Raw genomic sequence first — 57,671 nt, 5'->3', positions numbered from 1 at the left:
AGCATCGAAATGTTGAACCCAAATTAGCACTTAAAAAAGGAACGCGGATTACACAGATTCGCTTTGCGAAAACACGCATAAAAACGGATTTCTAAGGGACATATAAAAAGAACTTACAACATTAAGAATAAAAATTATCTTCAGACAAATAATATAAAAAATCCTTGTAAATCTGCGTTTTCGTGAAACGAATCCGTACAATTCGTGTGCTTTTTTAACCGCAAAGACCGCAAAGGTTTACGCAAGGAACGCAGAAACCTCCATCGATCAGGAAATCGAAAAAGCCTGTGTTCAAATCCTGAATCCATGACATTGTTATAAAAAAAGCGCTGCAAAATTTGCAGCGCTTCTTCCTACTTAAAAACTATTTAAAAAAAATCAATTATGAACGATTTGGAAATCCTGATTCGTAAACAAAAAAACCATCAACTGCAGGGTTAAAAAGTCTGATACTTTTATTTGATATTAATTGTATTTATTTTCAGTTTATTCCCGCTTCCGGCAGAAACAAACACCAATTTTTTACCATCTTTCGTTATTTTCATAGATTGACCATGATTAAACAACGTTTCTTTAGATTCTTCTGTTTTAGCAATTACGTTACCATCAAAATCACAAACTGTAAAATAAGATCCTACAGGAGTTGTACCATTGAATTGATTCCATCCTACCAAAATTTTGTTATCCCCGTACAAAGCAAGCTGCATTCCCCATCCTACTATATCCTGAGTGTTTTGGGTTAGCCATGTCTCTTTTACTATTTCTGGATTACCGGTTTGCAGGCCTTTTACAATAACAATTTTTAGATCTCTTTTATCATCATTAACAGCTCTTGAATAACGTGTACAGTAAGTAATGGCCACATTGCCATTTGGCAATTCTATAAAATCGCCCAGTTTTGTACCTGTTTCATTCCCTGATCCATATCCTACCATTGAAAAGAACCTCAAGGCATTTACTCCTACTGTAGGATTAACATCGGTTTGATTCCACATTTTTACGGCTAATGCTCTATTATTACCGGCATCTCCATGACCTAAAGTGTAAAATTTATCTCCCGAAGCCATAATTCTCTGATCGAAATTATGAGAAAGATACCAAGTTCTACCAAACATATTCCCCTTACTATCTTTCGAAAAATTCCCTTTGACATTGTCTATAAAACTTACCCAGCCAGCCTGATGTCCACCACTAAGAAATCCAAAATGTACTCCTATTGAATTTGTTTGTTTATTATAGGCCATCACATTGGTACTTGCCTGTCCAGGACTATAACAAGCTCCTTTTGACCCAAAGGCAACAGCTCTAAATTTAACAGCTCCGAATTTATCAAACTTCGTGAATACAGCAACTGAGTCTGCGGCATCTGTGGCATTTACTTTTTCAGAATGTCCAATAACAAATTCATTATCATTTTTGATACTCAAAAAGCCAATAAATCTACTATCCTTTACATTGCAAATAGGAGGAACAACAATATTCTCTAAGACATTTTTTCCATCGAGTGATATTCTGGTAATATTACGGCCTGCATTTGTTGTAGCATTTTTATCTCTCCAAAAAACATCTACCGTATTATTATCATTAACTTCAAAATCTATGTATGTACCAAAACCATAATGATTATCCGGTCGGTTACCATGCCCCATATTATTAGTATTGACGACATCCTCAATAGAATAAGGTGTACCTTTTACATCTACTTCAAAAGAAGAATAACCGCTTAATATATTTGTGTCCTTCTCTTTATCTTTGTCCTTAATTTCTTCAACTACAACCGGTTTATTTTCACTTGATTTCTCTTCCTCATGAGAGCATGAGGCGAAAGCCATAAGAATGAGGCTTAAACTTATAATCTTTTTCATTGTTTTTGTTTTTGTTTTAAAAGAATACCTGTAAACGATTACTAACTTATTTTTATTCATTATTTGAGCACAAAGATATAATGTGAAAAACGTAACATTTTTGGTATGTAAGAAGTGGTATGTATTATGTAATAACTGGTTTTTCTGTGTAAGAACTGGTAAAACCACACCCTTTTTTAACCCTTAAAATTGAAATTACTGCTTCTTCAGAAGCTCAAAAATGCCTAAAAAAGAGAGATTATAAGCAACTACCAATAAGGAATCAATCAAATTAGAGAAAGCTTCTAAAAATGATGATGCTGTTTAAAATTAAAAATTTGACTTATAAAGTAGTCCGGAAACGGCAAGTAAAAACTAAAGCTTTAGTTTTTCAAATTTTTGGAGTAGGCCGTTATTAATTACTTACACGGTAAGAACCTCGCAACTCCCGTGATGTAATATAGGGAAATTACAGGAATTGGCAATAAAACACAATTGGTTGGCTTTGGTATGAAGTGCATTCGCCAGTTCGATCTGATTAGCGTTAGCAATTTTTACTTTAGGGTTTAAATGAGCCAAAACAAAGCGTCCGCTTCCGTCTGGGGAAACTTCAAGCGTCGCTTCTGCCTCATCTGAATATTCGAGAACTTCTATTCCGTTTTGAGAGCATACATACAAATACGACATCATGTGACAGGAAACCAAACTGCTCAATAGCAAATCTTCGGGATTGTACAATTCAGGATCACCCTTAAAAGCTTTGGCTGCCGAAACATCTAAAATTGGTTTTCCTTCAATCCGAATCTGGTGGCTTTTGCTGTAAAACCTCTTAGTTGAATCTTCCTGCTTTTGCTTTAAAGTCCATTTTACTGCTGCTCTGAATAGATGTTTCATTTCGATTGTCGCTTTTGTTCTTGCGAAGTTACCATTTTATATGGTTTGCGAATTAATCTCCTCTAAATGTGACGTTTTTTACAAACACATCTTACCGCATTATCATTTCGACCGGAGGGAGAAATCGCATTAGAAACTCCGCTCCTATTAATCCTAATCTTTGTCAAATTTCGCTTGTGATTTGCTACGCCGATTCGCTATCGCTCGGGTCTCCCTCCGGTCGAAATAACACAAACGAGTTAAATTACTTCTTCTATTCGTTATCATTGAAATGGTGGAGCAATTCAAACATATCTAAAAACAAAAAATGGCCGGAATTGCTTCCGGCCACTCTTACTCAATTGGGGATTTGAGTTGTAATTATTTTGTTGGATGCGGTGCTATCAACTGAACACTAACAGAACCTCCACCATCTAATGTAGTTCCTTTTTTGAAGGCTCCTGTAGCAGGATCGACTTCATAAATTGAAGCTACAGCATCAATAGGGCTAATTGCTGTGTAATACTTTCCTTTATACACCAATGGCGAACGAACCATTGAAACCGGGCTTAAAGGTGTATTAATCAACGAAACTGTTTTGTTTTTCAAATCAATTCTAACCAATTGTCCTACGTTTTTTAAACGGTCTCTTACCGAAGTCATTAACTCTTCGTACTGAACGGTACCAATTGCAATTCCGTTACCCACATAATTTATTCCCATCAAACAGGCTTGTTTGCCTAATGGTGTTGTTACATCAATAAAATAATCTTTATCAAAATCGGCTGTACCTTTTTTAATACGTACAACTCCTGATTTTCCGCCTACACCAGTCCAGAATTTACCGGCACTAGCTACAAAATAATGATTTCCTTCTTCGTCTTTGTCTAATGAATTTAAGTAATCGTAACCTACTCCACCCGCAGTTGCAGTAGTTTTAATTACTTTTAAATTGTTCATTGCCGGATAATCATAAACCAAAGCTCTTACACCGTCAACGATATAAGCTTTTGATTCGTTATCATAAAAATAACCTCCCAAAATAAGCTTTCCATTGTCTACAAATGCTTTTCCAACAGAAAACTGAACTCCTTTTTTAGCGGCGTCGTAAGGTACAGCCATTGTTCCTTTTGCTTCTATCGTAAAATCACTTAGTTTAATTCTTGCCCAGCCCACAGTGCCATTATTCATATCCAGTCCTCCTAAAACTAACATGGTATTATCGTCTACAATATTCAACGACTGAAAATAATTTGGAACCACTCCGTCTGTAAGTATAGCCCCTTTTTCTTTTAAACTACCGTCTTTACTCATTTCGTACTGAATGAATTTTTTCTGCGGAAGGTTCATCAAATAAACATATTGTTTGTGCCAGATATAACGAGAACCGTTGGCCTCAATACCTTTTCCTTTAAAAGTAAGCGAACCGTCTGTTAAGGAAGGAACCGATGCGATATACTGCAAGTCCTGCGTCCAGCTTGCTATTGTAAAATGTTGTGCGCTTTCTACTTCCACTTCATCTGATTTTGAACTGCAAGATGTTGCAGCTGCAGCAAACAAGACAACGGCAGAAGCCATAAATGTTGTCTTTTTTAAGAACGATTTCATTTTCATTGAATTTAAATTTAATTGGTTATTGTAAAAAATATCTTAGTTTCAGACTGAAAAACCTACCTGGTTTTTGCAGCAGAAAATTATCGTAAACCTGCTTGTCTAAAATATTGCGGCAGGCAAAATTGGCACTGTAACGTCCGTTTTTTCCAAAAGTATAGCCCAAACCGGCATCCTGGACAAACTGATTTGGGATGTACATTTTTTCGGGTGCTGCTCCAAGGCTTGGCCAACCCAAATAATACTGATGTACATAATGTGTACTTGCAAAAAAGGAAACTTTCGGTGTAAATTGAAACAGCTGATCTAAGAGTAACCTTGCCTCCGCATTGGCCATTAAATAAGGTGTATTCCGCAATCTGTCTTTATAAACATGGTTGGGTGCACCGTTTTCCTCAAAACGCTGCATATTTCGGATATCCTGATAAGTAAAATTAACTGATGTTTCAATCCATTGCTTTCGAGCATAGTTAACCTCAGCCTCCACTCCAACGGTTCGTATTTTTCCTAAATTTTCGTAGCGGGCGGTTCCCATCAAATCTCCCTCAGCTAACCAAATCAAATTTTTTGTGTCTCTAAAAAACACATTAAGACCAAAATTTACATTCTGGACCGCAGTATGTATTGTTTTCTGAATAGATGTATTAACATTGAAACTTCTTTCAGGCTTTAAATTGGGCGCATTTAAAATCGTATTACCGTTACCCAAAAGTTCTGTCGCTTCGGGCAATCGGGCTGCATTTTCGACCGAAAACTTTATCGTATATTCTTTTGGAAGCAGTACTTTAGAAGAGTATCCAAAGGCCCAGGCATTATCTTTTGTATGCTGATAAAATGTTTCTTTCAAACTTTCTCCGTTATAATCAAATACCGCGGCGTTGGCATTGTAAGCAAAATATTTTGTAAAAAAAACATTCTTCCAACGATCTTCAAAAGAAGTAATCTCATACGATAAACCCGCAATATGTTTATCCAGGTCCTGCGGTTCTCTGAGCGGAACTGTCCATTCGGCTTCGGCAATAGCGTCACTGCCCTTTCTTCTGGTACCGGTAAATACATAATTTAAATTAACCTCCTGATTTTCTTTTATCTGATATACAAAATTAACTCTGGCCAATTGCGTATGGTCCTGAAACGAATAAATTGACTTTCCTGATCTGATTCCGCCCAATTCTCCATTTACTGTTCCGATAGGTTTTCCTGTCCAGTTGTATTTGTAAGAGCTGGTATCAGTTGTGGTACCTCGTAACTTATTTACAGAAGCGTACAGGTCCACATTTAAATTTGAAAATAAAAACCCTTTTTTAGAATAACGTAAAGATGGCATAACAAACTTTTCATTATAGCGCACATCACCATATACATAGGCCATTGTTCTTCCTGTCTGTATTCCTCTGTCCTGATCTGATATCGTAAAACCGAATAACAGGGCATCGGCCCATTTGACATTGGTAAACCCAATATCTGTTCGAATAGTGTAAGACTTATAATCGTCATTAAATCTTCTAAATCTTGGATAACCGGGAATAGGTCTTCCGTCTTCTCCTGCAACTTCTACGGTTGGTCCCCAAACGGGATAATTATTGTCTGAATAATTAAAAAAAGAATTGGTTTGCAAAGTAAAACCGGATTCATTTCTCCATCTTCCGGATATTGCCGAACGATACGTCTTAAATGAACCTATGGTTTGCGATACATCGATATAATTTTTAAGACGTGTACGGGTAACAAGATTTACAGAACCTCCAAGTGCATCAGCACCAAATGAAACAGGAGTAACTCCCTTATAAATTTCGATTCTTTCCAGCGTATTAATGGAAAAATTATTAATACTAAAGGATGATCCAAAATTTTCCATCGGAATTCCGTCTACAAAAAACTTTACTGCCTTACCCGATAATCCATTAATTGAATAATTGGTTTCAGATCCCATTCCACCTGATTCCTGCACACGAACACCAGCTGTTCCGTCCATCAATCGGTTTAAGTCAACATCCCTTTCGGCCAGTTTTTTTGTATTGATGACAGAAACGGCAAACGGCTGTTCTTTGATTTTGGTTTCAATCGTTTTGCCAAACAAATCAACAGAATTTAACTCAACCGAATTCGATTTTAACGCTATAACAATTTCTTCTTTTTGATTCTGTCCGACAACAACAGCCATTTCCCGGATTTGATAACCCGTCATCGATACGACTAACCGGTATTTTCCTGATGCAATATTTTGAAAAACGAATTTTCCTAAGCTATTACTTTTTGCTACAGCAGCAATGTTTTGTAATTGAATCTCGGCACCGGCCACAGGCTGATTGTCATCGTCAAGTATATAACCTGTAAAATTGGTACTGCCTTCGTTTTGTCCGTAAACCGTTGTGCTTACGATCATAAAAATGACCGTTAAAAAAATTCTTTTAAATTGCATCATTGATAATTTATTCCCTAAACCAATAACTTTTTAATTTCAGTTATATCGTTTTCCTTATCTATTCTTCTTATTTATTACTTCTTATAAATTAAAACGTTCCGACAGTCTTGAACTAAATACTCTCGGCAGGCCTTCTGCTATTTCATCTCTGGTTGCCGTAATTACGTTATACTCAGCATCTGTCATAGCGAGATACGTTTGGCCTTTATGTAATTTTACCTTGTCCTGATAAATATTGGTGCAGCCCGAAGTTCCTGTACCAATGCTAAACTCCCGTAAGGTTGCCGAATCACTACTAACCGAAACAGCACCACAAAACTTAACATCGTTTGCCTGACCCAAAAAATCCATTGAAATGTTGCACATGCTGCCCGGCTCGATCAAAAAAGATAAATTACCGATGTTTATTTTCTTGGCCTCCTGCCCATTCAGATTGTTCACTAAAATATGTGAAGCAAATGTTGACGAATTATAATAGTGTAAACTTATAATGCCAAATAGCATGCAGGCCGCACTGGTTAGTACGGCGTAAAGGAATCTGTTCTGAGATTTTGGTTTTACAAGAATCGTTCTGGCAGCAATATTGTTCCAGATTTCTTCTTTTAATCCCTGTCGCTGGGGAGAAGTTATAACCTCACGTTCTAAATCTATAACATTTAACCATTGTTCAACCAGTACCCTTTCGGTGGCATCGCATTCCTTTCGCGCATATTTTTCTAATAAATCGGATGTAATAAACACAGTCTTGGTTTTGTTATGTAATTATGTAGTTGCACAAGTCTTCGCTAACCCTACACAGGGGAGTAAAAAAAAGAAGTAAACTGCGAAAAACTTTTAAGCGGTCACGGATATGTCGGAGTGCTCTTGTAATATTTCCTTCAACAGCTTTCTCCGTAATTACAAGCGAGGCAGCAATAGAACGATTGTCCATCCCGTCTTCTCTACTCATTAAGTATACTTGTCGACAACGTTCCGGAAGTGTATTGATGGCAAGCTGTAATTCCCGAAGCAAATCCTTATATAAAACATGCTCTTCGGTATCGTTAGAAACTTTATTCATTTCAACAAAATGAATACTTTCATGTTTCTTTTTGGTAGCCTGCTTTCGATGGTATTCCAGTATTTTGAGTTTTAGAGAACCATATAAATAAGCTCTGACCGAGGTTTCAATTTGTAGTTTTTCCCGTCTCTCCCAAATACTGATGAAAATTTGTTGAACAATTTCTTTTGCAGCCTCTTCATCACCTGTATGGTGCCTGCAAAAACAAAACAGCTCATTCCAATACAATTCATAGATCTCCGGGAAGTTTTTGGCATTAATGTTTAGATATTGCTTTTCCATAGAAATAAAAATTATGACACAAAACTATCTTATTTAGACTAAATAAAATTAATAATGCTAAAAATTTATACTGTGTTTTTAAGTCTATTACTTGCAATATTCTGATTATTCGCCTTTTAAAAATTTCAAAAAAAGTAAATTTATATTCCATTTTACTGAGCTAAAGCCTGTATTTAATACCACTGTGTAAGGAAATTCAGCAACGTTTTTTAGCTCTAAATCCGCCATCTCTCACGAACTTCTGTTAGGATCATTTTTCTTTTTTTTAAGGATTTTTCATTCTTTTCTCTGATGCCCTTTTCAATTCATTCGCGGATTCTAAAATTGGTATTGCTAACAGCATTTCATTTCCGGGTCGAGGTCAAAATCAGGTTTAACAAAATCAATTTATCCTCAAAATAATCTTTAAAGGATTTTTCATAAAGAAAGAAATTTCCTCCTTTTTGATTGCGTAAAAATGACGCTTTGCAGTATAAATAGGCGTTTTATTCAAAAAAACTCGTAAAAAAAGTTAAAAAATGATCGCTTTGATAATGATTTTAGCATCAAAAAACCATTACTTTTGTAGAATGTAACTTTTACAAAAGGTTACATTTTTAAATGCAAATACGACATTTAATAAATTGAATAACAAAATTAAAGGGCTTAAATATTTACCACTAAAAATTTGAATATGCTTAACAGTTATAGTACTGCAGATAAAGTTTTATTAGCAGTAGATTGCATTATTTTTGGATTTGATCGTGAAGGTTTGAAAATTCTTTTAATCAAAAGAGGCTTTGAACCGGAAAAAGGCAAATGGTCATTGATGGGAGGTTTATTAAAACAAGATGAAGTACTGAACAATGCCGCGATAAGAGTTTTAAATACTTATACAGGTTTACACGATGTTTATATGGAGCAATTATATGCTTACAGCGACATTGATCGTGACCCGGCAGAAAGAACCATTTCGGTTTCGTATTATGCTTTGATTAATATTGAAAACCACAATGCCGAGCTAATTAAAAACTACCATGCCCAATGGTTTAGTGTTGCCGAGGCACCAAGTTTAATTTTTGATCATAACGAAATGGTAGAGCAGGCCATTAAAATATTACGCTACAAAACTTCGATCAAACCAATTGGTTTTGAATTACTTCCTGAGAAATTCACGATGCGCCAATTATTAGAGTTATATGAAGCTATTTTGAGTAAAGAATTAGACAAACGAAACTTTATCAGCAAAATTAATTCGATGGAGATTCTGAACAAACTGGACGAAAAAGACATGCAGTCTTCCCGAAAAGGTTCTTATCTCTACACCTTCAATAAGGAAAAATACGAGGAAAAATTACGCAACAATTTTGTTTTGAACTTGTAAAAGTCTGGCGGTACGGTCTCAAAAAATAAACTTGAAATTTTACGGCACAGCCCAAATAATTGTACAAAAACTAAAAAAAATCATAATGAGTTTCGAATCAGTAGAGACGATTTATTTTCTATTTGTTCCTTGTGCCCCAGTAATACCATATTGGCCAAAATTTCTCCCATCATTTCAAAATCAGTTGAAATGGTGGTAATGCCATTGGCAACAACCTTTTTTAAAGGAGTTTCATTATAGGAAATAATCCCAAAATCGGTTCCGAGTTTTAGACTTTGCGATCTTGCATTTTCAATTACACGAACCAAATCACGATCGTTTGGAATAATGTACAAATCCCCTACACTAATCTCGCCGTTTGTAAATTCGGTGATAACATCATGGTTAAGATCATACTTCGTACAAAAAGCAATAAAACCGGTTTTCATTCCCAATGGTTCTCTAAATCCTGGGAAAATCAAAATGAGCTTCTTATACTTATTCATTCTCGCTTTTCCTTTAGTTAAACCTTCGAAAATATCTTTCTCGTGATTTTGATAGATCGCCGGATACGATTTTAGATCCGGATTGGTTTGATCCAGTATGATAACTTCCCCTACTGGTAGGTTTTTTATCGCATCGGTCACATCGGTTAAATTGGTGGGCATTATAATGTATTTTGTATAATTTCCGTTACTGTCAGTAATCAGTTTTTGAAATACCTGAACATTAAAATGATGAAAGAAAATATCGACCTGAACATTTTTTCCAATATTTTTTATGAACGAATTGTAGATGTCTTCTTTAAAACTGTTTAACTCATCAAACAGTAAAAAAATCTTCTGTTTGATGTTGATTTCAACGCTTTTAACATAGTAACCCTTGCCCGGAATGGCATAAATAATCCCCCTTTTTTTGAGCTCATCATAACCTAATAATACCGTATCTCGCGACAACGAAAAAGCCAGACAAACTTTATTTACTGACGGAAGCCGATCGCCTTTTACCAATTTTTCTTCTTCAATTGCTTTTTCAACAGACATAATTATCTGTTTGTATTTGGGCAAACCAATATTACTTTGAATGGAAATTATGTTCATACAAAAATGGATTTTGGTGCAATATACAAAAAACTGGTAGGTACTGGTATGCAAAAACAGATATTGTTTCTATTTTTGGATTTCATTTTTGGTAAAAAAAATATGGAAATAAAACGTATATCACATATTCTGGATAAATCTGCCATGAAATCATTTGGTTTATTACCCGATAACGAAGAAATTCTTTCTTTTGAATTATGTAATAAAAACGGGATGAAAGCACAAATTATCAATTACGGTGCGACATTAACCTCTCTCCAAATTCCGGTTGCAACGGTCGGACTTGTTGATGTAGTTTTAGGTTTCGATACTTTGCAATCTTATCTGGCTTCTTATAATTTGCCAAGTGCTCCTTACTTCGGGACTACTGTTGGGCGTTACGCCGGACGAATCGATAAAGGTGCTTTTGCTTTAAACGATAAAACCTTTCAACTGAATACCAATAGTAACGGTAATGCTTTACATGGTGGAAACGTTGGCTTTGGACAAAAAATATGGAACATTACCCATATTACTTCCGGCGATAATCCTTCGTTAACTTTAAGTCTTTTAAGTGAAGATTTAGAAGAGCATTACCCGGGAGCTTTACAAGTTGATTTGACCTATACTTTAACGGAAGAAAACGAATTAAAATTAGAATATACAGCCACCTCAACCAAAGATACTGTCGTAAATCTTACGCATCACAGTTATTTTAATCTTGACGGACATGATGCGGACCTGTCAAATCAAATGCTATTTATTGATTCTGATCAAATATTAGAAACTAATGCTGAGAATATCCCAACAGGAAATTTCATCGCTCTTTCTCAACATGATTTTGATTTTAGAGTGCTTAAAAAGTGTCCGGAATCAATTGACAATTCTTTTGTAATTGAGTCAGAAAATAAGGTCGCTGCCATTTTATCCAGTGCTAAAAACAATCTGCAGATGAAGGTTTTTACCAATCAGCCCAGCGTTCATATTTATGTAGGCGGGAACTGTTTTAATACTTTAAAAGGAAAAGAAAATGCAACTTACCACCCATTTAGCGGAATTTGTTTCGAAACACAAAACTTTCCGGATGCACCTAACCACAGACATTTTCCGAATTCGGTTTTAAAAAAAGGCGAAACCTATCACCACAAAACCCTTTACCAATTTGAAAACATCAACTAACTGTTAAAAAGACAACCAGAATTACAAGCTATTTCTTTCAACCCCAACATAATGAATGATATTCTAATACAAAACACAATCGCCTTTTTTGAAAAGTCGTTCGGATCGGCTCCTCAAAAAGTCGTGCTCTCTCCCGGAAGGATCAATATTATCGGAGAACATATTGATTACAATGACGGCTATGTTTTACCAGCGGCCATTGACAAAATAATTTGTTTTGCCTTTGAGAAAAACAACTCCAACAGTTCTAAAATAATTGCCATCGATTTGAACGAAGCGTTTGAAATTGATTTAAAAGCAGAAATCCGTTTAAGTGACGATGTCTGGACGAATTATCTTCGTGGTGTAATCAAGCAATTACAAGAGAACGGTTTTGTATTCGAAGGTTTCAACTGTGTTTTTAGCAGTAACATTCCGGTGGGTTCAGGTTTATCTTCTTCGGCGGCTTTAGAATGCGGAATGATTTTCGGAATCACAGCACTCTTCGATTTAAAAATCAAAAAAACCGACATCGCTTTACTAGGACAAAAGGCCGAACACTGGGTGGGTATCAATTGTGGTATTATGGATCAGTTTTCAAGCGTTCATGGTCTTGAAAACAAGGTTATAAAGCTAGATTGTAATACGCTGGATTTTGAATATCACAATGCTGATTTTAAAGATTATGCTCTGGTTTTATTCGACAGTAATGTAAAACATTCCCTTTTTACCTCTGAATACAATACCAGAAGACTGGAGTGCGAACAAGGTCTAACGATTATAAAACATCATTTTCCACAAATAAAAAGCTTTAGAGATTGTACCGAAGAACAGCTTTTGAGCATTCAGGATCAAATGACACCAACGGTTTTTAAAAGAGTACATTTTGTCGTAAAGGAAATTAACCGCGTAGTAAAGGCCTGCGAAGCTTTAGATCAGGGAAATATTGAACTTTTAGGACAATTGCTTTTTGAAGCACATTATGGTTTATCACAAGAATACGAAGTAAGTTGTCCCGAGCTGGATATGCTCGTAAATAATGCAAAAACAAATGATTTTATTGTTGGGTCACGCCTAATGGGGGGTGGTTTTGGGGGGTGCACCATCAATTTTATTAAAAAAGGGTATGAAAATGAGGTAAAAAACAAGTTTTCAAATCTTTATTTAAATACATTTGGGATTGAATTAAAATTCTATGATGTAACAATATCTAACGGAACAAGACTACTTTAATATCATAAAAACTACAAATGAAAAATTTTGACATTAACGAAGATCCACACAGACGTTTCAATCCATTACTAAACGAATGGATTTTAGTATCACCACACCGTGCTAAACGTCCGTGGCAAGGGCAAAACGAGACCCTTGCAACCGAAACTCTTCCAGAGCATGACCCAACCTGTTACTTATGTCCAGGCAACGTTCGTGCTAATGGGGAACATAATCCGACCTACAAAGACAGCTTTGTCTTTGAAAATGATTTTGCCGCTATGAAGCAGGACGAAATTATATTTGAAGAAGATATCAAACACACCTTTTTTAAAGCAAAACCCGAGCAGGGAATTTCCAGAGTAGTCTGCTTTTCGCCAAGGCACGACCTTACTTTGCCGGAGATGGAAATTGGTGCAATTGAAAACATTATTAAAATCTGGCAAAAAGAATACACTGATCTGGGAAGTATCAAATACATCAATCACGTTCAGATTTTTGAAAACAAAGGAAGTATTATGGGCTGCAGTAATCCCCATCCTCATGGACAAATCTGGGCACAGTCATCACTTCCAACTCAGGTTGAAAAAACACAAAACAGCCTGAAATCGTACTTTGATAAAAACAACCGAACACTACTTCAGGATTATATTCAGGCTGAATTAAGAACGGGGGATCGTGTGGTAATCGAAAACGATGACTTTATTGCTCTCGTTCCGTTTTGGGCAACATGGCCTTATGAAACTATGATTGTAAGCAAAAGAGTTCTGAATAAAATTACTGATTTTACGGAAGAAGAAACCAATTCCTTTGCAGTGATTTTAAAACAACTAACCATCAAATACGATAATTTATTTAGTACTTCTTTCCCTTATTCGTCAGGAATTCATCAGTCTCCTACAGATAGTTTAGAGCATCCGGAATGGCATTTTCACATGCATTTTTATCCGCCTTTGTTGCGATCAGCGACAGTAAAGAAATTTATGGTTGGTTATGAAATGTTAGGCGAATCCCAAAGAGACATTACCCCTGAAAGAAGTGCCGAAGTTTTAAGACAACAATCGGACATCCATTACAAATTGAAGAAAAAATAAGAAACAAAAAGAATAGACACCTTTAAGAATCACTAAAAAAACAGTGTGTTCACAATTGTGTGTTTTCACTTTTGGTTCTGGCCCCTCATTTTTACCATACAAATCACAACAAAAACGAATATTAAATCTTAAACCAACATTAAAAAAAACAGTATTTAAACCACCTCATCGAAATACTGTTTTTTTCACCCTGTATTAATCAAACAATCACCTTTACTAATTATAAAATTATTATCATCAATGAACCAGAACCTTGCTTTCGCAGATTATGCGGTTTTTATTATTTACTTCATCGTAGTCTCGGCCTACGGTTATACGGTTTACCGAAAACGTAAACAAGACGAACAAGATGCTAAAGCTTACTTTTTGGCCGAAGGAAACCTAACCTGGTGGGCTATTGGAGCATCCTTGATTGCCTCAAATATCTCGGCTGAGCAATTTATCGGAATGAGTGGTGAAGGTTTCTTTTTAGGAATTGCCGTTGCCGCTTACGAATGGATTGCAGCCATTAGTTTGATCGTCGTTGCCGTTTGGTTTATTCCCGTGTACCTTAAGAACAAGATTTACACGATGCCGCAATTTTTAAAAACACGTTATAATGAATCGACTGCTTTAATCATGGCCGTTTTCTGGTTGTTTTTATACGTTTTTGTAAACTTAACCTCTATTTTGTATTTGGGTGCTGTCGCTATTAATGGCATGGCCGGAGGAGAATATCTTCACGTTATCATGATCGGATTGGCTCTGTTTGCGTTGTTTATCTCTCTTGGAGGTATGAAGGTTGTCGCTTATACCGATGTTATTCAGGTCGCTGTTTTAATTATTGGAGGTTTGGTCACTTCCTATATTGCTTTAACAACCGTGGGGCATTATTTTCATGTTGGTGAAAATGCAATCGAAGGTTTTAAAGTTTTGATGAGAGAAGCTCCGGAACATTTTAAAATGATTATTCCAAAACCAACCGCAACATCCTCTCAGCTTGACATTAACAAATACCTGACTTTCCCTGGATTGATGTCTTACCTTGCCGGTATCTGGATCATCAACTTAAATTACTGGGGATGTAATCAATACATTACACAAAGAGCTCTGGGTGCCGATTTGCAAACAGCCCGTACCGGTATTTTATTTGCAGGTATGCTAAAATTGTTAATGCCTTTAATCGTAATGCTACCCGGTATTGCTGCTTACGTTTTATATCAAAACGGGCATTTACCACAATTAGTTGGAGGAAAAGACGGAGCCTATTCTGCTGTACTTACTTTCTTGCCTACAGGATTAAAAGGGCTTTCGGTAGCAGCATTAACCGCTGCAATTGTAGCTTCCTTAGCCGGAAAAGTAAACAGTATTTCGACGATCTATACGTTAGATATTCATAAAAAATACATTCAAAAAGAAGCTGGTGAAAAACAACAGGTAAACATTGGCCGAATTGCCGTTTTTGCCGCAATGCTTTTGGCTGTGTTGTTTACATGGAATGATATTTTAGGAATTGGAGGTGTCGGAGGATTTACCTACATCCAAAAATACACCGGATTTATCAGTCCCGGAGTTTTTGCCATGTTCGTATTAGGGATGTTCTGGAAACGAACTACCGGAGCTGCTGCCGTGGTGGGTGTGATTTTAGGATTTGCATTGTCAATATTATTCAACGAATATGCGCCTGCTTTATTTGGAAATGAGACTTTATTATACACCGCATATCCAAACGGAAAAGGAGCATTTGAAATCCCTTTCCACATTTGTATGGGACTATCATTCATCTTTACCGCTTTGGCAATGATCGCGATAAGTTTTGCAGGACCAAAAGTAAATCCTAAGGCATTTGAAATCGATTCCGAAATGTTTAAAGTAAAACCGCAAACGACCGTTTTAATCGTAATTACAGTATTGATAATTGCAGGTTTGTACATTAAGTTCTGGTAGTTTTATTGTATTCTTTTTTGAAAAATAAAACCATTCCGATAAAATCACATTTTTTAGATATTATGTTATTAATTTAGAAAAAATCTACTTTTTTAATACTTATTAATCAAGCTTTTACGTGCCAAATTTTAATAAACCCGACAAGTTTTAGAGCTTGTCGGGTTTTTAATTATTGTAGGTCACCGCCTTATTTTACACTATTTCTCACAAAATATTCAGCACTGAATTCTTTACCTTTTTTTTCAAAATAGAAAACCAAACTACTGAAATTCAAATATTTCACTTACATTCCTGAGTAGTTGCATAAAGTAATTTCTTACTATATTTGATTTGCGTATGGTTAATCTTTAAACTTTAGGTACCAAATTTAAAGAGACTAAAACTATTACGTTTTTTCAAACAATCACAATTAACGGAATGTATAACGTATTAAATGTTTTTACTATGATAAAAAATTATAAACTTTTATTTTTCTCTTTTCTTGTCTGTTTTATTCCAACTCTGGCTAAAGCCCAGTTAGGCAGCTCCTGCGGAATTCCAGCTTGGTATTCCGCCACACAATATTCCAGTAACTCTTATGTCCGTTATAACAATATTGTGTACAAAAACAATTCCTGGTCTCAGGGACCCGGCAGCACACCCGGATCAAGCAGTGTCTGGTCTGCGGTAGGAAGCTGTGACGAACAATTAATTATTAATAATCCATCCCTGGCTTATACCGCATGCAATACCGTTTCTGACTGGAACAGCGCAACACCCAACTACAATGTAAATAACATTATAAGATACAATAACGGTGTCTATAAAGCCAAGTACTGGGTCGCCGGAACAGAAATTCCTGATCAGTCTTCTGCTTACACTTTTCTTGGTGTGTGTATCAAGCCTATAACCATTTCTCCTGCCTACGCAGATGGACAAATTATTATAAAAAGCACATTATCGGCTATCAATCTTACCGCATCACTCAATCTGTATGGTTTGTCGGCAACACAAACTAAGGTCGAAATAAAAAAGACAACGGAATCTTCTTACACGACTTACAATATGAGTTTATCCGGCAACACTGTATCGTACAACTGGACCCCAATCGCTTATGGGGATTACAACATTCGATATACCACTGTAAATTCGGTTGGGGTAAGCACCGTAGTAAACACAACTGTTAAAATTGCGATTACTGCTCCTGCTGTGATAACTATTACCGGTCCGCCAAACACTACTTCCTATACTCAACTTAATTTTTCGCCTATAAGCATTACTTTTACTATTCAGCCTTCGTCCGGAAGTTCAATTAGCGGCATACTGTTTAAAGATCTCACCGCCGGAACGAATACTACTGTGACTACCAATGCACAAAATTCTTATACCTTTAATTGGATCCCTCAGAATTATGGAAACAATTCACTACAAATAGCAGTCACAGACAACAATGGAACTACAGCAACATCCGGTTTACAACTTACTATTGTGAATCCTGCCACACAAAATATTTCCTTTGCTTCACTTCCCAATCAAATAAAAGCGGTTAATGGAATACCTAAAACATTCGTGTTTGATAAGAGTATCACTTCATTAAAAAGAAGAAACATTACTGTATTTGATTACACGATTACCGGAAATACTTTAAAAATCACTCCTAAAAAAGCAGGCAGATCCGGACTTCAGATCACAACTTCAGATGGTACGATATATCATCTTGGCTTAAGAATAGACAATACCAATGGAAGCCCGTTACGCTATCCTGATTATGTTTCTGTAGGATCTGTATCCGAAGACACTACCGATGATGTCAATTTTTACAACAACAATATCGACGACAGCAATCTACTCAAGAATAACCGAATGGATGTACGCTACATCTATATCAATGGAGGGCCAATCGCCGGATGGAATACCTGGCAACCTGACAGAGCTATAAAATTTGCAAGGAATTCTATAAAAATGGGGCTCATTCCTTTCTTTGTTTTTTATAACATTCCCGACGGAAGCGAATCTTACGAGCTGGATCTGGCACACGTAAAAGATCCTTCCTATATGACGGCTTATTTCAATAATCTCAACCTTTTTCTGAATCAGGTTAAAGCTGAACTGGGAGATGAGTTTTTTGGAGTGGTATTAGAGCCTGATTTTCTGGGCTATATGCAACAATTTAACGAACCTATAACTACTACAACAGCCGTAAATGCAACAAGTATTGCCCAAAATGTAGGTACTTTGAAAACGCTGGTAGAAAGAATCAATTATGAACTCAACAAGAAAAGAACTGACGAAAACCTGAATATGGAATTTGGATGGCAGCTCAATCTTTGGGCAAAATCTGGTGTAGCCGGTCCAAAAGGAATTATCAGAGAAACAGATACCGGAACCTTTACTACCCAGCTTAACAAAATTAAACAAACCGCTCTAGATATTTTTCAATACACCAATAGTATGGGAATTATGTCTAATAGTGCAGACTTTATTTCTATTGACAAATATGGTCTTGATGCTATGGGTGCCGGAAGTACAGGAAACCCTGCTGATCCCTTCTCTTATACCTGGTTCTGGAATAATGACCACTGGATGAATTACCTAAATTTTGTTCAAAAACTTTACGAAGCCTCCGGTAAACATGTGGTCCTCTGGCAAATCCCGGTAGGACATATCAATGGTTCAGAGACTCTAAATGAACGAACTGCAGGTCCTTTCCAAATTTTAAATAATACCAGCCAGCACTACGAAGATTCTGCTACTACTTTTTTCTTTGGGGATACCGTAAATTTCTCAAATGACGCGAATCGTTATAACTATTTCAGCCAGAATAAACATGCCGACCCTAAACTTCAGGTTAATCCCACCACAAAAAAAGTGACTTTTGGAAATCACTTTGCAGAGGTAAAAAGTAGCGGAACCAAACTTGTCTTAATGGGAGCAGGTGTAGGAGCTAGTACGGATGGAATTGGAAACCCGGGAACTACTCTGACGGATGATCATTTTTGGATTCAAAAATTGCAGGATTATTATATCAATCAAACTTCTAGCACTAGCAAGTCCAGTACTGCTACTCTAAATGATAATCTAAGCTTTGATTCTTCTCTAATTATTTACCCTAACCCCGTTAAGGAAGAGCTAAGTATCGACACAAAAGAAAAAATTGAAGTCGTATATGTTTTTGATATGAATGGTGAAAATGTTATCACCCTGAAAAATAAAAACAAAGTAAATCTTTCCGGGCTTCAAAACGGATGGTATATAGTAGCCGTAAAACTTGAAAATGGTAAAAAGATCTCTAACAAAATATTAAAAAACTAAACAGGATCTTAAGCGTAAAATTATTTTTAAATAAGATAAAAGAGATGTTTTTCAGCATCTCTTTTATTGTTTAAACGTCATCTTATGTTTAAAAAAGGACTAAAAGAAGAAGCATCATTATTCAAGGTACTTCGCACCATGTTATTGTCAGGGCTCTTTCACAGCAACAGTTTCCAAGAGCTTATTTCTTATAAAGAAAATACATTAAATCTTTTATAATTAAAGAATCCTAGGAATAGGAAAATGAAAAAAACTGCGGACGTAAAATATACCGCTCCACTGGAGCTTCCTTTCCAACTGGATTTATTTGCTATAAATATTTTGCTCCGACGGAGCAGACAAGGCATATTTATCTAAATAAAAACAGAAAAGAAACCTCTTCTCTTTTTATATCCCAGAGGGATAAAATATTTATAGAAATGGTTAATGCACAAAAAAGAGCTCCATATAGGCGAAATATGGCGCTCTATTAGAAACAATTACCTAAATAAAAACAGAAAAGAAACCTCTTCTCTTTTTATATCCCAGAGGGATAAAATATTTATAGAAATGGTTAATGCACAGAAAAGAGTTCCATATAGGCGAAATATGACGCTCCATTAAAAAACAATTACCCAAATAAAAAGCCCTGATTATTCAGGACTTTGTTCTTTTTGCATATTTAGTAGATATGCCATATTCTTGATCACGTGATCGTGTTTTTTTACAAACGGATTTTCCTCGTTCCAAACATATCCTGCCAATACCGAACATATCTTTTCCTTCACATCCGGGTTTTCCGGCTGGTGAAAAAATAAAGTCTGAAGATTTCCTGTATACCATTCCTGTACATAAGTGGTGAAAACGGCTATTCCTCGTTTCATATATTGTGTAAATTCAACTTCCCAATCCACAGCGATTCCTTGTGATTCTTTAAGGTATAATTTTGCTGCCAACATTCCGGATTCAGTTGCAAAAGCAACACCTGATGAGAAAACAGGATCTAAAAATTCCGAACTGTTACCCGTCAAAGCAAAACCATCACCGTACATTCTTTTTACCGCTCGTGAATAATTTTCAAGTTTTACCGGTTTAAACAAAAATTCTGTTCCTTTAAATCTTTTGATATAATAATCGGATTTCTGAATGGCATTTTTTAAAGCCTCGGCATTGTCTTTATTTTCTGAAAGCGAATTAATAAAATCGGTTGGCCCTACCACTCCTAAACTGGTATTTCCGTTAGAGAAAGGAATTACCCATAACCAGACTTCGGTTTCCAGGATATCAAATGAAATTTGAGTTCCTTCTTCACCTTCTTCCCTATTAATATCTTTTACGTGTGTAAATATCGAAGAATGCGGATCTAATTTTGAAGGGGTATCCAAATCTAAAAGTCTTGGCAAAACACGTCCGTATCCACTGGAATCAATAATGAATTTAGCATGGATTTCTTTTAGATTTCCATCCTTATCTTTTACAATTGTTTTAGAGTTTTTACCCTCAAAAGACACTTCGAGTACCTCTGTTTCAAATTCCAGATCAATCCCTTTTCTAAGTACTTCCTGTGCCATCGTATGATCAAAATCTGCACGCGGCACCTGCCAGGTCCAGTCCCAGCCTTCGCCAAATTTTTTACTGAAATCAAATACACAAATCTCTTCTCCTCTGATAAAACGAGCACCAAGTTTTTTCTCAAAATTCATAATATTCAGACTCTCAAAAAGCTCAGCCTCAGCAAAATGATCCATTACTCGCGGAATAAGACTTTCCCCTACCACAAGCCTCGGAAACCTCGTTTTTTCAACTACTTTTATCTTAATATTATTTTTATGAAGATACGATGCCGAGACACATCCTGATGGTCCTGCGCCAATGACTAAAACATCAACAAACTCCTTTATCATATTAAAATTATTATCAATTATTAACCTACATTTGCCATCATCAAAATAACTACATTTATTTTGATAAATAAAATTAAATTAGCACAATCAAAACCAGTTTAATGAATACAATTAATGAATATTTAAGTTTAGCAGAATTCGAATCTATTATATTTTCAAACAACAAAGTTTCGATAAGCAATGCTGTTTTAAACAGAGTGAATGAAAGCTTCAATTTCCTAAAAGAATTTTCAGGAAACAAAGTAATATATGGCGTAAACACTGGTTTTGGACCAATGGCTCAATATAGAATTAAAGAATCTGACCAGATACAATTACAATACAATTTAATTAGAAGCCACTCTTCAGGAACAGGAAAACCTTTGAGTCCTGTTTGTGCAAAAGCAGCGATACTGGCTCGTTTAAATACTTTATCATTAGGAAATTCAGGTGTTCATCCTTCTGTAATTCACCTAATGGCAGAACTAATCAACAAAGATATTACTCCTCTTATTTTTGAACACGGTGGTGTAGGTGCCAGCGGAGATTTGGTACAATTGTCACACCTGGCTTTGGTTTTAATTGGTGAAGGCGAAGTTTTTTACAAAGGAGACAGAAGACCAACTTCTGAAGTTTTTGAAATCGAAGGTTTAAAACCTATCCAGGTAGAAATCAGAGAAGGTCTGGCTTTAATAAACGGAACTTCTGTAATGACCGGAATTGGGGTTGTAAATGTACATCATGCCAATAAATTATTAGACTGGTCTCTAAAATGTTCCTGTGCAATTAACGAATTGGTTCAGGCATACGACGATCACTTCTCTGAAGAATTAAACCAAACCAAACGTCACAAAGGGCAACAGGAAGTAGCCTCAAGAATGAGACAAAATCTTTCCGACAGTACCTTAATCCGTAAAAGAGAAGACCACTTATATTCTGGAGAAAACACCGAAGAAATCTTTAAAGAAAAAGTTCAGGAATACTATTCGTTGCGTTGCGTACCTCAAATTTTAGGTCCGGTTTTAGAAACAATTAATAACGTTGCTTCTATTCTCGAAGACGAATTTAACTCCGCAAACGACAATCCTATTATAGATGTAAAAAACAAACACGTTTATCACGGAGGAAACTTCCACGGTGATTATATTTCGCTTGAAATGGATAAACTGAAAATTGTTATTACCAAACTGACCATGTTAGCTGAACGTCAGCTGAATTATTTATTGAATTCAAAGATCAACGAAATCCTTCCTCCGTTTGTCAACTTAGGAACTTTAGGATTTAATTTCGGAATGCAGGGGGTACAGTTTACTGCCACCTCAACAACTGCCGAAAGCCAAATGTTGTCTAATCCAATGTACGTTCACAGTATTCCGAACAACAACGACAATCAGGATATTGTAAGTATGGGAACCAATGCAGCCGTTATTACTTCAAAAGTGATCGAAAACTCTTTCGAAGTTTTAAGTATCGAAATGATTACCATTGTTCAGGCAATAGATTATTTAGGACAAAAAGATAAAATTTCATCTGTTACCAAAAAATGGTATGACGATGTTCGAAACATCATTCCTGAGTTTAAAGAAGATCAGGTCATGTATCCTTTTGTTCAAAAAGTAAAAGATTACCTGATTCACAGTTAATACTTATTTTTACATTATTAATATTGAACCTTTAAAATCATGAAAAAGACACTTATTTTTTTATTTGCATTCACTATTCAATTTGTTAATAGTCAGGAACTGGCTTTAGTTAAAAAAGATTCTAAAATCGGATACATCTCCAAAGACGGAAACTTTAAAATTGAGCCTCAGTACAAATCGGCAAAAAGCTTTTCTGAGGGACTGGCAGCTGTAGAAAACAATGGAAAATGGGGGTTTATAGATGCTAAAGGCGCATGGGTAATTCCTGCTGATTTTAAGAATGTAAAAGATTTCAACAGCGGAATTGCAATTGTTCAAAAAGACAAGGATTGGGTTTATATTAATACAAAAGGTGAAATCCAGAAAGCTCCTTTTTCAGAAAAACTTTTTGACTTTGAAGATGGCGTAGCATTTATCAGACAAAGCGGTAAGGTAGGATTAATCAATTCGAAAATGGCCGTTGTTCTGGAACCAAAATACGATCAAATCAAATCTTTTGAAAACGGTTTTGCAAGAGTTGAAAACAATAAAAAATGGGGAATTATTAATACTGCCGGTAAAGAAGTGATTGAGCCTGTTTATGAGGAAATAGGTAATTATTTCAAAAACACAAGCTGGGCAAGAAAAGATAAAACCTTTGGAATTGTTAGCTCCGGAACTTTTATTCCAGTTGATGGAGCTGAAAAAATCTGGGATTTTGACACTCAGGATCTGACCTATGCCAGGAAAAATGGTAAGGTTGGGTTTATTGACTTAAAAGGAAATTGGGTGATTACCCCGATATACGACAAAGTAAAAGCGTTCTCAAAAAACTTAGCTCCGGTTTGTGTAGGTTCAAAATGGGGGTTTATCAATCCGAAAGCAGAATTTGTAATTGAACCTACTTACAGCGACGCCGAAGTTTTTAGTCCGGACGGACTGGCTCCTGTAAAAGAAAAAAACTGGGGATTCATCAATCAAACCGGAAAATTGGTTATTCCAACGCAATACGGTATCACGGCAAACGGATTTGTCATTGCGTTATTTGTAAAACAAGACAAAGGTTTTATTGATGGTGTGGCACGAGTAAAAAACGAAGGGAAATGGGGATTTCTTAAACCAGACGGAACCGTGTTAGGCAACCAATGGTTTGAAAATGCCGAACTATTTTCGCAATCAGGAGAAAGAAACAGCACAGCCGAAGTCTCTGCTGAAAAACCAAAAGCAGAAACAAAAACTGCAGCGAAGTCAGAAACAAAAGCGGCTACAAAATCGGCAGTCAAAAAGAAGAAATAAAACCTATTAATCAATACTAAATAAGCTCTGAATATGAAATTGTTAATCGAAAAACAATACCATACCGAGCGACTAAAAAATAAATTCTGAATATGAAATGTGTATTAGTAACTGGCGGTTCACGAGGAATTGGAAGTGCTATTTGTAAAAAATTAGCCGTTGATGCAAATTATCATATCCTGATTAACTACCACTCGAATAAAACAGCTGCTGAAGCAACACTTCAGGAAATACAAAAATTAGGAGCAACAGGCGAAATCTTAGGTTTCGATGTTTCCAATTTTGAAGAGGTACAAAAAACGTTAACACAATGGCAGGAAGCTAACCCTGAAGCTATTGTAGAAGCTATCGTCAACAACGCGGGAATTACAAAAGACGGTCTTTTTATGTGGATGACTCCCGAAGACTGGAACGGTGTAGTAAACACGAGTTTAAACGGTTTTTTTAATGTAACGCAGTTTTTTATCCAAAAAATGCTGCGCAATAAATATGGCCGAATTGTTAATATGGTTTCTGTTTCGGGTGTAAAAGGAACAGCCGGACAAACCAATTATTCGGCAGCAAAAGGTGCAATTGTTGCAGCCACAAAAGCATTGGCTCAGGAAGTTGCTAAACGAAACATTACTGTAAATGCAGTCGCTCCTGGTTTTATCAAAACAGATATGACAAGCCAATTGGACGAAAAAGAATTACTAAAATTAATTCCGGCAAGCCGTTTTGGTGAAGCTGAGGAAGTTGCAGATTTGGTAAGCTTTTTGATTTCAAAAAAATCAAGTTACATTACAGGAGAAATTATAAATATAAACGGAGGAATTTATTCTTAGAAAATATTTTAAACACATAGAAACATAGATTTTTATGTACAAAGAGTACAAAAAAGAAATAGATTTCTTTCACATAGATCGCTATGTGTATTTCAAATAAGTGAAACGCCTATTTTGAATTTACAAAAGCTATGTTCCTATGTGTTAAAAATTGCAAGTAACGGATAAAAATTACTTTTAAAGACGATGAATAAGAGAGTTGTAATTACTGGGATGGGAATTTATTCTTGTATCGGAACTTCTTTAGATGAAGTAAAGGAATCTTTATACAACGGAAAATCTGGTATTCAGTTTGATTCTGAAAGAAAAGAATTTGGTTTTCAATCTGCCCTAACGGGAATGGTTCCGAAAGCTGATTTAAAAAATTTATTAACCCGAAGACAGCGTATGAGCATTGGTGAAGAAACCGAATATGCTTATATGGCTACTATCGAAGCATTGAAAAATGCGAATATTGATGACACTTTTTTTGATAATCGCGAAGTGGGTATTATGTACGGAAATGACAGTGTCTCAAAAGCTGTTATTGACGCTAATGATATTGTACGAGAAAAAAAAGACACTGCCTTAATAGGCTCGGGAGCTATTTTTAAATCGATGAATTCAACGGTTACAATGAATTTATCAACGATTTTTAAACTTCGTGGTATCAATCTTACCATAAGTGCAGCCTGTGCCAGTGGATCGCACTCTATAGGTCTCGCTTATTTTTTAATAAAAAGCGGATTCCAGGATATTATCATTTGCGGAGGCGCGCAGGAAATCAACAAATACGCCATGAGCAGTTTTGATGGTTTGGGTGTTTTTTCGGCCAGAGAAAACGAACCCGAAAAAGCTTCCCGCCCTTTTGACAAGGATCGCGACGGATTAATTCCAAGTGGTGGCGGTGCAACGTTAATTCTGGAAAGCTACGAATCAGCAATTGCCAGAGGTGCTACCATTATTGCCGAAGTTGCCGGTTACGGATTCTCTTCAAATGGCGGACATATCTCAACTCCCAATGTCGAGGGCCCGTCTATAGCCATGCAGCGAGCGCTCGATGATGCACAACTAAAAGCAACCGATGTTGATTATATAAATGCTCATGCAACCTCAACTCCGGTGGGGGACGGAAATGAAGCCAAGGCGATCTTTGAGGTTTTTGGAGAGAAAAATCCGTATGTAAGTTCTACCAAATCAATGACAGGTCACGAATGCTGGATGGCCGGAGCAAGTGAGGTAATTTACTCTATCTTAATGATGCAGCACGATTTCATTGCCCCAAACATCAATTTAGAGAATCCAGACGAAGATGCTGCTAAATTAAATTTGGTCAAAACTACTTTAAACAAAAAATTTGACATATTTTTGTCCAATTCCTTCGGGTTCGGAGGAACCAACTCTGCGTTGGTGGTTAAAAAGTTTAAATTGAACGATGAATAAAGAAGAGATTATAGCAAGAATTAATGGTTTTTTGGTTGATGAATTTGAAGTAGACAATGATGATATTGAACCAGATGCTAATTTAAAAGATACACTTGGATTAGATAGTTTAGATTATGTAGACTTAGTAGTCTCAATCGAAGCTAACTTTGGTGTAAAACTGGTAGAAGTTGATTTTGTTGGAATTGCTACTTTTCAGAATTTCTATGACCTTATCGAAACCAAACTAAAAGCTAAAGCTGTTTAATGAGTCAATGGGATGGCAAATCAAAAGGTACAGTTTTAGGCTATAGAATATTCGTTTTTTTAATACAAAAAGCGGGTGTTAAGGCTGCTTATGTCCTGCTTTATTTTGTTGCTTCGTATTACTTTTTGTTTTTAAAAAAAAGCAACAAAGCCATTTTCTATTACTTTAAAGAAAGGCTGCAGTATTCCTGGTTCAAATCTAAAAAAATGGTTTTCAAAAGTTATTACACTTTTGGACAAACCATCATTGATAAAATCTCGATTTCGGCAGGAATGCGAAATAAGTTCACTTATGAATTTGACGGAATTGAGATCCTGAAAAAGCTTTTGGCTGAAAAAAAAGGAGGTGTTTTGATTAGTGCCCATGTTGGAAATTTTGAAATTGCCGAACATTTCCTTGGTGATATCGATCTCAATTTTCAAATCAATCTGGTTACTACTGATCTGGAACATTCTTCCATAAAAAAGTATCTGGAAAGCGTTACTCAAAAACCTACCGTAAAATTCATCATTATCAAAGAGGATCTTTCTCATATCTTTGAGATCAATGCTGCATTGGCCAATAACGAATTGGTTTGTTTTACCGGTGACCGCTACTTTGAAGGCACAAAATCTCTTTCGGAAAAAATATTGGGTCAGGAAGCTCATTTTCCGGCAGGTCCGTTTTTAATTGCTTCAAGATTAAAAGTTCCTGTTGTTTTTGTGTATGTCATGAAAGAACCCAATTTACATTATCATTTGTACGCAAGAGAAGCTGCCGTGAAACATCGTGATGAAAAAGGCTTACTGAAAGAATATGTACAAAGCGTTGAAACTATTCTGCAAAAATATCCTTTGCAATGGTTCAATTATTTCGATTTCTGGAATGATTTGAGATAAGACTTAAAGGATCTCAGCATCTCACAAAGACGCGAGGGCGCAACGTTTTTTCTTCTTTTTTGTCATTTCGACCGAAGGGAGAAATCACACCCTTTTAGTCACAAAGATTGTCGACTTAGTTTGCGGAGTTTCTTGTGTGATTTCTCCCTTCGGTCGAAATGACAAACTGTACTTAAAAACTCATTTCAAATTAAAACTTTGCGCCCTCGCGTCTTTGCGAGATAAAAAAAACAACAAAAATTCATCGCCAAAAACGATTCGTTTAAACAAGAAAATTCGTTTAAATAAATTTACTTATTTTTGTTCGCAACCAAAGTAAGTAAACCTCCATGAAAAACGTTCTCGTTATTTATTATACGCAGTCTGGACAACTGGGAACAATCGCACAAAACATTGCAAAACCGTTCCTAAATTCAGAAGAAATAAATGTAACTTTTCACGAAATACAACTGCAGCAACCCTTTCCTTTTCCATGGAATAAAGCTGCCTTTTTTGATGCTTTCCCGGAATCATTTCTACAAATTCCAACCGAATTAAAACCCCTTCCGGAAGAAATTCTAAACACAAAATACGATTTGGTATTATTTCATTATCAGGTTTGGTATTTATCTCCTTCCATTCCTATAAATTCCTTTCTAAAAAGCGCCGATGCTAAAAAAATACTAAACAACACCCCTGTCATCACCATCAGCGGCTCTCGCAATATGTGGATTATGGCACAGGAAAAAATCAAAGTTTTACTAAAAGAGTCCAATGCTCAGTTAGTTGGAAACGTTGCTTTAGTAGATCGTGTTGGAAATTTAATCAGTGTAATCACGATTGTAGAATGGATGTTTTCTGGCGTTAAGAAAAAATATCTTGGCATTTTTCCGTTGCCGGGAGTATCCGAGAGGGACATACAGGAGTCGGATAAATTTGGAGAAGTGATCCTTTCTGAATTCAATCAAAATCAATTACAGCATTTACAACCCAAACTGGTTGCCATTGATGCTGTTAAAATCAGCCCCTATCTGGTAACCGTAGATAAAACGGCAAATAAAATTTTTAATAAGTGGTCGAATCTGATTTATAAAAATCAAAAAAACAGAAAAACGCTTCTTAAGGTATTTAATGTTTATTTATTCCTGGCAATATGGTTAATCTCGCCAATAGTGTATATATTGCACCTTATTACCTACCCCTTTAAGTTAAAAACCATAAAAAGAGAAACTCAATATTATCAAGGAGTTTAGAAGACGAAATTAGATTATGTTTGAAGTATATATTACCAAAGCCGCAAAGTATTTGCCAAATGAAGCCATTTCTAATGACGAGATGGAAAGCTATTTAGGTCTCATTAATGATGCTGCTTCTAAAGCAAGACGCATTATTTTGCGCAATAATAAAATTACAAGCCGTTATTACGCTATAGACAAATCCGGAAAAAGCACCCATAACAACGCCGAGTTAACGCGAAATGCAATCGTGCAGTTGTTCGACGAAAACTTTACAGCACAGGACCTTGAAGTACTTTCGTGCGGAACCTCAACTCCTGATATCTTCCTGCCTTCACATGCTGCGATGGTACACGGTTTATTAAAAAACAAATCTGTAGAACTAAATTCGTCAACAGGGGTTTGCTGTGCGGGTATGAATTCTTTAAAATTTGGTTTCCTGTCTATAAAATCAGGGAACTCAAAAAATGCCATTTGCACAGGATCTGAAAAAGTTTCAACCTGGCTAAATGCCCAAATGTATAACCACGAAGCTGCCAATCTGAAAAATCTGGAAGAACAGCCTATCATTGCATTCAAAAAAGATTTTTTACGCTGGATGTTGTCTGATGGAGCGGGAGCATTTTTACTAGAGAACCAACCAAAAGGACCTGTCTCTTTAAAAATTGAATGGATGGAAGCCTTTTCCTATGCTTACGAATTAGAAACCTGTATGTATGCCGGTGGTGATAAATTAGAAAATGGCGAGATCAAAGCCTGGAGCGATTATGCACCGGAGCAATGGTTAAACGAATCGGTTTTTGCCATCAAACAGGATGTAAAATTACTGGATGAATTTATTCTTTCTAAAGGAGCGGAGAGCATGAAAGAGGCTATGGATAAAAACAGCATCACCTCCGATCAGATTGATTATTTTATTCCTCATGTTTCTTCTAACTTTTTTGTGGAAGGACTAAAAAAAGGACTAACCGAGAAAGGAATCGGGATGGCCGATGAAAAATGGTTCATGAATCTTTCAAGAGTAGGGAATGTTGGTTCAGCCTCTATTTACTTAGCTTTGGAAGAATTAATGAATTCAGGAAATTTAAAAAAGGGAGATCGTATTCTATTGTCTGTTCCTGAGAGCGGAAGATTCTCCTTTGCTTATGCTTATTTAACCGTTTGCTAATGGAAACAAGTTTACTTTTAGAGAAAGACGCTGTCGAGAATTTATTACCGCAAAAGTTTCCTTTTGTAATGGTAGATAAAATGTATTCGTTTACCGAAACCTCATTGGTCGCAGGTTTAAAAATTCAAAACGATAATGTTTTTTCTGACAACGATACTTTTTTAGAAGCAGGTTTAATCGAGCACATGGCACAGTCTGTGGCGTTGCACACAGGTTACCAGTTTTTCCTGAAAAACGAAACGGCCCCAACGGGTTACATTGGTTCGATCAAAGAAATTGAAATCAAAAAATTGCCAAAAGTCAATGATACGATTCAATCTACCATAACTATTTTACAGGAGTTTGCCGGAATTACGCTGGTAGACATTGTAACTTATCTGAATAATGAAGAAATTGCGAACGGACAAATGAAGACCGTTTTAGCCAAATAATATATTAGGTATGAAAACCGGAGTTGACATACAAAACTATTTACCCCACCGAGCACCACTGCTTATGGTGGATTTAATTTTGGATATAGATTCCAGTTTTGTAGAAACCACATTTTTGATCCGGGAAGATAATATTTTTGTTGAAAACGACATTTTTATTGAAGCCGGGTTAATTGAAAACACCGCACAAACCTGTTCGTCTATTGTAGGCAAAAAATATTTTTTTGACGAAGACGGAACAGAAAATGAGAACGTAAATGTATTGGGCTTTATTAGTGCAATAAAAAACCTGAAAATACATACACTGCCAAAAGTAGGTGATACTATTATTACCAAAGCCAATCTGGTTTCAAAATTTGCAGGCGACGATTATACGCTATGTACCATGAGCTGCGAGAGTCTGCTTGCTGACAAAATACTTTTAGAATGCGAAATTAATTTGTTCATTCAAAAAACAATTTCGGTTCCGGAATAGTTACAATCAAAAAGAAAAAGGCCATGGAAAAAGAAAATGTACCACAAGACAAAGGCAATCTCACCAAAAACAATCTGAAAGAACTGCTTTATGCCACCGATGAAAATGGCGACTATACCACAACCTTAAGCACTGGTTGGGAGCCTAAAACCATCGCATTATCCAATTCGATCGATGAAATAAACGAACGAATTGCCGAAGCAAAACTACAGGTAAAAACTGGAGAAGTAAGTCCGATTTGTTATTATATGGAACTCAACAAAATGGATCTTACTATTTTATCCAGTTATGTTGGAATGTGGAAATGGCGCGTAAAAAGACATTTTAAACCCACCGTTTTCGCCAAGTTAAACAACTCTGTTTTACAGAAATATGCCGATGCTTTTGAGATTTCAATTGCTGAATTAAAAAATATTAAAACCGCGTAATGCAAACTAATTTTACACATCATCAATCTGCTCATTGCGAAAATGGAGTGGCTTCGAATTTGTTAAAAAACAACGGACTAAATATCAGCGAGCCGATGGTTTTTGGTATTGGTTCCGGACTTTTCTTCGTATACCTGCCGTTTATAAAAGTAAATCATGCTCCCGCAATTAGTTACAGAACTTTGCCTGGACAGATCTTTAACAAACTGGCGAGCCGTTTAAACTTAAAAATAAAAAGACAAAAATTTTCTTCAACAACAAATGCTAATAAGGCTTTGGACGAAAATTTAAAGAACAATATCCCAACCGGATTACAAGTTGGCGTGTATCATTTGAGTTATTTCCCTGATGAATACCGCTTTCATTTTAACGCACACAATTTAGTCGTTTACGGAAAAACCGAAACTGATTATCTTGTTAGCGATCCTGTTATGGAAACGGTTACTACCCTGACACATGACGAACTCGACAAGGTGCGTTTTGCCAAAGGTGCTTTTGCTCCAAGAGGCCAAATGTACTATCCGATTCAAATTCCGAAAGAAGTTGATTTGAAAAGCGCCATTATCAAAGGAATCAAAAATACCTGCCGCGATATGTTGGCCCCCATGCCTATTGTTGGGGTACGCGGGATCAAATTTGTTTCAAAGCAAATTAGAAAATGGCCTGTAAAACATGGCACTAAAAAAGCCAATCATTATTTGGCACAAATGGTCCGTATGCAGGAAGAAATCGGTACAGGTGGCGGAGGTTTCCGATTTATCTATGCCGCATTTTTACAAGAAGCTTCGGTTATTTTAAATAATGAAGAATTAAAATCTCTTTCAAAAGAGATGACACAAATCGGAGATTCATGGCGTGATTTTGCCGTTGAAGCCTCAAGAATTTACAAAAACAGAAGCGCCAAAGAAGATGCCTACAATACAATTGCCGATGAACTTCTGGACATTGCCAATCGTGAAGAAATCTTTTTCAAAAAACTAAAAAAAGCTATTAGCTAAAAATATTTTGCAATCCATTATAAAAATAGAATCCCTTTCGAAAAAGTACAAAAATGCAGATCTGTATTCTTTGAACGATGTTTCGCTGGAGATTAGTGAAGGTCAGATTTTTGGGTTACTAGGACCGAATGGTGCCGGAAAAACCACTTTAATCTCTATGCTTTGCGGACTAATAAAACCAACCTCAGGGCATTTCACGATCGACGGGCTAAATTATACCCATCATTCCTCCAAAATCAAAAAAATCATTGGTGTTGTCCCTCAGGAATATGCTTTGTACCCTACACTAACGGCCCGAGAAAATTTACATTATTTCGGAAGCATGTACGGACTAAAAGGCAATTATCTAAAAGACAAAGTCATTGAAACTTTAGATCTTTTAGGATTATTAAAATTTGCCGACAAGCGTATCGAAACTTTTTCAGGCGGTATGAAACGCAGAGTCAATTTGATTGCGGGAATTTTACACAATCCCAAAGTTTTGTTTTTAGATGAACCAACCGTTGGTGTTGATGTACAGTCTAAAAATGCCATTATTGACTATCTGAAACTCTTAAATCAAAACGGAACAACCATTATATATACCTCACATCATTTGGCAGAAGCAGAAGATTTCTGTACCAACATTGCCATTTTAGACCGCGGCAAAATTTACGCTCAGGGTACACCTTCAAGCCTAATTGCTTCTACTGAAGAAGCCCGCAACCTTGAAGAAGTTTTTATTTCATTAACCGGTAAAGACTTTAGAGATGGTATATAAAATTTGGATGTCAGTCGTAAAAGAATTCCTCCTGCTCAAACGAGATCTGGGCGGTTTGATCATTTTATTCATCATGCCTTTGGTTCTGGTGATTACAGTAACCCTAATTCAGGACAGTACTTTTAAAACCGTTAGTGACACCAAAATTCAGATTTTGCTGGTTGATAACGATAAAGGTTCAGTGTCTAAAACCGTTTTTGATAATCTGGAAAAAAGTCAGCTTTTTAGTGTGGTCACACAAATTGATAATAAACCCATTACCGAAGAAATTGCCAGGGAAGCCGTTTACAAAGGAAAGTTTCAACTGGCGATTGTAATCCCGGAAAAACTAAGTGTTGATCTGCAAACCAAAATTGATCAGAATGTCGAAAACATTGTGAGCAAAATGGGGTTAACAGAAACAGATACCTCGGCTCAAGCCAAAAAACCAAAAGTAATTAAAGAAAAAGAAGTCAAATTGTATTTTGATCCGGCAGTTCAAATGAGCTTCAAAAATGCTGTGATGAGCTCCATCGATAAGATGATTTCTCAAATCGAGACAAAATCCATTTATACGACTTTTCAAAATCAACTGGGAGAAGGAAATGCCGAATTTGAGCAAAAAAGCTTTATCACGTTCAAAGAAATCATTCCAAAAATAAACAACAAAGAAGTACGCCCTAATTCTGTACAGCACAATGTTCCGGCCTGGACACTTTTTGCCATATTTTTTATTGTGATTCCGTTGTCCATCAATATAGTAAAAGAAAAATCGCAGGGAACATTTGTTCGATTATTGACCAATCCGGTTTCTAATATTGTGGTTATTATTGGTAAAACCATTACCTATTCTGCCATTTGTATGATACAGTTTTACATGATGGTGGCCGTGGCAATCTTTTTATTTCCACATATTGGTTTGCCTCCTTTAAATGTCGAAGGCCATTTATTTTTAATGAGTGTTGTAGCCTTATTTTCAGGTTTTGCAGCCATTGGCTTTGGAATTTTATTGGGAACTATCGCGAGCACGCAGGAACAATCGGCTCCTTTTGGTGCGACAAGTGTTATTATTCTGGCGGCTATTGGCGGAATTTGGGTTCCCGTTTTTGCAATGCCAAACATCATGCAAATTATTGCCAAATCATCTCCTATGAATTGGGGATTAGAAGCTTTCTATGATGTTTTATTGCGCAACGTTTCTTTCCTTGAAATCATCCCAAAAATAAGTTTGTTATTTTTGTTCTTTATTATCACAACATCTATTGCCTTATTCTATGACAAAAAGAAAAGAACAGTATAACGAAGCCACTGCCCTAACCGTTTCACATGAAATCAGAATTCGTTTTAACGAAACGGATCCGCTTGGAATCGTTTGGCACGGCAATTATATCACCTATTTTGAAGATGGACGTGAAGCGTTTGGCCGCGAACACGGACTTACCTATTTGGATATTGCCAAAACAGGCTACACAACTCCAATCGTAAAATCAAAATGCGAACACAAATTGTCTTTGCGTTATGGCGATGTCGTAACAATAGAAACTACGGTCATTGACACACCCGCTGCAAAAATGATCTATCGTTTTAAAATACTGGATGATAAAGGTGAGGTGGCCTGCACCGGAGAAACCGTTCAGGTTTTTTTAGATCAGGACGGAAATCTAATGTTGACGAATCCTCCTTTTTACGAAGAATGGAAAAAGAAAGTTGGATTGTTGAAATAAAACACGAATTGACACAAATTAAAAAAATAACAAACTGTATAAATCTGCTTAATCTGTTAAATCTGCGTGTCCTAAAAAATACGCCGGAATAAAATCATAAAATGTTAAAAGAAATATACATTACACAAACCAACTGCATCACACCATTAGGTTTTGATGTCAAATCAAATGTTGAAGCAATTCTTCGCGGTGATTCGGGCATTCAGCTAAATAATGACATTTCTTTGATGCCGGTTCCGTTTTATGGTTCGGTAATTCATGATGAAAAAATAAACAGTGCCTTTGCAAAAATCAGCACTGAAACAAAATACTCCCGCTTGGAGAAAATGATGATTCTGGCTTTAGAACCTATTATCAAAAATGCAGCGGTTAAATTAGATTCAAAAACGGCTTTTATACTTTCGACCACAAAAGGAAATGTAACCGCTTTAAAAGATAATTCAGAAGAAAGTTTTATTAACGCACATTTAGATGTTCTGGCAAAAAATATTGCCCCTTTTTTCGGATTTCAAACACAGCCCATTGTGGTTTCGAATGCTTGTGTTTCAGGAATTTTAGCCATTTCTGTCGCCAAAAGAATGATTCAGTCTGAGTTGTACGACAACATTTTTGTTGTCGCTGGCGACGAAGTTTCAGAATTTGTTTTGTCCGGTTTTAATGCTTTTCAGGCCATGAGCGACTTGCCTTGCAAACCCTATTCTAAAAACAGAACCGGTGTAAGCTTGGGAGAAGCGACGGCAGCAGTGCTAGTTACTGCCGAAACTACAAATGCCAAAATAAAAGTTATCGGAGACAGTTCGATAAACGATGCCAATCATATTTCGGGTCCTTCGAGAACAGGTGAGGGTTTGTTCAGAAGTATTCAAAATGCTTTGAAAGAAGCTCAAATTGAACCCCATAAAATCGATTATATTTCGGCACACGGAACTGCAACTCCGTTTAATGACGAAATGGAGGCCATTGCCCTAAACCGTTTAGGTCTGCAAAATGTCCCGGTCAATAGTCTGAAAGGATTTTACGGTCATACTTTAGGCGCTTCCGGATTATTGGAAACCGTAATTGCTATTGAATCCGTAAATCAAAATATCCTTTTTGAATCAAAAGGTTTTGATGAAATTGGGGTTAGCGAATCTATAAATGTAATTGAGAAAAACGAAGAGGCAACGATTGATTTTTTCCTGAAAACAGCTTCCGGATTTGGCGGTTGTAATACAGCTGTGGTATTTGAAAAGATAAAATGAGACGTTTAAAGAACTTAAATAGGAAAAAAAGTATCGAGCAAAGTAAGTTAGTTTATTCTGAAAGTTGGCTTGACAAATTTGATGCAATAATTCTTTATTTATTTTTTAGTTGGGGGTTTCTAATGCCTTTCTTGGTTTATTTTAATCCTCATAGGGATTATTCAAAAACTGGAATTGAGTTTTATCTGCTTTTTATTTTTAGTTTATTTTGCGCATTTACAATTTATCGAAAAGCGACTGAAAAACAGCTAACTAAAATTATCAGCAAATACAATGCGGAAGAAAACAAATTACTTATTAATCAGTATTGCGAAAAAAAAGGTTTTGAAAAACATAGAAATTCTGGAAATATAATAATTTATAATAATCTTAATCCTCTGGCTATTAATTCGATGTTTCAAACAAGTAGAATATTTATTTTAGACAAAAATGACATTTATTTGACAATGATTAAAGAAAATCAAAAATTGAACACTCCTGTTCTTTTTTCACAAATAAGTTTAAAGAGGGATATTAAGAATCTGTGTCAGCAATAAAATAATGAATCCAAACAAAACTCACATACAATCCTATTGCACCATTGAAAACAACGAAATTGTTTTGAACGGAACTTCTGTTTTCAAAATTGAACCGACCAATTTTGGTGATTTCTCTAAACAGGCCTATCGCAATTTTGACATTCAATACCCGAAGTTTTTCAAGATGGATGCTTTGAGCAAACTGGCTTTTTTAGGAGCTGAACTGCTTTTGAGTCCCATAACTTCAACGAAACAGGAAAACAATATTGCCTTGGTTTTGGCCAATAAATCATCGAGTTTAGATACCGATGTTAAATACCAGGAATCTATCTCCGACAAAGAAAATTACTTTCCAAGTCCTGCGGTTTTTGTTTATACACTGCCAAATATTTGTCTGGGCGAAATAAGTATTCGCCATCAGCTGAAAAGTGAAAATTCTTTCTTTATATTTGATGCCTTTAACACTGAATTTATGTCCAATTATGCTACTATTCTTCTGAATACAAATAAAGCCGACGTGGTTCTTTGTGGCTGGGTAGAATTTTTCAACGACGATTACAAGGCTTTTCTTTGCACGATTAGCAAAGAAGAAAGCGCAAAATATAACAACGAAAATATCAATACATTATATAATAAATAATCATGGAAGCATTAAAAGAAGAATTAAAAAATAAAATCATTACAACTCTTAACCTTGAAGATATCGCAATCGAAGATATTGCAGATAACGACCCTTTGTTTGGAGATGGTTTAGGTTTAGACTCCATTGATGCGCTTGAATTGATCGTAATTTTAGATAAGGATTACGGAATTAAACTAGTTGATCCAAAAGAAGGAAAAACCATCTTTCAATCCATCGAAACTATGGCGGCGTACATTAGCGCAAACAGAACGAAATAGATTTCAGATTTTAGACTTCAGATTTTAGATTTCTTAAACAGAAATATTCGAAATCTGAATAATCGTTTAAAAAATCTAAAATCTAAAAATCTAAAATCTAAAATGACAAAAGGTGTTGCAATAACCGGAATGGGAATTATCTCCTCGATTGGAAATTCAGTCGAAGAAAACTACATTTCGTTAATCGAAAATAAAGTTGCGGTAACGCGTATCGAAAACATTGAAACGGTTCACGCTGATATCATTAAAGTAGGAGAAATTAAGAAAACCAATGACGAATTGGTAAAAGAATTAGAACTTACTCCTGATAATAACTTTTCAAGAACCGCCATGATTGGCACTTTTGCAGCAAAACAGGCTGTTAAAAATGCCGGAATTGCTTCAATAAATGAATTCCGAACCGGACTTATTTCCGCAACAAGTGTGGGCGGAATGGATATGACTGAAAAGCATTATTACGATTATTTCAAACATCCGGAACTTGTGAAATACATTACTTGTCACGATGGCGGTGATGTAGCCGAAAAAATTGCAGAAGAGCTGGGTTTAAAAGGGATTGTTACCACTATAAGTACCGCCTGTTCATCGGCTGCAAACGCAATTATGCTGGGCGCAAGACTGATCAAATCCGGAAAACTGGACCGCGTAATTGTAGGCGGAACCGATGCTCTGGCTAAATTTACGATCAACGGATTCAAAACCCTAATGATCTTATCTGACGATTACAACAAACCTTTCGACAACAATCGTAAAGGACTAAATCTGGGTGAAGCAGCCGCTTTTCTGGTTTTAGAATCTGATGAAGTTGTAAAAAAGCAAAACAAAAAAGTACTGGCTCGTGTTTCGGGTTATGGTAATGCTAATGATGCTTTCCACCAGACAGCTTCTTCAGAAAATGGAGATGGCGCTTACCTTGCCATGAAAAAAGCCTTTGATATTTCGGGTTTAAAACCTAGTGATATCGACTATATCAACGTTCACGGAACAGCAACTCCAAACAATGATTTGTCTGAAGGAAGAGCGCTTCTTCGAATTTACGGAGATGAAAAAGTACCCGATTTTAGTTCGACAAAACCTTTTACGGGACATACTTTGGCCGCTGCGGCAGCCATCGAGGCCGTTTATAGCGTTTTGGCCATTCAGAATAGCGTAGTTTACCCAAATCTGAATTTCGAAACACCAATGGAAGAGTTTGATTTAAAACCGCAAACTTCTTTAAAAAATGCAACTATCGAACATGTTTTGTCCAACTCTTTCGGATTTGGAGGTAACTGTTCAACACTTATATTTTCAAAATGCAATTAAAAAAAACATATATAAATGGAATAGGTTGTATTTCGACTCAAAAAACATTTGATACTGTTTTTTTAGAAGAAGCCGTACACAATCATGACAAGAACGTCCTTGAAATTGTTCCTCCCGTTTACAAAGATTATATTTCTCCGGCCGCCATTAGAAGAATGGCAAAAGGAGTAAAAAACGGAATTGTGGCTTCGGCAATTGCCATGAAAGATGCACAAGTTGAGAATGTTAATGCCATTATTACCGGAACAGGCTTAGGATGTATCGAAGACTCCGAAAAATTCCTGAAAAATATCCTTGATAATAATGAGGAGTTCTTAACCCCAACATCCTTTATTCAATCGACCCATAATACGGTTGGTGCTCAAATTGCACTGTTACAAAAATGCAACGGTTACAATTTTACCTATGTAAACGGAGCTGTTTCTTTTGAATCGGCGCTTTTAGATGCTAAAATGCAAATTGAAGAAGAAGAAGCACAATCAGTTCTTGTGGGTGGAGTTGATGAAAATGGCGATTATACTACTGCCCTTTTTAAATTATCAGGACGTATCAAACAAGACAATCAGCAACCTTACAACCTTTTAGATGCTACTACAAGCGGTGCCGTTTATGGAGAAGGTGCCAGCTTTTTCGTTTTAGAAAATGAACGAAAAGAGACTACCTACGCAGAAGTGCTCGATATTGCGATCGTAAACACCTTGGAGGAGAATGAAGTTGAAGCTGAAATTATCTCCTTTTTGAAATCCAATCAATTAGAAGTTTCAGCTATTGATGCCCTGATTTTAGGATTTGACGGTAATGTAGATTTTGAAAATTATTATAAAAATCTGGCAGAAAATGCCTTCGCCCAGACTCCTCAATTGTATTACAAACATCTGAGTGGTGAATACGATACCGCATCGGCTTTTGCTTTATGGATGGCCTCTAAAATTTTAAAAACACAGGAAATCCCTGAGATCATAAAAGCGAATTCGGTTGAAAAACCGGCTTACAAAACCATTTTATTGTACAATCAGCTCAACGGAAAAAACCATAGTTTTACGTTACTTTCAAGATGATAACGCATAAAAACATTTCGTTATTCTTTCTCTTTTTATTGCTGCTATTGCTTCTTCTAAAGCTGTATATCGCAATTAACTGGGTATGGTTTATCGCAATTGTTTTAATTTGGTTAGGCATAAATACTGTAGGCTCTTCTATAATTTCTTCTAATTATCATGTAAAAGCATACTGCAACAATCCGTTGGAAACCGAAAAAAAAATTGCCATTACGTTCGATGATGGACCGGGCATTTTTACTTTAGAAGTTTTAGAATTATTGAAAAAATACAAGGTAAAAGCGACTTTCTTTTGCATAGGAAAAAACATCGAAGCTTATCCTGAAATCATGCAGCAAATTGTAGATGAAGGGCATTTGATTGGCAACCATTCGTACAGTCATTCTCCTTTTTTTGATTTTTATAATGCTAAAAAAATCACTGGTGAAATTCAGAAAACGGATGCTTTTTTAGAAAAATACACCTTCAAAAAAATAAACTTCTTTCGTCCGCCCTATGGAGTTACAACGCCTTCGATCAGAAGAGCTTTAAAAATAAGCGGTCACAAAGTGATAGGATGGAATATTCGTTCGCTGGATGGCGGAACCAAAAATCAGTCTTTGATTTTCAACCGAATTATAAAACGTATTTCTCCAGGTGGAATTGTACTTTTGCACGACACAGGATCACACTCTGTTTTGGTACTGGAACAGTTTTTGCAATTTTTGCAGCAAAACAATTATAAAGTAATTTCAACCGAAGAACTTTTGAATCTTAAAGCTTATGAAAACTGAACGAGGATGAAACAGATTCGCTTACGCGAAAACGCGGATAAAAAACGGATTTTAACAATTTAATCTGTGAAAATCCTTTAATCTGTGGCAAAATAATAAAGCGCAATTCGTAATAAATATGAAAACTAAAATAGCAATCTTAATTTTATTTATCTCAGGCAATTTGTTCGCTCAGGAACAAAAGATGTCTGATACTGAAGTTACCGCTTTCAAGCAGGATGTAAATGTAGTTTCCAAAAAAATCAAAACCCTGAGTACCGATTTTGTTCAATACAAACACTTGGACTTTTTATCGAAAGATATTGAAACTTCGGGAAAGATGATTTTTAAAGAGCCTTCATTGCTGCAATGGCAATACAAAAAACCATACAATTACAGCATTGTTTTTAAAAACGGAAAAATCCTGATTAACGACGAAGGGAAGAAAAGTGCCGTTGATATTGGCAACAGCAAAATCTTTGGCAGAATCAACAAATTAATTGTCGGAAGTGTAAGCGGCAATATGTTTGACGATAAGGAATTTGCGATTTCCTATTTCAAATCAAAAGGACAGAATATAGCGAAGTTTGTTCCTAAAGATGCCACCTTAAAAAAATACATCAAACAAATTGAATTGACTTTCGACAAAGAAGAAGCAACTGTGGTTCAGGTTAAATTATTAGAATCCTCTGAAGATTATACCCGAATTGTACTTAAAAATAAAGTGATCAATGCAAAAATCGACGATTCCGTTTTTAATAATTAATTGCTTCCTTGCGATTGTTTTAGTTTCTTGTAGCTCCGTCACAAAAAACTATACTCCTAAAAAACTAGATCAAACGTCTTACCTGGTTCCTTATTTCGCAGATTCAAAAACCGATTATGTGTATAAAACCAACATTACAGTTTACGGTCATGAAATGTCGGGAATCTTCATCGCCAAAAAGATCAATGACACTACACATCGTATTGTTTTTACTACCGAATTTGGCAACAAATTACTAGACTTTGAAATTTCTGAGACGGACTTTAAAGTCAATTCAATTGTATCCGAACTGGACCGAAAAATCCTGATTAATACGCTAAAAGAAGATTTCCGTTTGTTACTAAAAAAGGATTATCTGATTCAGCAACAATTTGAAAACGAATCCGCCGACATTTATAAATCGCCGGATGGAAAGCGTGACAACTATCTTTTTATCTCCAAAAAAGATCACAAATTAGAAAAGGTCGTTCAGTCTTCTAAAACAAAAGAAAAATTTACACTGACATTTAGTTCAGAAAACGATATTTTTGCCGAGAAGATTTTGATTAATCATCAGAATATTAAGTTGAAAATTGAATTAAATTACTTTAAATCAGAATAAAAATTTAAACTAAACCTAAACTTAAATCAAGACCAAAATGAGAAAAATAACCGTAATTGCCTTTGTTTTATTTATTGGAATTATAACGTCAAATGCCCAAGTAAAGGTTAGTCCGGGATTTCGCGGAGGTTTAAACATATCAGATTTAAGTAATATGCCGGAAAATAGCAATTCAAAATCTGATTTTTATGTTGGTGCATTAATGGCTATAAAATTCAATAAATATTTTACGTTGCAACCGGAATTAAATTATTCGAGACAGGGTGCTGATATTCGTCTGTCTTATTTAGATTTTGACAACAATACTTCCCGTCGCAGAAGTCAGAAAGTCGAAATCAACTATCTTACACTTGGAGCTGTAGCTAAATTTCATTTTAAAGGAAAAGGTTTCCACGTATTAGCCGGCCCATCTATAGATTTTAAAACCAATGATAATTTTGACAAATTTGGTGAGAACCCTGTTGATGTTGACTTTGCTATTGTTGGCGGAGTTGGATATACCCTGCCAAACGGATTAACTTTCGAAGCACGCTTAAAACAAGGATTAGTTGATATTTATGGATATGACAGATATGATTATAATAATGAAAACAGACGTTATTATGATGACATTACTTTAAATCAGGTTTTCCAGATAGGTATTAGTTACACTTTCAAAGTAAAATAGATTAAATCATGAACAAAAGAAATTTAGTAATTATCGTATTGGCCTTGTTTACCCTAACAAGTTTACAGGCACAAGTAACATTCAAACCGGGTTTAAGAGCCGGAGCTTCTTTTTCTACATTCTCCAATACCCGTTCCGATTATAAAACTGATTTTTATATTGGTGGTTTTGGTGAAATTAAATTAACTAAAATTTACACTTTACAACCCGAAATCACGTATAGTCAGCAAGGTGCGAGTAACGTTAAAACTTTTATCAGTTATAATAACGGTAACGATGTTGTGAGTTTGAAAGATTTAGAAATTGATTATCTTTCCATTGCTGTAGTCAATAAATTTACTTTAAAAAATGGCTTTCAGTTTCAAGCTGGTCCAACTTTAGATTTTAGATTACGAGACAATTTACTTTATGAAAAATCAGATATTGATCTGGCTTTTATAATGGGTATTGGTTATAGATTACCTTCCGGATTGACTTTTGAGGCCCGTTTCAAAAAAGGAATTGTGGATGTTCTTGATAGTGATTATTACGGCAGCAACGGTAACAATAATGATTATTGGTTTAGAGATTATAATACAAATGTTAGTTTTCAAATAGGTGTTTCTTATCCTTTTGGCAAATAAAAAAATATGGTTTTAAAAGATTTTTACACAGTTCTTTCCGAAGAAAAAACAGGAGATTCTAAATATACAATTGCGATTTTGGTCAATGAAAAACATGAAGTTTTCAAAGGTCATTTTCCGGGGAATCCAATTATGCCGGGAGTTTGCATGATCCAGATTATTAAAGAGCTTACAGAGTCAATTATCAAAAGTACTTTGATGATCCAGACGCTTTCAAATGTAAAATTTATGGCATTAATCAATCCCGAAATAAATCCTGAATTGCGTTTAGAACTGGATATCGTTACAACAGAAGAAAATTTGGTTAAGGTGAAAAACACCACTTATTTTAACGACACTGTTGCCCTGAAACTGAGCAATGTGTACAAAAAGATATAACTATGAAACTATTACTGTCCTTGCTTTTATGGGTTAATTTTGTCGGTACTCCGGATTTGACCAGCATTAGAAAAATGTATTCTGACGTCACAAAGTCAGAATCGAATGCTAAAGAATTTTCACAAAAACTTGCCGCTGTTTCTAACAACGATGATAAAATTCTGGTAGCCTACAAAGCCGCATCTATTTTGTTGGATTCAAAATATGAAGATCGGTTAAAAAATAAAATGGCCCGTTTTAAAGAAGGTGCCAAATTATTGGAAGCCACTATAAAAAACGATCCGAATAATATTGAAATCCGAATGATTCGACTGAGTATTCAGGAGAACGTTCCCGGAATTACCGGTTATAAAAAAAACATTAAAGAAGACAAAAAATACCTCACGGACCACTACGCTGAGCAAAATGCCACTTTAAAAGAATACCTAAAAGACTTTATTTTACAATCAAAGAGTTTCTCCGAAAAAGAGAGACAATTTGTAAAGTAAACTAAGGAAAAAAATCCCCATGAAACCTACTTTATCACAGCAGGAATTGTTAAGTTCGACTCACTTTTGTGTTATTGTTCCAACGTACAATAATCATAAAACGCTGAGAAGAGTGCTGGATTCTATTTTAGATTTCACTTCAAATATCATTATTGTTAATGATGGCTCGACGGATGAAACTTCTGAAATCCTGAAACACTATTCGCAATTCACTCAGATTCATCATCCTAAAAATCTGGGAAAAGGAAGGGCTTTAAGAAATGGTTTCCGAAAAGCAATCGAGTTGAATTTTGAGTATGCCATTACAATTGATTCAGACGGGCAGCATTTTGCTTCAGATATTCCTAATTTTATTGCTGAGATTCAAAACGAACCCAATTCGTTATTGATAGGAAGCCGCAATATGACACAGGAAAACGTGCCTAAGAAAAGTAGTTTTGGAAATAAATTTTCTAATTTCTGGTTTAAATTTGAAACCGGAATTAAACTTGGAGATACCCAATCAGGTTACAGACTCTATCCTTTGCGACTCATTCCGAAACAATTTTATACCAATAAATTTGAGTTCGAAATTGAAGTAATCGTTCGCTCTGCCTGGAAAGGTGTTGTCGTTAAAAACATTCCGATTCAGATTTTGTACGATCCCGCTGAACGTGTTTCACACTTTCGTCCGTTTAAAGACTTTACACGAATCAGCATCTTAAATACCGTTTTGGTCATTTGGGCATTGCTGTACATCAAACCCAGAGACTTTTTTAGAAAAGCAAAAAAAAAAGGTTTTAAAAAATTCTTTTTGGAAGATATTTTAGAAAGTAGTGATTCCAATTTCAAAAAATCGGCAGCAATTACTTTGGGCATTTTTATCGGAATTTCTCCTTTTTGGGGGTTCCAAACCATCCTACTTTTAACTTTTGCTACCTTATTTAAGCTTAACAAAGTGATTGCTTTTTTAGCTTCAAATGTGAGTTTTCCGCCTTTCATTCCTTTTGTTATTTACGGATCTTTAAAAATGGGAAGTTACTTTGTTTCAAACGATGTTATGCAAACTGCAAATGGTTCGGTTACACTTGATGATATTCAAAAAAATGCTACACAATATATCGTGGGAAGTCTTATTTTAGCATCCGTTTTAGCGCTCTCAATTGGTTTTATAAGTTATTTACTTTTAACCGCTTTTAGCACTAAAAACAAAACAAAGATTACGTAACGTTTTGCCACAAATTGAAAAGGTTTTCATTGTTTTTTTGCCACGAATTTCACAAATTTTCACGAATTAATTTTTAATAAATTGCGGAAACGTAACGAAAAAATGCCACAGATTAAAAGGATTAAATTGATTTTCAATCTATGTCAAGTTACCACTACTTGAACGAAAGTGAACTAGTAAAGCAATTTCACAAGTTTGTACAAATTAATTCGCGAAAATTTGTGAAATTCGTGGCAAACTGGTAACAGCATTTATAATCCTTTTAATCTGTGGCGAAAAAAAGCTATAGCCCAAAAATAATATTAAATACTTATGCATCACTATTTTTACGCCATTCATTTATTTGTAAACCGACGAAAAACTTTATCGGTTGCTTTGGCCATTTTGATGCTCTTCGCTTTTGGTTTTTTTGCCTCTCAAATTAAATTTGAAGAGGACATCACCAAACTGATTCCGACCAACGATAAAGCCGATGCCACGGCAAAAGTGCTCAAGCAGCTTAATTTTGCCGATAAAATTACCGTTATTTTCAAACTCGATAAAAACGGAACCGAAGAAGATTTAAAAGAAATGGCAACTGCTTTTTCAGACAGTGTTGCCCAATCCTGCAAACCTTATGTAACCGGTATTCAGGGGAAAATTGATGAAGAAAATATTCAGGAGACCATTGATTTTGTCTACAACAATCTGCCTCTTTTTCTGGAAAAAAAAGATTATGAAGTCCTCCAAAATAAACTTCAAAAAGACAGTATTGCGGCGACAGTTCAGGGCAATTATAAGTCAATTATCTCTCCGTCCGGATTTATTACAAAAGATTTTATTCTACAAGATCCCCTGGGTATTTCGTTTATCGCTTTAAAAAAATTACAACAATTAAATATTGGCGACGATTTTACACTTGACAATGGTTTTGTCATGACCAAAGACAAAAAGAAACTCCTTCTTTTTATCACCTCAAATCTTCCTTCGAGTGAAACCGAACAGAATACCATTTTTGCCGAAAAACTAAAATCCATTCAGGATAACCTGAATCAAAAATTTAAAACCAAAACTTCAATCCGTTATTTTGGCTCGGCGCTTATTGCCGTGGCAAATGCTGATCAAATCAAAAGCGATATCATTCTGACCACTTCGATCGCAATGTTTACCTTGATGTTGATTTTGATCTTATTCTATCGAAAAGTACTTATTCCTTTAATTATTTTTCTTCCCACACTTTTTGGAGCCTTGTTTGCCGTAGCCTTTTTGTATTTTGTGAAAGAACATATTTCGGCCATTTCACTCGGAATTGGTTCTATTTTGTTGGGAATCACCATTGATTATTCGATTCATATCCTTACACATTACAAACACAACAGCGATGTAAAAACACTGTACAAAGACATTACCATGCCGGTAATTATGAGCAGTTCAACCACGGCCGTTGCTTTCTTATGTCTGCTTTTTGTGAAATCCGATGCGCTGAATGATTTAGGGATTTTCGCTGCCGTTATTGTAATGGCTTCTGCATTTTTCTCTCTTTTAATTGTTCCTCATCTTTACAAACCAAAAGAAAACAATTTTGAACACAAGAAAAATGTGATCGATAAACTCGCTCATTTTTCCTTTCACAACAACAAATTTCTAATCGGTTTTTGTGTTTTAATTACCATTGTTTGTTGTTTTACGTATAAAAATGTAGGATTCAATAACGATTTATCGCAATTGAATTTTATTCCAAAGGAAATAAAAGCTGCTGAAAAAGATCTGGAAGAAAGTACAAATCTTACCTCAAAAACCATTTATGTGGCCTCCTACGGAAATAGTATCGAAGAGGTTTTGCAAAACAACTCAGCCCTGTTTACCGATTTATCAAAAGAAAAACAAAATGGCAAAATATTGAATTTTAGTTCTGTTGGAGGTATCATGCTTTCCCGACAGAAACAACAGCAAAAAATCAATCAGTGGAATTCGTTTTGGGACGCCAACAAAAAACAGCTTCTACAAAACGGCCTAATTGCCGAAGGTTTAAAACTTGGATTTAAACCCACAACCTATACTGCCTTTTTTGATCATTTAAACTTTGACTTCAAACCCATTTCGGCACAAGAATACCTGAAAATACAACCTCTACAACTAAAAGAGTTTGTAACCGAAAAAAACGGTTTCTTCACGATTTCTACTCTGGTAAAAGTAAGTCCGGAGCAAAGAGACACTTTTGTAAAATTGGCCACAGCTAAAAAAAACCTGATTGCGATTGATCGCCAGCAAATGAACGAAACGTTTTTCAGTACTTTAAAAACCGATTTTAACTCCCTGGTAAATTATTCATTTGTAGCGGTAATTCTGATTCTTTTTTTCTTTTTCCGAAGACTCGAATTGGTTATCGTAAGCTGTATTCCGATTGCTTTAACCGGAATTGTTACTGCCGGAATAATGGGCATTTTTGGCATTCAGATGAATATCTTCAGCATGATTGTTTGTACACTGATCTTTGGTCACGGTGTTGATTTCAGTATTTTTATGACCAGTGCACTTCAAAAAGAATATACGACGGGAAAAAATGAAATTGCCATTTACCGAACTTCTATAATTCTTGCCGTCATTACCACTATTTTAGGAATTGGTGCCATGATTTTTGCACAACATCCTGCTTTGAGATCTATCTCATCTGTATCTTTAATCGGAGTTTTTGCGGCACTTATTATTACGTTTATTTTCTACCCGATTCTTTTTAAAATATTCATTTCAAACCGTTCCAAAAAAGGAAACCCTCCATTTGTCCTGCGTACTTTTGTTCACGGTGTAATTTCCTTTTTCTACTACGGTCTGGGCGGAATTGTGATGTCGCTTTTTAGCATCACCATTATGCCGATTCTTCCGATAAAAGAGAAAACAAAAATGAAGGCATTCCGTTACGTGATCTCAAAATTCATGAAATCGGTATTGTATTCCAATCCGTTTCTTCGTAAAAAAGTCATTAATAAATTTAGTGAAACCTTTGAAAAACCGGCCATTATCATTGCCAACCATTCTTCTTTTATTGATATCCTGGCCATGGGAATGCTTAGCCCTAAAATTATATTTTTGGTAAACGACTGGGTGTACAACTCTCCTATTTTTGGTGGTACCGTTCGAAAAGCAGGTTTTTATCCGGTTTCGGAAGGAATCGAAGGCGGAGTCGAACATTTGCGTCAAAAAATAAACGACGGTTATTCGCTCATGATTTTTCCTGAAGGAACACGTTCTGAAAGCAATCTGGTCAAGCGTTTTCACAAAGGTGCATTTTATCTGGCAGAAGAATTTAATCTGGATATTATTCCTGTAGTTATTCATGGCGCTTCAGAAGCAATTCCAAAAGGTGATTTTGTCATCCATAGCAGCCAACTTACGGTTTCAATTTTAGAAAGAATTGCTCCTAATGATCTTTCTTTTGGAAAAAATTATGCCGAGAGAACCAAACAAATGAGTGCTTTTTTCAAAGAAGAATACCGTAAAATTCGTCAGCAGTTAGAAGGCCCTGAATATTTCAAAAAAATGGTTCTGCACAGTTACGATTACAAGGAAATTGAAATTATCAAAAACGTCAAAAGCGATTTAAAAAAGAATCTGGAAACCTACTACAGTTTAAACAAGTATCTTTCGGCGAATGCCAAAATATTGCATTTATCTAATGATTATGGGCAGTTGGATGTGTTGCTAACTTTGCAGGAACCACAACGAAAAATAACTTCCTTTAATCATGACGAAGAAAAACGGGCGGTTTCAAAGACCAACTATTTTTTAAAGAAAAGAAAAATAATTTATCCGGATCAATTAGAAGCTGTACTTGAAAATCAATATGATGTTCTTTTGATTTCTGACGAAAGTTATAGCGATGATCCTGAAAAAATCATTTCAAAATTTTCTTCCATAATTTTAATATATTGCCTGCATTATAAAACAAAATTAATGGCCTCCGGTTATGAAATTGTCTCAGAAGAAAAAGGCATTACGATAGTAAAGAAAAAATTAGCATGAAAGAGCAATACGATGTTGTAATTGTTGGCAGCGGACTTGGCGGATTGGTCTCTTCGATTATTCTAGCCAAAGAAGGTTATAGCGTTTGTGTGCTCGAAAAAAACAATCAATACGGTGGAAATCTCCAGACTTTTGTGCGCGACAGAACCATTTTTGATACCGGAATTCACTATATCGGAGGTTTAGGTGAAGGGCAAAATCTCTACAAATATTTTAAGTATTTGGGAATTATGGACCATCTAAATCTTAAAAAATTAGACGATGATGGTTTTGATATTATTTCTTTTGAAGACGATCAAAATGAATATCCTCATGCACAGGGTTATGCCAATTTTACGGCTCAACTCCTACAATTTTTTCCCGAGGAAAAAACCAATATTGAGGAATACTGCAAAAGAATAAAAGCAATTTGCGAATCTTTTCCGCTCTACAATTTAGAATGGGAAGGTAAATACGACAATGAAATTTTAGGCTTAAATGCCAAACAAACGATTGAAGAATGCACCCAAAATGAAAAGCTAAAAGCAGTTCTCGCCGGTTCTAACTTTTTGTATGCCGGAATTGCCGATAAATCACCATTTTATGTTCATGCTCTTTCTGTAAATTCTTATATACAAAGTTCATGGCGATGCATTAACGGCGGAAGTCAGATTACAAAACAACTTTTAAAACAGCTCAAAAAATACGGTGGCGAATTTTACAAATACAAAGAAGTTACTCGTTTTAATGTCGAAGACAAAAAAGTAACTTCGGTAGACATGAAAGACGGAACCCGTGTTTCCGGCTCGTATTTTATTTCCAACATTGAACCCAAAACGACCTTGAAAATGACTGGTGAAGAACACTTCCGAAAATCATTTTACAGTAGAATCCAAAGTCTTGAAGGTGTCATTTCGGCTTTTAGTCTGTATATTGTTTTTAAACCGGAAACTTTTAAATACATCAATCACAACCATTATCATTTTAAGAAAAGCAGCGAAGTCTGGACCTCTCATGATTATGACGATGCTTCCTGGCCAAAAGCTTTTATGGCTTCCATGAATGTCTCAAAAAAGCAGGAAGAATGGGCCGAAGGAATGACTTTTATTACTTATATGAAATACGATGATGTACTTCCGTGGAGCGATACTTTTAATACTACCATTGAAGAAAATGACCGTGGAGAAAGTTATGAAGAATTTAAATCCAGAAAGGCAGCGAAATTTTTAGAAGAGATCGAACTGAAATTTCCGGGTATTAAAGACTGTATTCAATCGATTCATACCTCGACACCTCTTTCCTATAGGGATTATATTGGAGGTGACAGCGGTAATATGTACGGATATGTTAAAGATTCCAATAATCCGATGAAAACGCTAATTCCGTCAAAAACCAAACTGAATAATTTATATCTTACAGGCCAAAGTATTAACATGCACGGTGTTTTGGGAGTCACCATTGGCGCTGTGGTAACCTGCTCTGAAATTGTTGGAAAAGAATATTTAGTAACCAAAATCAATCAGGCTTCTGAATAAAAAGCTATGAAAAACCGAATTATACTCTTTTTCATTATCGGTTTTTTAACGATGTTAGCATCTTGCGGAACATCAAAATCCATGCGTCACCAACCTGATCTTACTCATTATAACGCAACAAAACCTCAAGTAAACAAAATATCAGACAGCGTGTTTGTTTCCGGAAAAAATTCGCTTTTAAAAAACAAACAAGGCCTCTGGGAATTGTATGCCGAAGGTGATCCTCTGGAAATAGGACTCAATACCGGTGCTTTGTCAGATTCTCTTTTAAAAAAGCAGGAGCATATTTTCTTCTCTAAAATACAGGATATTGTTCCTTCAAAATTTCAGCAAAAACTCCTTCGCCATTTTCTCAAATGGTACAATCGAAAACTATATTCAAATGTTCCTGACGAATATCAAACCGAGATTTTTGGCGTTTCACAATATACCTCACGGACTTTTGATAATATAGCACCTCAGTACCAACGCAGTTTATACCTACATGCCGCACACGATATTGGTCATGCTTTACAGGATCTGGCTTTGGTAGGCTGTTCTTCTTTTGCTGCCTGGGGAAAGAAGTCGGAAGACGGAAACTTAATCCTGGGACGCAACTTTGATTTTTATGTCAATGATGCTTTCGCAGAAAACAAAATCGTAGCGTTTATCAATCCAAAAGAAGGTCACAAATTTATGATGATTACCTGGCCCGGAATGATTGGTGCCGTTTCCGGAATGAATGAAAAGGGACTAACCGTTACCATTAATGCCGGAAAGTCTAAAATTCCGCTGATCGCCAAAACACCCATTTCGATTCTTACTCGTGAAATATTACAACATGCCAAAAATATAAATGAAGCAATTATCATTGCCAAAAAAAGAGCCGTTTTTGTATCAGAATCCATAATGGTGGGAAGTGCAGAGGATAACAGAGCCGTTTTAATTGAAGTCACACCCAAAAAAATGGACGTTTACGACATTCCAAACAGCGATCAATTGCTCTGCTCTAATCATTTTCAGGGAGAGGACTTAAAAAAGGAGAAACGCAACCAATTCCAGATTGCCAATAGTCATTCCGAATATCGTCTCGAGAAAATGAAAGAACTATTTTCTGAAATTCCAAAAATCAACCCTAAAATTGCCTCTGAAATTCTTCGAAATAAAGAGGGTTTAAACAATATTAGTCTGGGTTATGGAAATGAAAAAGCATTGAACCAGTTGATGGCTCATCACGGTGTTATCTTTAAACCTGCAACAAAAGAGGTTTGGGTATCCGCCAATCCATACCAATTGGGCGAATTTGTCTGCTATAATCTGGATACCGTTTTTAAAGAAAGAAAAACAGATTCAATTGTTTCGTTTCAGCAAATAAATTTAGACATTCCGAAAGATCCTTTTTTAGAAACCGTTTCCTATAAAAATTACAGGAAATTTAGAACTGAAGATCACAAGATCGATTTGTATCTGAAAAACAAAGAAACGATAAACCCCGAGCTTATCCGCAATTACCAATCGCTAAACCCTGATTATTGGGTTGTGTATTACAAAGCAGGGTTGTACTTTTATCAAAAAAAAGAGTACCGGCTTTCTCAGTCCAATTTTGAAAAAGCTTTAACCAAAGAAATTACAACTGTTCCTGACAAAACAGCGATTGAAAAATATTTAAAAAAAATCAAAAGAAAATTACAATGATTCCATTAATAGAAAAAAATTCTTTAGAAGAAATTAAAATTTTTCAAGAGCAAAAATTAGCGGAACTATTACACTATATCAGTCAAAACTCTCCTTTTTACAAACGTCTTTTTGCCGGACAAAATGTTGATCTATCGAAGATTAAAACACTTGAAGATTTACAGCATTTACCCGTAACAACAAAAGAGGATTTACAAGAATACAACGATGATTTTTTATGTGTACCGCAGCATCAAATTATTGATTATGCCTCTACTTCCGGAACTTTAGGCGACCCTGTTACTTTTGGTTTAACCGATTCTGATCTCGATCGTCTGGCTTATAACGAAGCCATTTCGTTTGCCTGTGCCGGAATTGCCGAAGGTGATGTCGTACAACTGATGACTACAATTGACCGAAAGTTTATGGCCGGACTGGCTTATTTTCTGGGATTGCGAAAACTAAAAGTAGGGGTCATTCGGGTTGGTGCTGGAATTCCGGAACTGCAATGGGATTCTATTTTAAAATACAAACCGTCTTACCTGATTACTGTTCCTTCCTTTTTACTAAAGTTAATTGAATATGCCGAAGCACACGGAATTGACTACAACAACTCCAGTATAAAAGGAGCAATTTGTATTGGAGAATCTTTGCGAAATCAGGATTTTTCCATGAATACTTTGTCTAACAAAATCACTGAAAAATGGAATATTAAGTTGTTCTCGACTTACGCTTCCACAGAAATGAGTACTGCTTTTACTGAATGTGAACACGGCGTTGGTGGTCATCACCATCCCGAACTGATCATTGTTGAAGTCTTAGATGAAAATAATATTCCTGTAAAAGAAGGTGAAATTGGCGAATTGACTTTTACCACCTTAGGTATTGAAGCCATGCCTTTACTGCGTTTCAAAACCGGAGACATTGTACAACTCCACAACGGCCCTTGTGCCTGCGGAAGAAATACGTTGCGTGTTGGTCCTGTCGTTGGCCGTAAAAAACAAATGATCAAATACAAGGGCACAACACTTTACCCGCCAGCGATGAATGATGTTTTGAGTGGTTTTGATAATATCGAGAACCATATTATCGAAATCTCTACCAACGATTTAGGAACCGATGAAATCCTGATAAAAATAGCTGTAAAAAATCAAAGTCCGGAATTTTTACAGGAAATAAAAGATCACTTCAGAGCCAAATTAAGAGTAACACCAAAGATTGAGTTCGCCGCAAAAGAAGCTTTGAATCCCTTAGTTTTTAATCCGATGAGCCGAAAACCTATTCGTTTTTTTGATTACAGAGTTACTGTTTAAAGGTGCTAAGGTACTGAGATTCTAAGGTTCTAAGTTTTTCTTTTACTATTAAATAAGAATGAAAACTCAGAACCTTAGCATCTTAGAGACTTAGAATCTTTTAAATTGAACTAAATGTTGTAATTTTGCAAAAAATATTGAAGATGGTCAAGATTGGCAACATAGAATTACCCGAATTTCCTTTATTACTCGCACCGATGGAAGATGTGAGCGATCCGCCGTTTCGCAGATTGTGTAAAACGCATGGCGCTGACTTAATGTATTCTGAATTTATTTCATCGGAAGGATTAATTCGTGATGCTATCAAAAGTCGAATGAAGCTGGATATTTTTGATTACGAACGTCCGGTTGGAATTCAGATTTTTGGGGGTGATGAAGAAGCAATGGCGCTTTCGTCTAAAATTGTTTCTACTGTTAAACCGGATTTGGTTGATATTAACTTTGGATGTCCAGTAAAAAAAGTAGTTTGTAAAGGTGCAGGAGCTGGAGTTTTGAAAGATGTAGATTTGATGATCCGTTTAACAAAAGCGGTTATCAGAAGTACTGATTTGCCTGTGACTGTGAAAACACGTTTGGGCTGGGATGAAAGCTCTATCAACATTGATGAAGTTGCCGAAAGACTTCAGGATATTGGTGTTCAGGCTTTAACAATTCACGCCAGAACCCGTGCGCAGATGTACAAAGGCCACGCCGATTGGTCGCACATTGCACGTGTAAAAAACAACCCGAGAATCACCATGCCTATTTTTGGAAATGGAGACATCGACAGTCCTGAAAAAGCCCTAAAATATAAAAATGAATACGGTATCGACGGAATCATGATTGGTCGTGCCGCGATTGGTTATCCATGGATTTTTAACGAAATAAAACACTATTTTAATACCGGTGAGCACTTACCTGCTCCAACCGTTATTGATCGCGTTGAAGCCGCCAGAAACCATTTAATGTGGTCAATGGAATGGAAAGGTGAGCGTTTGGGAATTGTAGAAATGCGCCGTCATTATACCAATTATTTCAAAGGAATCCATTCGTTTAAAGAATACAAACAAAAACTGGTTACCACAGACGAACCTGAAAATCTTTTCGCCATTATGAAAGAAATCGAACAGGTTTATGCCGGGTATGAGTTCGTTTAAATACTTATAAATTAATCTTTGTCAAAGTTTAAAACTTTGACAAAGATTATTACTTTTTTATTTCCTTACTTTTTCTAGCTGTTCCAGTCTTTTTTCAATATCAGAGAACCTTTTGTTTTCTTTTTGAAGCTCATTAATTTTTGTATTCTGCTCAATCGTATAAAGAGTTAACTCTTCTATTTTTTGTAAAAGTTTTATATTCATTTCCGATAAATTAATACCATTATTTTGCATTTCTATAGCTGAAGCAATTTGAGGTAAATGTTTGTTTTCTTTAATATAATTATCCACAAATTCTAACGATGGTAAATTATAGTCTTTCTCAAAAACAAAATCAGCACCGGCATCTACACTAACTCTAACTTCTCTTGAATTAATATCACCTGCTACAGTTAATTTTGAAGTTGGTCTCTGAGTTCCTATACCGACATTACCATTTTCAGCAATTCTAACTTTTTCAGTTAAATCGCCATTATTATCTGCTTTTGTCCAAAAGGTCAAATATCCCATATATGTTCCTCCAGCTCTGGGCATTCCAATTCTTGCTATCTCTACAGATTCCTGTTTGGCACTTATTCTACCTACATCAACAAACGACAAATCATTTCTTTTGCTTTTTAGGGAAACTACAGCCGGTGTTGTATCTGAGTTATAAATTTCGAGTTTTTCACTCGGATTTGGAGTTCCTATTCCAACATTTCCAGTAATTGTTTGATCTCCTATAAAATTATTTTTCCCCCTGGTTGCTAATTCATGCCACTTTGGATTGACTGCAGTTGCATCTCCGGCTGCTAACTTCCTGAAATATAATTTATCATTTTCAGATATAATTGAAGCTATCTGTAATTGATAGTTATTGTTAAGGTTTGGGTGTCTGACTACAAATAAATGTTGCCAATCATTTTCAGGTAATGTTCCTGTTGGATTCAGTGCGCAATAAGTTCCTGAAAGAAGAGGTACTGTAAAATCCCCAACTCCAGTTGCTAATCCATTTCCTATTTGCTGAGATTGCATGGTAAAAGCAAACAGACCAACTCCAATTGTAATCTTGATTTTTTTAAACTGAGTTTCCATTATTTTATATTTAAGTACTCTGATCTTTTTTTAAATTCAAAAGTACAATTTTATCCATATTTTCATAATCTGTTATTATTTATACTAAACAAAAAAGTTATCGAGAAGAAAATGATTTTGTTGCTGTTTTTAATAACCTTTTAAAATTGAGGATTATGGCGTAAGAATTAGTTAATTTTGAAAACCATGGTTTAGTTGAGTTAAATACAATATACATCTCAGAAATTGAAAACAATCTTACATTATTTGTTCCTTGTCCGTTTTAGAAAATTAGTTTCTAAAGATGATAACTTAGCTATTTTTTTAATAATATTATTTCACTTTGCCGTTGCATTTTTATTTTATAAGAACTATAATTCCTTAAATAAATATATTTTTATTCCTTTTCTTGAAATTGTAATATATCATATCCAGAGATCTGACATCGAGCTTTTAAGACTTAAAAAAAACTACAAAACAATACTTTTTATAGAATATTTAATTTGCTTCTTTCCTTTTTATTTGGTTTTAATCTTTAAAAAAGAGCTCGCGTTTATTATGGGTATTCTATTGTTCCAGATCTTTTTAATAAACCTCCCAAAGATAAATCTAAAGGTAATTTCATATCCTTTTCATGCTTTTAATATATTCTTCCATGTTACTTTTAGAAAATTTAAACTTATTTATACCATTCCATTATCCATTGCTTTAACTTTTATATCGATAAAATACAATAATGAAAATCTTATTTTTTTTGTGTTTCTTATTCTGATCGTAATCTCCTCTGTTTCTTCTTTTGAACGGGAAAGGGTAGAAGAAATAAAGCGCAATCCTTTTGATTCTGAAAGATATTTACTTTATCAATTTAAAAATTCACTTATTAATACCTTTTATATAATATGTCCCGTTATTATAATTGTTTGTTGTTTTTTACAATGGGATAAATTGCTATTTGTTCCTATTATTTTTATTGTACCATTAATAAATATTGTATTAAAATATAATTACTTTAGTAATGATTATCTCCATCAAATTGTATTTACTGCCTTTATCACTTTAACTATTTTACTTTACGGTCTTCCTTTACTATTAATTCCTTTCCTGTATAGAAAAGCAATTAAAAACATTAATAAACTAAAAATATGCTAGAAATTAATATTTCCCAAAAAAAGTATTCTGACAAAACCATATTAGAGAATGTTAATGTTAGTATTAAAGAAAATGGAATTTATGGTGTGATTGGTAAAAATGGTCATGGTAAAACTACATTCTTTAAATGCATTTTGGGTTTAACTACATATAACGGGAATTGTTCTATTAATGGCAACAGCGTTCTTTTACAAGATACAGGATGGGTTCCTACAGAACCTCCTGTATATGACGAACTCACCGCCAAAGAGTTTTATAACTTTTATACTCATTTGTTAGATCTCAAAGAAGTAGCTATCAAGCCTATATTTGAAGTTTCTGAAAATCAACTTATAAAAGAGTTCTCTACCGGAATGAAGAAAAAAGTGTATTTAAATGCAGTTTTTCAAAAAGAATATAGTTTCTATATACTGGACGAACCGTTTAACGGGCTTGATCTGGAATCTAATTTTTTACTTATGAATTATATTAGACAGCTTTCTAAAACAAGCATCGTTTTTATTTCGTCACATATTTTAGAAATTCTTTACAAAGATTGTCGTAAAATCTTTTTGGTAAAAAACATGAAGATCGAAGAATTTGAAAAAAATCAATTTGAAAAAATTGAAGAAACCTTACTTTTTAAATAGATCCAAAACAATAGATATTGAGGAGACTGAAACTTTAACAAAGATCCGGATAAAAAAAAAGACCTTCAAATTTGAAGGTCTTTCTTTATTTAATAAAATGTCTAGTCCTGAAATAGCGATACACAAAAAGTATCATTATGGAAGTACCTCAAGAAATACGCTATGTAAAGCGTACACAAAAAGACTACTCTATGTC

Annotated in this window: 51 protein-coding genes (1 of these 51 running past the window's edge); 42 read left to right on the top strand and 9 right to left on the bottom strand. The window is 35.4% G+C overall.

Going from position 1 to position 57,671, the window contains the following annotated elements:
* Positions 1-27, top strand: partial view of a hypothetical protein gene (locus tag FLA105534_RS04035; protein WP_173964756.1) — the 3' end only. It extends 255 nt beyond the left edge of the window; 27 of the gene's 282 nt are visible here — the last part of the coding sequence; its start codon lies off the left edge, out of view; its stop codon occupies positions 25-27.
* Positions 28-455: 428 nt separating this feature from the next.
* On the opposite strand, the gene FLA105534_RS04030 is transcribed toward FLA105534_RS04035, so the two are convergent.
* The 6 genes from FLA105534_RS04030 to FLA105534_RS04005 form a co-directional block, all read right to left on the bottom strand.
* Positions 456-1,865, bottom strand: coding sequence for a hypothetical protein (locus FLA105534_RS04030; protein WP_173964755.1), 1,410 nt, complete (start codon positions 1,863-1,865; stop codon positions 456-458).
* 402 nt (positions 1,866-2,267) lie between these two features.
* Positions 2,268-2,738 carry an OsmC family protein gene (locus tag FLA105534_RS04025; protein WP_173964754.1) on the bottom strand — a complete coding sequence of 157 codons (471 nt, stop codon included), beginning with the start codon at positions 2,736-2,738 and terminating at the stop codon, positions 2,268-2,270.
* 360 nt (positions 2,739-3,098) lie between these two features.
* Positions 3,099-4,325: a DUF4374 domain-containing protein gene (locus FLA105534_RS04020; RefSeq protein ID WP_246253162.1), complete on the bottom strand. Its 1,227-nt coding sequence runs from the start codon at positions 4,323-4,325 to the stop codon at positions 3,099-3,101.
* 25 nt (positions 4,326-4,350) lie between these two features.
* Positions 4,351-6,714 (bottom strand): TonB-dependent receptor, encoded by a 2,364-nt coding sequence (locus FLA105534_RS04015; RefSeq protein ID WP_173964752.1) that lies wholly within the window; start codon positions 6,712-6,714, stop codon positions 4,351-4,353.
* A gap of 120 nt (positions 6,715-6,834) precedes the next feature.
* The gene (locus tag FLA105534_RS04010; RefSeq protein ID WP_173964751.1) at positions 6,835-7,494 is read right to left on the bottom strand and encodes a hypothetical protein; all 660 of its coding nucleotides are present in this window, start codon (positions 7,492-7,494) and stop codon (positions 6,835-6,837) included.
* A gap of 13 nt (positions 7,495-7,507) precedes the next feature.
* Positions 7,508-8,095, bottom strand: coding sequence for an RNA polymerase sigma-70 factor (locus FLA105534_RS04005; protein ID WP_173964750.1), 588 nt, complete (start codon positions 8,093-8,095; stop codon positions 7,508-7,510).
* Positions 8,096-8,768: 673 nt separating this feature from the next.
* Between FLA105534_RS04005 and FLA105534_RS04000 the strand changes: the two genes are divergently transcribed.
* On the top strand, positions 8,769-9,458 hold the full coding sequence (locus FLA105534_RS04000; RefSeq protein ID WP_173964749.1) for an NUDIX hydrolase: 690 nt from the start codon (positions 8,769-8,771) through the stop codon (positions 9,456-9,458).
* A gap of 80 nt (positions 9,459-9,538) precedes the next feature.
* Here the strand turns inward: FLA105534_RS04000 and FLA105534_RS03995 are convergent, their stop codons facing one another.
* Positions 9,539-10,537 (bottom strand): GntR family transcriptional regulator, encoded by a 999-nt coding sequence (locus FLA105534_RS03995; RefSeq protein WP_173964748.1) that lies wholly within the window; start codon positions 10,535-10,537, stop codon positions 9,539-9,541.
* Positions 10,538-10,639: 102 nt separating this feature from the next.
* On the opposite strand from FLA105534_RS03995, the gene FLA105534_RS03990 reads away from it, so the two are divergent.
* The 5 genes from FLA105534_RS03990 (at position 10,640) to FLA105534_RS03970 (ending at position 19,197) form a co-directional block, all read left to right on the top strand.
* The gene (locus tag FLA105534_RS03990) at positions 10,640-11,695 is read left to right on the top strand and encodes an aldose epimerase family protein (RefSeq protein WP_173964747.1); all 1,056 of its coding nucleotides are present in this window, start codon (positions 10,640-10,642) and stop codon (positions 11,693-11,695) included.
* Positions 11,696-11,746: 51 nt separating this feature from the next.
* A complete protein-coding gene (gene galK / locus FLA105534_RS03985) occupies positions 11,747-12,907 on the top strand; it encodes a galactokinase (protein WP_173964746.1) in 1,161 nt (386 codons plus the stop codon).
* Between the two features lie 17 nt (positions 12,908-12,924).
* Positions 12,925-13,980 carry a UDP-glucose--hexose-1-phosphate uridylyltransferase gene (locus FLA105534_RS03980; protein WP_173964745.1) on the top strand — a complete coding sequence of 352 codons (1,056 nt, stop codon included), beginning with the start codon at positions 12,925-12,927 and terminating at the stop codon, positions 13,978-13,980.
* Positions 13,981-14,220: 240 nt separating this feature from the next.
* Complete coding sequence (locus tag FLA105534_RS03975; protein WP_173964744.1) at positions 14,221-15,906, top strand: sodium/sugar symporter; 1,686 nt, start codon at positions 14,221-14,223, stop codon at positions 15,904-15,906.
* Positions 15,907-16,350: 444 nt separating this feature from the next.
* On the top strand, positions 16,351-19,197 hold the full coding sequence (locus FLA105534_RS03970) for a T9SS type A sorting domain-containing protein (RefSeq protein ID WP_173964743.1): 2,847 nt from the start codon (positions 16,351-16,353) through the stop codon (positions 19,195-19,197).
* Positions 19,198-19,829: 632 nt separating this feature from the next.
* Here the strand turns inward: FLA105534_RS03970 and FLA105534_RS03965 are convergent.
* Entirely contained in the window at positions 19,830-21,080 is a 1,251-nt protein-coding gene (locus FLA105534_RS03965) for an NAD(P)/FAD-dependent oxidoreductase (RefSeq protein WP_173964742.1), read from the bottom strand.
* A 101-nt stretch (positions 21,081-21,181) separates the two neighbouring features.
* Between FLA105534_RS03965 and FLA105534_RS03960 the strand changes: the two genes are divergently transcribed.
* From FLA105534_RS03960 to dusB, 34 genes are all read left to right on the top strand, one after another.
* Positions 21,182-22,702 (top strand): HAL/PAL/TAL family ammonia-lyase, encoded by a 1,521-nt coding sequence (locus FLA105534_RS03960; protein WP_173964741.1) that lies wholly within the window; start codon positions 21,182-21,184, stop codon positions 22,700-22,702.
* A gap of 39 nt (positions 22,703-22,741) precedes the next feature.
* The gene (locus FLA105534_RS03955; protein ID WP_173964740.1) at positions 22,742-23,977 is read left to right on the top strand and encodes a WG repeat-containing protein; all 1,236 of its coding nucleotides are present in this window, start codon (positions 22,742-22,744) and stop codon (positions 23,975-23,977) included.
* 92 nt (positions 23,978-24,069) lie between these two features.
* The gene (gene fabG / locus FLA105534_RS03950; RefSeq protein ID WP_173964739.1) at positions 24,070-24,801 is read left to right on the top strand and encodes a 3-oxoacyl-ACP reductase FabG; all 732 of its coding nucleotides are present in this window, start codon (positions 24,070-24,072) and stop codon (positions 24,799-24,801) included.
* A gap of 186 nt (positions 24,802-24,987) precedes the next feature.
* Positions 24,988-26,223 (top strand): beta-ketoacyl-[acyl-carrier-protein] synthase family protein, encoded by a 1,236-nt coding sequence (locus FLA105534_RS03945; RefSeq protein ID WP_173964738.1) that lies wholly within the window; start codon positions 24,988-24,990, stop codon positions 26,221-26,223.
* Entirely contained in the window at positions 26,216-26,470 is a 255-nt protein-coding gene (locus FLA105534_RS03940) for an acyl carrier protein (protein WP_173964737.1), read from the top strand. Before FLA105534_RS03945 ends, FLA105534_RS03940 begins: the two co-directional genes overlap by 8 nt.
* The gene (locus tag FLA105534_RS03935) at positions 26,470-27,348 is read left to right on the top strand and encodes an LpxL/LpxP family acyltransferase (RefSeq protein ID WP_173964736.1); all 879 of its coding nucleotides are present in this window, start codon (positions 26,470-26,472) and stop codon (positions 27,346-27,348) included. Before FLA105534_RS03940 ends, FLA105534_RS03935 begins: the two co-directional genes overlap by 1 nt.
* Positions 27,349-27,677: 329 nt before the next feature.
* Positions 27,678-28,580, top strand: coding sequence for an NADPH-dependent FMN reductase family protein (locus FLA105534_RS03930; RefSeq protein ID WP_173964735.1), 903 nt, complete (start codon positions 27,678-27,680; stop codon positions 28,578-28,580).
* Positions 28,581-28,596: 16 nt separating this feature from the next.
* A complete protein-coding gene (locus FLA105534_RS03925) occupies positions 28,597-29,730 on the top strand; it encodes a beta-ketoacyl-ACP synthase III (RefSeq protein WP_173964734.1) in 1,134 nt (377 codons plus the stop codon).
* Positions 29,730-30,161 (top strand): hypothetical protein, encoded by a 432-nt coding sequence (locus tag FLA105534_RS03920; protein WP_173964733.1) that lies wholly within the window; start codon positions 29,730-29,732, stop codon positions 30,159-30,161. The genes FLA105534_RS03925 and FLA105534_RS03920 overlap by 1 nt, the downstream gene beginning before the upstream one ends.
* Positions 30,162-30,171: 10 nt before the next feature.
* The gene (locus FLA105534_RS03915) at positions 30,172-30,636 is read left to right on the top strand and encodes an ABC transporter permease (protein ID WP_173964732.1); all 465 of its coding nucleotides are present in this window, start codon (positions 30,172-30,174) and stop codon (positions 30,634-30,636) included.
* 23 nt (positions 30,637-30,659) lie between these two features.
* Complete coding sequence (locus FLA105534_RS03910) at positions 30,660-31,064, top strand: hypothetical protein (RefSeq protein ID WP_173964731.1); 405 nt, start codon at positions 30,660-30,662, stop codon at positions 31,062-31,064.
* Positions 31,064-32,062, top strand: coding sequence for a BtrH N-terminal domain-containing protein (locus FLA105534_RS03905; RefSeq protein WP_173964730.1), 999 nt, complete (start codon positions 31,064-31,066; stop codon positions 32,060-32,062). The genes FLA105534_RS03910 and FLA105534_RS03905 overlap by 1 nt, the downstream gene beginning before the upstream one ends.
* Before the next feature lie 7 nt (positions 32,063-32,069).
* The gene (locus FLA105534_RS03900; protein WP_173964729.1) at positions 32,070-32,822 is read left to right on the top strand and encodes an ABC transporter ATP-binding protein; all 753 of its coding nucleotides are present in this window, start codon (positions 32,070-32,072) and stop codon (positions 32,820-32,822) included.
* Positions 32,812-34,101 (top strand): ABC transporter permease, encoded by a 1,290-nt coding sequence (locus tag FLA105534_RS03895; protein ID WP_173964728.1) that lies wholly within the window; start codon positions 32,812-32,814, stop codon positions 34,099-34,101. The genes FLA105534_RS03900 and FLA105534_RS03895 overlap by 11 nt, the downstream gene beginning before the upstream one ends.
* Entirely contained in the window at positions 34,076-34,525 is a 450-nt protein-coding gene (locus FLA105534_RS03890) for an acyl-CoA thioesterase (RefSeq protein ID WP_173964727.1), read from the top strand. Before FLA105534_RS03895 ends, FLA105534_RS03890 begins: the two co-directional genes overlap by 26 nt.
* 101 nt (positions 34,526-34,626) lie before the next feature.
* On the top strand, positions 34,627-35,766 hold the full coding sequence (locus tag FLA105534_RS03885) for a beta-ketoacyl-[acyl-carrier-protein] synthase family protein (protein ID WP_173964726.1): 1,140 nt from the start codon (positions 34,627-34,629) through the stop codon (positions 35,764-35,766).
* Positions 35,763-36,302, top strand: a complete 540-nt coding sequence (locus FLA105534_RS03880) for a hypothetical protein (protein ID WP_173964725.1) — start codon at positions 35,763-35,765, stop codon at positions 36,300-36,302. The genes FLA105534_RS03885 and FLA105534_RS03880 overlap by 4 nt, the downstream gene beginning before the upstream one ends.
* Positions 36,303-36,306: 4 nt before the next feature.
* Positions 36,307-36,924, top strand: coding sequence for a 3-oxoacyl-ACP synthase (locus FLA105534_RS03875; protein ID WP_173964724.1), 618 nt, complete (start codon positions 36,307-36,309; stop codon positions 36,922-36,924).
* Positions 36,925-36,926: 2 nt separating this feature from the next.
* Entirely contained in the window at positions 36,927-37,184 is a 258-nt protein-coding gene (locus FLA105534_RS03870) for a phosphopantetheine-binding protein (protein WP_017496902.1), read from the top strand.
* Positions 37,185-37,286: 102 nt separating this feature from the next.
* Entirely contained in the window at positions 37,287-38,489 is a 1,203-nt protein-coding gene (locus tag FLA105534_RS03865) for a beta-ketoacyl-[acyl-carrier-protein] synthase family protein (RefSeq protein ID WP_173964723.1), read from the top strand.
* Positions 38,480-39,547: a beta-ketoacyl synthase N-terminal-like domain-containing protein gene (locus tag FLA105534_RS03860; protein ID WP_173964722.1), complete on the top strand. Its 1,068-nt coding sequence runs from the start codon at positions 38,480-38,482 to the stop codon at positions 39,545-39,547. Before FLA105534_RS03865 ends, FLA105534_RS03860 begins: the two co-directional genes overlap by 10 nt.
* Positions 39,544-40,320: a polysaccharide deacetylase family protein gene (locus FLA105534_RS03855; RefSeq protein ID WP_173964721.1), complete on the top strand. Its 777-nt coding sequence runs from the start codon at positions 39,544-39,546 to the stop codon at positions 40,318-40,320. The genes FLA105534_RS03860 and FLA105534_RS03855 overlap by 4 nt, the downstream gene beginning before the upstream one ends.
* A gap of 118 nt (positions 40,321-40,438) precedes the next feature.
* On the top strand, positions 40,439-41,065 hold the full coding sequence (locus FLA105534_RS03850) for an outer membrane lipoprotein carrier protein LolA (RefSeq protein WP_173964720.1): 627 nt from the start codon (positions 40,439-40,441) through the stop codon (positions 41,063-41,065).
* A complete protein-coding gene (locus FLA105534_RS03845; RefSeq protein ID WP_173964719.1) occupies positions 41,031-41,666 on the top strand; it encodes a hypothetical protein in 636 nt (211 codons plus the stop codon). Before FLA105534_RS03850 ends, FLA105534_RS03845 begins: the two co-directional genes overlap by 35 nt.
* Positions 41,667-41,703: 37 nt before the next feature.
* Entirely contained in the window at positions 41,704-42,333 is a 630-nt protein-coding gene (locus FLA105534_RS03840) for a porin family protein (protein ID WP_173964718.1), read from the top strand.
* 8 nt (positions 42,334-42,341) lie between these two features.
* Entirely contained in the window at positions 42,342-42,956 is a 615-nt protein-coding gene (locus FLA105534_RS03835) for an outer membrane beta-barrel protein (RefSeq protein ID WP_173964717.1), read from the top strand.
* Positions 42,957-42,962: 6 nt separating this feature from the next.
* Positions 42,963-43,334, top strand: coding sequence for a hotdog family protein (locus FLA105534_RS03830; RefSeq protein WP_173964716.1), 372 nt, complete (start codon positions 42,963-42,965; stop codon positions 43,332-43,334).
* 2 nt (positions 43,335-43,336) lie between these two features.
* The gene (locus tag FLA105534_RS03825) at positions 43,337-43,822 is read left to right on the top strand and encodes a hypothetical protein (protein ID WP_173964715.1); all 486 of its coding nucleotides are present in this window, start codon (positions 43,337-43,339) and stop codon (positions 43,820-43,822) included.
* A gap of 19 nt (positions 43,823-43,841) precedes the next feature.
* On the top strand, positions 43,842-45,029 hold the full coding sequence (locus FLA105534_RS03820; RefSeq protein ID WP_173964714.1) for a DUF2062 domain-containing protein: 1,188 nt from the start codon (positions 43,842-43,844) through the stop codon (positions 45,027-45,029).
* A 312-nt stretch (positions 45,030-45,341) separates the two neighbouring features.
* Positions 45,342-49,028 carry a 1-acyl-sn-glycerol-3-phosphate acyltransferase gene (locus FLA105534_RS03815; protein ID WP_173964713.1) on the top strand — a complete coding sequence of 1,229 codons (3,687 nt, stop codon included), beginning with the start codon at positions 45,342-45,344 and terminating at the stop codon, positions 49,026-49,028.
* Entirely contained in the window at positions 49,025-50,542 is a 1,518-nt protein-coding gene (locus FLA105534_RS03810; RefSeq protein ID WP_173964712.1) for a phytoene desaturase family protein, read from the top strand. The genes FLA105534_RS03815 and FLA105534_RS03810 overlap by 4 nt, the downstream gene beginning before the upstream one ends.
* A 6-nt stretch (positions 50,543-50,548) precedes the next feature.
* Complete coding sequence (locus tag FLA105534_RS03805; protein WP_173964711.1) at positions 50,549-52,216, top strand: C45 family autoproteolytic acyltransferase/hydolase; 1,668 nt, start codon at positions 50,549-50,551, stop codon at positions 52,214-52,216.
* Positions 52,213-53,508, top strand: a complete 1,296-nt coding sequence (locus tag FLA105534_RS03800; protein ID WP_173964710.1) for a phenylacetate--CoA ligase family protein — start codon at positions 52,213-52,215, stop codon at positions 53,506-53,508. The genes FLA105534_RS03805 and FLA105534_RS03800 overlap by 4 nt, the downstream gene beginning before the upstream one ends.
* Before the next feature lie 143 nt (positions 53,509-53,651).
* Positions 53,652-54,644, top strand: coding sequence for a tRNA dihydrouridine synthase DusB (dusB, locus tag FLA105534_RS03795; RefSeq protein ID WP_173964709.1), 993 nt, complete (start codon positions 53,652-53,654; stop codon positions 54,642-54,644).
* Positions 54,645-54,701: 57 nt separating this feature from the next.
* On the opposite strand, the gene FLA105534_RS03790 is transcribed toward dusB, so the two are convergent.
* Positions 54,702-55,718 carry a hypothetical protein gene (locus FLA105534_RS03790; protein WP_173964708.1) on the bottom strand — a complete coding sequence of 339 codons (1,017 nt, stop codon included), beginning with the start codon at positions 55,716-55,718 and terminating at the stop codon, positions 54,702-54,704.
* A gap of 1,121 nt (positions 55,719-56,839) precedes the next feature.
* Here FLA105534_RS03790 and FLA105534_RS03785 point away from each other — a divergent pair.
* Complete coding sequence (locus FLA105534_RS03785) at positions 56,840-57,475, top strand: ATP-binding cassette domain-containing protein (protein ID WP_173964707.1); 636 nt, start codon at positions 56,840-56,842, stop codon at positions 57,473-57,475.
* Positions 57,476-57,671: the final 196 nt, after the last annotated feature.

Origin of the sequence: Flavobacterium collinsii (assembly GCF_902804485.1) — a bacterium.
In the GTDB taxonomy this organism is placed as follows: domain Bacteria; phylum Bacteroidota; class Bacteroidia; order Flavobacteriales; family Flavobacteriaceae; genus Flavobacterium; species Flavobacterium collinsii.
Note: the sequence above shows the minus strand (reverse complement) of the source record. Positions and strands in the feature narration are given on the sequence as shown.

Bases quoted from the DNA above. Each gene is read 5' to 3' on its own strand.
- FLA105534_RS04030 (WP_173964755.1), bottom strand. From the start codon at position 1,865: ATGAAAAAGATTATAAGTTTAAGCCTCATTCTTATGGCTTTCGCCTCA.
- FLA105534_RS04025 (WP_173964754.1), bottom strand. From the start codon at position 2,738: ATGAAACATCTATTCAGAGCAGCAGTAAAATGGACTTTAAAGCAAAAG.
- FLA105534_RS04020 (WP_246253162.1), bottom strand. From the start codon at position 4,325: ATGAAATCGTTCTTAAAAAAGACAACATTTATGGCTTCTGCCGTTGTC.
- FLA105534_RS04015 (WP_173964752.1), bottom strand. From the start codon at position 6,714: ATGATCGTAAGCACAACGGTTTACGGACAAAACGAAGGCAGTACCAAT.
- FLA105534_RS04005 (WP_173964750.1), bottom strand. From the start codon at position 8,095: ATGGAAAAGCAATATCTAAACATTAATGCCAAAAACTTCCCGGAGATC.
- FLA105534_RS04000 (WP_173964749.1), top strand. From the start codon at position 8,769: ATGCTTAACAGTTATAGTACTGCAGATAAAGTTTTATTAGCAGTAGAT.
- FLA105534_RS03995 (WP_173964748.1), bottom strand. From the start codon at position 10,537: ATGAACATAATTTCCATTCAAAGTAATATTGGTTTGCCCAAATACAAA.
- FLA105534_RS03990 (WP_173964747.1), top strand. From the start codon at position 10,640: ATGGAAATAAAACGTATATCACATATTCTGGATAAATCTGCCATGAAA.
- galK (WP_173964746.1), top strand. From the start codon at position 11,747: ATGAATGATATTCTAATACAAAACACAATCGCCTTTTTTGAAAAGTCG.
- FLA105534_RS03980 (WP_173964745.1), top strand. From the start codon at position 12,925: ATGAAAAATTTTGACATTAACGAAGATCCACACAGACGTTTCAATCCA.
- FLA105534_RS03975 (WP_173964744.1), top strand. From the start codon at position 14,221: ATGAACCAGAACCTTGCTTTCGCAGATTATGCGGTTTTTATTATTTAC.
- FLA105534_RS03970 (WP_173964743.1), top strand. From the start codon at position 16,351: ATGATAAAAAATTATAAACTTTTATTTTTCTCTTTTCTTGTCTGTTTT.
- FLA105534_RS03965 (WP_173964742.1), bottom strand. From the start codon at position 21,080: ATGATAAAGGAGTTTGTTGATGTTTTAGTCATTGGCGCAGGACCATCA.
- FLA105534_RS03960 (WP_173964741.1), top strand. From the start codon at position 21,182: ATGAATACAATTAATGAATATTTAAGTTTAGCAGAATTCGAATCTATT.
- FLA105534_RS03955 (WP_173964740.1), top strand. From the start codon at position 22,742: ATGAAAAAGACACTTATTTTTTTATTTGCATTCACTATTCAATTTGTT.
- fabG (WP_173964739.1), top strand. From the start codon at position 24,070: ATGAAATGTGTATTAGTAACTGGCGGTTCACGAGGAATTGGAAGTGCT.
- FLA105534_RS03945 (WP_173964738.1), top strand. From the start codon at position 24,988: ATGAATAAGAGAGTTGTAATTACTGGGATGGGAATTTATTCTTGTATC.
- FLA105534_RS03940 (WP_173964737.1), top strand. From the start codon at position 26,216: ATGAATAAAGAAGAGATTATAGCAAGAATTAATGGTTTTTTGGTTGAT.
- FLA105534_RS03935 (WP_173964736.1), top strand. From the start codon at position 26,470: ATGAGTCAATGGGATGGCAAATCAAAAGGTACAGTTTTAGGCTATAGA.
- FLA105534_RS03930 (WP_173964735.1), top strand. From the start codon at position 27,678: ATGAAAAACGTTCTCGTTATTTATTATACGCAGTCTGGACAACTGGGA.
- FLA105534_RS03925 (WP_173964734.1), top strand. From the start codon at position 28,597: ATGTTTGAAGTATATATTACCAAAGCCGCAAAGTATTTGCCAAATGAA.
- FLA105534_RS03920 (WP_173964733.1), top strand. From the start codon at position 29,730: ATGGAAACAAGTTTACTTTTAGAGAAAGACGCTGTCGAGAATTTATTA.
- FLA105534_RS03915 (WP_173964732.1), top strand. From the start codon at position 30,172: ATGAAAACCGGAGTTGACATACAAAACTATTTACCCCACCGAGCACCA.
- FLA105534_RS03910 (WP_173964731.1), top strand. From the start codon at position 30,660: ATGGAAAAAGAAAATGTACCACAAGACAAAGGCAATCTCACCAAAAAC.
- FLA105534_RS03905 (WP_173964730.1), top strand. From the start codon at position 31,064: ATGCAAACTAATTTTACACATCATCAATCTGCTCATTGCGAAAATGGA.
- FLA105534_RS03895 (WP_173964728.1), top strand. From the start codon at position 32,812: ATGGTATATAAAATTTGGATGTCAGTCGTAAAAGAATTCCTCCTGCTC.
- FLA105534_RS03890 (WP_173964727.1), top strand. From the start codon at position 34,076: ATGACAAAAAGAAAAGAACAGTATAACGAAGCCACTGCCCTAACCGTT.
- FLA105534_RS03885 (WP_173964726.1), top strand. From the start codon at position 34,627: ATGTTAAAAGAAATATACATTACACAAACCAACTGCATCACACCATTA.
- FLA105534_RS03880 (WP_173964725.1), top strand. From the start codon at position 35,763: ATGAGACGTTTAAAGAACTTAAATAGGAAAAAAAGTATCGAGCAAAGT.
- FLA105534_RS03875 (WP_173964724.1), top strand. From the start codon at position 36,307: ATGAATCCAAACAAAACTCACATACAATCCTATTGCACCATTGAAAAC.
- FLA105534_RS03870 (WP_017496902.1), top strand. From the start codon at position 36,927: ATGGAAGCATTAAAAGAAGAATTAAAAAATAAAATCATTACAACTCTT.
- FLA105534_RS03865 (WP_173964723.1), top strand. From the start codon at position 37,287: ATGACAAAAGGTGTTGCAATAACCGGAATGGGAATTATCTCCTCGATT.
- FLA105534_RS03860 (WP_173964722.1), top strand. From the start codon at position 38,480: ATGCAATTAAAAAAAACATATATAAATGGAATAGGTTGTATTTCGACT.
- FLA105534_RS03855 (WP_173964721.1), top strand. From the start codon at position 39,544: ATGATAACGCATAAAAACATTTCGTTATTCTTTCTCTTTTTATTGCTG.
- FLA105534_RS03850 (WP_173964720.1), top strand. From the start codon at position 40,439: ATGAAAACTAAAATAGCAATCTTAATTTTATTTATCTCAGGCAATTTG.
- FLA105534_RS03845 (WP_173964719.1), top strand. From the start codon at position 41,031: ATGCAAAAATCGACGATTCCGTTTTTAATAATTAATTGCTTCCTTGCG.
- FLA105534_RS03840 (WP_173964718.1), top strand. From the start codon at position 41,704: ATGAGAAAAATAACCGTAATTGCCTTTGTTTTATTTATTGGAATTATA.
- FLA105534_RS03835 (WP_173964717.1), top strand. From the start codon at position 42,342: ATGAACAAAAGAAATTTAGTAATTATCGTATTGGCCTTGTTTACCCTA.
- FLA105534_RS03830 (WP_173964716.1), top strand. From the start codon at position 42,963: ATGGTTTTAAAAGATTTTTACACAGTTCTTTCCGAAGAAAAAACAGGA.
- FLA105534_RS03825 (WP_173964715.1), top strand. From the start codon at position 43,337: ATGAAACTATTACTGTCCTTGCTTTTATGGGTTAATTTTGTCGGTACT.
- FLA105534_RS03820 (WP_173964714.1), top strand. From the start codon at position 43,842: ATGAAACCTACTTTATCACAGCAGGAATTGTTAAGTTCGACTCACTTT.
- FLA105534_RS03815 (WP_173964713.1), top strand. From the start codon at position 45,342: ATGCATCACTATTTTTACGCCATTCATTTATTTGTAAACCGACGAAAA.
- FLA105534_RS03810 (WP_173964712.1), top strand. From the start codon at position 49,025: ATGAAAGAGCAATACGATGTTGTAATTGTTGGCAGCGGACTTGGCGGA.
- FLA105534_RS03805 (WP_173964711.1), top strand. From the start codon at position 50,549: ATGAAAAACCGAATTATACTCTTTTTCATTATCGGTTTTTTAACGATG.
- FLA105534_RS03800 (WP_173964710.1), top strand. From the start codon at position 52,213: ATGATTCCATTAATAGAAAAAAATTCTTTAGAAGAAATTAAAATTTTT.
- dusB (WP_173964709.1), top strand. From the start codon at position 53,652: ATGGTCAAGATTGGCAACATAGAATTACCCGAATTTCCTTTATTACTC.
- FLA105534_RS03790 (WP_173964708.1), bottom strand. From the start codon at position 55,718: ATGGAAACTCAGTTTAAAAAAATCAAGATTACAATTGGAGTTGGTCTG.
- FLA105534_RS03785 (WP_173964707.1), top strand. From the start codon at position 56,840: ATGCTAGAAATTAATATTTCCCAAAAAAAGTATTCTGACAAAACCATA.